Below are 43,764 nucleotides of genomic sequence, written 5' to 3'. Positions count from 1 at the left end.
TTACCAGCTTAAAGGCTCAGAAACGCTCGATCTTTGACTTCCTGACCGATGCGTTAAAAGCCTCTCGACATGGTTCTCCTGCACCTTCATTGATCCCTGAAGGAGACTGACCCCCCTGAATCTTTACGTTTTTAGGACCATCAAATGATGCAGTAAAATCCCATGGGAGCCTAGGATATTAGACACCCGAAAACAATCATCGTACGGATTGCAATGCCAGGGATTGGACTACTCAATGAAAAACCACTCCATGCATCCCTCAAGGCATGGTATAGCCAGCCGGGGGATCAATTGGAAGTCGCCCTGGATGGGTTTGTCATTGATATTGTCCGCAATGATCAGTTGCTAGAAATCCAGACGGGTAATTTCTCATCCATTAAACCAAAACTGACAAAACTCCTAGGTTCACATCAGGTGCGGTTGATCTATCCCATTGCCCAGGAGAAATGGATCATTAAGCTAGCTAAGGAAGAGGGGCAGATCAGCCATCGCCGCAAATCACCCAAAAGGGGACGGATGGAGGATGTGTTTCGGGAAATGGTGAGTCTTCCCCTGTTGGCATCCCATCTAAATTTTTCTCTGGAGGTGTTGTTAATTAAGGAAGAGGAGGTGCGGCGACACCATGACAAACGTAGGTGGCGCCGGCGTGGGTGGTGCACTGAAGAGCGACGATTGCTGGAGGTTGTGGACCAGCGATTGTTCGCCACCTCGGCAGATTGGTTAGGGTTTCTGCCCCAGGGGCTGGAGTTATTTACAACCCAAGATTTAGCAGAAGCAGCGACCATGAGGAGAGATTTGGCCCAGAAGATGGTGTACTTTCTCCGGAAAGCAAGTTTAATCGAGCTGATGGGCAAGCGGGGACGAGCCAATCTCTATCGCGTTTCCGGTGCCTAACCAAATTTTAAAATTCATCAGTCACCCTAGGGACGGTTACAAAAATTGTAAAAAATGGGCTTTCAACCTGCTTAGCCCTGGCATTACACCCGTACATATACGTATTGCTGACCAAGGGACGGTTACAAAAATTGTAAAAAATGGGCTTTCAACCTGCTTAGCCCTGTCATTACACCCGTACATACACGTATTGCTGACCAATCGTCCCTTATCCTCTTTGCCAAGAACTATCCATACCATGGCACGAATTAACCTAAAGCGAGCAACTGTGCCGTTAGTCACGGGCCAAGTCGGACTCCTAGAGCTGATCGGAAAAATCTGGCAGATGCGATCGCACAACCCCACCCTGGAGTTTCCGGAGCCCATGCGTCTCCGGGCTAGGCTGATCAAACTCAGACGACGCCCCAAGGCCCCGAACTATCCAATCAGTAATTTTGCAGAAAATTGCTGTAGAAAGCAGATAGCTTAATGTGCGGTGTTGATTTAGAAATTTAGGACGCAAACGATCGTCTGGTGAGCTATGCCCACAGTGCTTCCCCCCTCACCCGTCATCGCCTTGGCCCATCTTTCTATATTGAGAACCGGCACAACCGTTGCCCCCACTGGCATGTAACTGATCTACTCATCCATGGAGATTGTCAGCTGTGTTGAAGCTGAACTATACAGATTGCGGCTTATTTGTCGAAACGATTGCTGCATCCTCAGATGTGGTTGCCATCCAACGAGTCATGTTAGCCATGAGTATTGGTGAACCCTTTCATTTAGAGCCCAGTCGGGCCAGCTTTTTGCTACCTGTGGAGACGCTGGGTATGACTTGTCTCGAGTCCATGCTAAAAACCGACACCACAGACACCATTGACCTAACCCCCGCCGATGAGGAATGCGTTGAAGTCAGCCTCAAGGGTACCTGGATGGCAAATAGCTCCAATGCTGAATCTGGTACCTTTATTTCAGTCCTCGCCCCCGAGCTCGAACGGCTGATTTATCAGCTGTGGCAAGGGAATCAATTCCAAACTGCCTATTAGTAGGGGCTGAAGAGAGGTCTAGCCAACTGCTGAATACATTCAGCAGTTGGCTAGACCCCATAGCTTTGCTCAGCCATCATCTATGGTTGGACTGGCATTTACAATATCCGATAGGCCCCGGTCCCCGCATCAAATGCCAAGCCACGTTCTGCTTTCTCGCCGCTAAAGGCCAGTTTAAAGACTTCCTTAATTCTCTCATTCTGCAATGCGCTATCATCCGAGAAATAATTATGGTGCGCTTGAATATTCGCCGAGTCGGTAAAATCCAAATACGTCGCATTGCGGGCGCTCAAATTCCGTGACCAATGGCCCAACCGAGCCTTTTGTTCATCCCCAGCCAAAGCCTTAGATGCTGCCAAGGCCGCATCATCTTCATTGATGGTAATAAACAACCGATTGCGAAAACGTACCCGATCCACCCAGTCGGCATGGCCTTCATTATTCACATCAGCAGCCAGCATGACAATATTGTCAAACAGCAGTGTCTCTCCCTGATAAATCGAAGATTCCAACAACCGCTTAAAGAGATAATTTCCCATGCTGTGCAGCGCCAGGTTAAACCTTCGTTTACAGGCTTGGTCCGCATATTTTATAAAGTAAGCGGCCAGCTTTTCAAAGCATCGGTCCAACGCCCCAATGGACAAAACCGCATCTCGCTTATCATCTTGATAGCTAGACAGTCCATCAATCGTACCGCCACCATTGGAGGGCCAGGTGAAAAGAATCACCTCCAGGTTATAGAGCTGTTCTATGCGATAGGCACTTTCCAGGGCATTATTGAAGTCTGTATTAAACCCATGGACGAAAAACAGCGCATCGGTATGATTCTGACACATCCGCTTCTGTGCTTTTAGGAATGCAGCTTCGCTGGCCCACATCTGCTCACCGTTGTAGGTGACGCGGTCACTCAAAATATCAACCTGCCAACGATTTCCAATTTTTTTAGCTTCCGCCAGCCTCAGTTCATTGGGACCCATAGGATTAAACGTCGTCCCAAAGCGCTCCTCTGGCGGAGCTGATGGTTGCAGAATTCGATTGGTGACTACATACATTAGATCATCTCCTGAAGATTCATACCGACTCTATGCGGATCTCCACGAGCATCGTCCCATTCTCCGGACAGGTCATTATAGGGGATGTGGCCCAGCCCAGCTTAAACCCGCTGCAAATACTGGTACTCTTCATTTTTCAGGCAATCCAGTAGCTCAATGAGCTTTTTCAGCCGATAAATTAGCTCAGTCTGGGGACTATTTTGATCCAACTGTAAAAGTATTTCCTTGGTATGGATCACCACCGCTTCGGTAAAAAACTCGATAAACGTCTTTCGGGTTAAGGGGGCTAACGGCACTAGGGGCAAGGTGAAGGACTCACCATTAATCGATAGGTCCGTAGCAGTTTCTTCGCCAATCCGGGCAAAGTCAGTGCGCGCTAGCCAGAGTAAAAACGTGTCGGCTACTTCTACTCGGCACATGGGTTGCTTATCGCCGCTAAAAAATTCAATATCTAACATGTTGGATCACGCTACCTGATATGCATGAGTATGGTGCAACTGGGCTAGCGACGCATGGTGGCCCGAGCACACTGGCTCTGATCAATGTCCTATAGTTAGGACATCTTTGGCTATAGTTGACTATTGTTCGTTACTTCTTACAACATTCAGAACGCGGCTCAGGATAGAGCGGCTCAGGATTACGGCTCTGAGGATAATAGAGTCACTCGTTGGCCAAACAACGACATCTCAGATCTTGCCCCCACGTTGGTGATGCAGCTGAAACCCACGCTGGGTTGAAAACTCAGTGCGGCCCCACTATAGGAGCAAGGCTGCTCGTTCGCCGTTGACATTCCCCAAGCGTGGAGTAGGGCAAGTGGGCTATCAGCACTAGTGAGCATAAGGCCATAGGCTAGTAGTACGATAACTACTCAGCTGCTCCCTAGGCCTTATGCTCACTAATATCCTCATCGTTCTGGCGTTAATCATTGCCAATGGCATTTTTGCCATGTCTGAGCTGGCCATCGTCTCAGCTCGCAAGGTTCGTTTGGAACAGTCGGCCATCAGGGGCGATCGCAACGCCCAAGTGGCCCTGAAGTTATCCCAACGTCCCGATAACTTTTTCTCCACTGTGCAGGTGGGCATTACCTTAATCAGCATTTTTAGTGGTGCTTTTGGGGGGCCAGCCCTATCGGGACCGGTGGCCGAATTCTTAAGCCAGGTCCCGCCCATCGCCGCCTATGCCGAGCAGCTCGCCTTTATTCTGGTGGTGGCTACCATCACCTATCTATCCCTGATTTTGGGTGAACTGGTGCCCAAGCAGCTGGCCCTCACCATGCCCGAGGCGATTGCTAAGGTGATTGCTCGGCCCATGACCACGTTGTCAAAACTGGCCGCTCCCATCGTTGCTCTGCTTAGTTTTTCGACGAATTTAGTGGTTCGGCTGCTGAATATTGAGGCCGACCATAGTCCCAGCGTTACCGAAGCTGAAATCCGTGCCTTTATTAAGCAGGGTACGGAGGCAGGCACCCTGGAGGTGGCTGAGCGGGAAATTATGGAGCGGGTGATTCGGCTGGGGGATCGGCCGGTTTCGTCCATTATGACTCCACGACCAGAAATTCTCTGGCTCGATTTGGAGGACACAGCTGAGGAAAATCAGAGCAAAGTCATCGGTAGTCACTATCGCCGTCTCCCTGTCTGTCAGGGCACTTTAGACAATAATCTGGGATTTATCAGTGTGAATTCCCTGCTCGCCGGAGCCCTTCATGATCAGCCCCTGGACTTGACCGTGGGTTTGGAACAACCCTTGGTGATTCCAGAAATTTCGCGATCGCTACCTCTGCTTGAACAGTTCAAACGCTCACGGGTACATACCGCCCTCGTTGTGGATGAATATGGCATCATTCAGGGCCTGGTTACCCTCTGGGATATTCTTGAGGCCCTGGTGGGAGATGCCCCAGCCCTGGATGAACCGATGGATCACCCCCGGCAACGAGAGGATGGCTCTTGGTTGCTGGAGGGTTTGATGAGTATGGAGGATGTTCATCGTTGTCTGGGGCTGGGGGATTTTTCTGATAAAACCGCCAGTTACTACACCCTAGGGGGATTGGTGATTCATCAGTTGGGTCGCATTCCGAATGCGACGGATCGGTTTGTGTGGAATGGTTTTACGGTGGAAGTCATGGACATGGATGGGAATCGGGTGGATAAGGTCCTGGTGACTCCAGAGACAACGGGTTGTTTACCGGATGAAGGGTAGGAAGGCTATTGGTCATTCTCAACCCAGGAATGGGATCGACCCCCTAGACTCTCTAGTCAACTATAGGGTTTAGGCTAGGGGTAGTTTGGCAATAGTTCATTGAGAGTAAGCCTATGACAATCCAGCTAACGGTGCCTAATATGGCCTGTGATGTCTGTGCGAAGAACATCACAAATGCGGTGAAAGCTTTGGACGGGAATGCGACGGTGACGGCTGACCCGAAAACTAAGCAGGTGGATGTTGAAACGGAAGCCGCAGAAACAGCGATTCGAGCTGCCTTGGAGAAGGCGGGGTATCCACCAGCTGCCTAAATTCGGGTAGCTGCGAGAGGTAAGGGGTAACGACCATGACGACAACGACGCTGGCTTTAAAGGGGATGAGCTGCGCGGCCTGTGCCAATGCGGTAGAATCTGCCATTCGGCAGGTGCCGGGGGTGCATCAGGCCCAAGTGAATTTTGCGACTGAGCAGGCCAGGGTGGACTACGACGAGGGGAGCACTAGCCTCCATAGGATCCAAACCGCTGTGGCCGATGCGGGCTATGAAGCATCGGTGGTGGAGGCTTTGGCCCTAGGGGTGACTGATGATGTCCAGGCCGAAGGACAGCGACAGCGGGCTCTCTTGCGGCGGGTGGTGGTGAGCAGTGTTGTTGGCATTGTGCTTGTGGTGGGCATGTTGCCTGCTATGCTCGGCCTGTCCCTGCCCGGTTGGCCTATGGTGCTCCACCATGCCTGGGTCCAGCTGGTGTTGGCAACGCCGGTGCTGGTGTGGTGTGGTCAATCCTTTTTTGTTGGTGCTTGGAAAGCGTTGCGCCATCGGTCTGCCAATATGAATACTCTGGTGGTGCTGGGGACGGGCACCGCCTATGGCTATTCGCTGTTTGTGACGCTGTTTCCCCAGGTTTTGGTGACCCAGGGGTTGGCCCCAGATGTGTATTACGAAGCGGCGGTGGTGATTATTGCCCTGTTGTTGCTGGGGCGCTATTTGGAAAATCGGGCTCGGGGCCATACCTCTGATGCTATCCGTCAGCTGATGGGGCTGCAGCCTACCATGGCCAGGGTGATCCGCCAGGAGAATGGGGTGGAGATAGAGGTGGAGATGGCCCTTGAGGCGGTGGTGGTGGGTGACATTGTGGTGGTTCGCCCTGGGGAGAAGATTCCGGTGGATGGAGAGGTGGTGGCGGGCAGCTCTACGGTGGATGAATCCATGGTGACGGGGGAGCCGATGCCGGTGGAAAAAGGGGCCGGGGATGCGGTGATTGGGGCGACGATTAATAAAACGGGGAGTTTTCGTTTGCGGGCGGCGCGGGTGGGTAAGGATACGGTGCTGGCCCAGATTGTGCAGCTGGTGCAGGCGGCCCAGGGGTCTAAAGCTCCGATTCAAAAGCTGGCGGATCAGGTGACGGGGTTGTTTGTGCCGGTGGTGATTGCGATCGCAATTCTCACTTTTCTCCTGTGGTTTAACCTCACGGGCAATACCACCCTGGCCTTGCTCACCACCGTCGGTGTGTTGATTATTGCTTGTCCCTGCGCCCTAGGGTTGGCCACCCCCACCTCCATTATGGTGGGCACGGGCAAAGGGGCCGAAAATGGGATCTTGATCAAGGATGCCGAGAGTTTAGAACTGGCCCACCGGCTAAAGACCGTAGTGGTGGATAAAACCGGCACCCTCACCCAGGGCAATCCCACGGTGACAAACTACCTGACGGTGAGGAAAACGACCCAGGGGAATGAGATTAAACTGTTGCGGTTAGCAGCAGCTGTTGAGAACAATTCAGAACACCCCCTGGCCGCTGCCATTGTGGCCTATGCTAAGGCCCAAGGAGTGGGCGGCCTACCCCCAGTGGAGGATTTTGGAGCCGTGGTGGGCAGCGGTGTCCAGGGCACTATCCACGGTCAGCGGGTCCACATTGGCACCGCCGCCTGGATGGATGCCCTAGGGTTTGATACTGGACCTTTGCAGTCTTCAGGACAGGCCTGGGCCGCAGCGGCTAAGACCACCGCCTGGATTGCGGTGGATGGCAAGGTGGAGGGTCTCTTGGGAATTGCCGATGAGTTAAAGCCGACATCGGCTAGGGCTGTCTTAGCGTTGCAGCGCATGGGGCTAGAGGTGGTGATGCTGACGGGGGATAACCCCCAAACAGCGGCGGCCATTGCCCAGGCGGTGGGGATTCAGCGGTACTTTGCCCAGGTTCACCCTGGTGAAAAGGCGGCCCTGGTGCAACAGCTGCAGGCTGAGGGTAGATCTAGGGACAAACGGCTGGGGAACGGTGTGGCGATGGTGGGGGATGGGATTAATGATGCTCCGGCATTGGCCCAGGCGGATGTGGGGATTGCGATTGGGACGGGAACGGATGTTGCGATCGCAGCCAGTGATATCACCCTGATCTCAGGGGATCTCATGGGCATTGCTACTGCCATTCAGCTCAGTAAAGCCACTATGGCTAATATCCGTCAAAATCTGTTCTTTGCATTTATTTATAACGTGGTGGGTATTCCCATCGCTGCTGGGATTCTCTATCCTGTCTTTGGCTGGTTGTTGAATCCCATGATTGCGGGGGCTGCCATGGCCTTTAGTTCTGTTTCTGTAGTGACCAATGCCCTCCGGCTGAGAAAGTTTAGACCCCAGGGGATACACCTATGAATATTCGATCTTGGTTATTAATGCTTTTATTTGGCCTAGGTCTGTTGGTGGCCTTTACTCCCATGGTAATGGCGACAGGGGGAGATTTTCAGTCCATCGATCAGTCGTTGGGATTGAGGCTGGGGGTAACCCTGGTGGGTCTGGGGTTAATTGGCTTAGAACTTTGGTGGTTTCTGTTTAATAAAAAATAAGGTACCCTTAAAGAACACCTTCATGCTTTGGGCTAAATATGCCATTCAGGAGAACCCATTACGCTGGGTTTTAGGGAATAGCAAACTGATGAGATGTCTCAGTGCAGCGGCAGCAGTAGGAAACAAAAAGAATATAAAGCTATTAGGCTATTTAGGGGATTGAGGGTTAAGATTTGACCAATAATATGCTGTCTAAAGTTTTGCTTAAGCACTTTTGTAGCATGCTTAAATTTTAGATAGTTACTTGGCGTTTATTTCCCCCTTGGTTACTATGGATCGTGCTGAACTGCTGGAACTGATTGATCGGGCGGCGGAAGAGGGTTGGAAAAAGCTGGATTTGTCGGGCCAGGGGTTGACGGAACTGCCGCCAGAGATTGGGAAGCTGACTCAGCTGAAGGTGCTGAAGTTAAGAAAATGGAATCGTAAGGATGAGACGGATGAGGGTAATTCTTTGTCGAAGCTGCCGGAGGAGATTGGGCAGTTAGAGAATCTGGAGGCTTTGTATTTGTCTGGGAATCGGCTGACGGAGTTGCCAGAGTCGATATCGAGCTTAACGAAATTAAAAGCGATTTTTATTGAAGATAACAATTTCAGGAAGATCCCTGAAGCAGTTTCTCATCTTAGGTATTTAAGGACATTTCGCTTTGACGATAATCGATGTGAAGAGATACCTGAATGGATCTCTCAGCTTGATCAACTGTGGTGGCTTGGCTGTAATAACAATAATTTAAATCACTTACCTGATTGCTTAGGTAATCTAACTAATTTAAGAGGATTATTCCTAAGGAAAAATCCATTAAATCAATTATCAGAATCATTGGCAAAGCTAGTTAATCTGAAAACTCTTGGAATTGGTGGTTTGCAGTTAAGTGAGTTGCCCCAGTGGATTAGTCAATTGCCTTGTTTAAGAGAACTCTACATTGGGGAAAATCCTCTATCAGATTTACCAGAGTGGTTAATAGTACTAGATGACTTGAGGGTTCTAGACATTCAGGGGCTGAAGTTAACGGCAATACCTAAGTGGATAGGACAACTAACTAAGTTGAGAAAGCTTGATGTTAGTAACAATCAACTTACTAATATTCCTGAATCCTTATCCCAGTTAACCCGGCTTCACAGACTTGATCTGGACACTAATCAATTGACTGAGGTACCCGAGTGGTTAGGACAGCTGGTAGAGCTGAAAGAACTCTATCTCAGCTCCAATCAACTCACCACAGTTCCTGACGCCCTAGCTCAGTTGACAAAGTTGGAAATACTCTCCTTATGGGGCAATCAATTGACTGAGGTGCCCGAGTGGTTAGGACAGCTGGTAGAGCTGAAAGAACTACTTCTCAGCTCCAATCAACTCACCACAGTACCTGACGCTCTAGCTCAGTTGACAAAGTTGGAAAAACTCTTCTTATCAGCCAATCAATTGACTGAGGTGCCCGAGTGGTTAGGACAGCTGGTAGAGCTGAAAGAACTTTCTCTTCACACTAATCAATTTATAGAATTGCCCAACTGTATTGGTAAATTAACTAACCTAAAAATTCTTGATCTTGATGGTTTAAGTTTATCTGAGATACCGCAATGCCTTGCAAATTTGTCAGAGCTAGAAGAACTTGATCTACGTAAGAATCGGCTAACAAATTTACCAGAGTGGTTGCCACAGCTTAAAAAGCTTAAAAAGCTTAATCTTTCTAGTAATTTATTGAATAAGCTGCCTGCAACTGCTCAAGCTCTTAAACAGTTAGATGCCCTAAACTTGCAGGGAAACCCACTGCCTATTCCACCGGAAATTCTGGATTCAAAAGCGACTAAGAAACCTGAGGAGATTTTAGATTTTTACTTTTCTGCGCAACAGGATCCGGTTTCTGCCAAGCTTTTTGAAGCTAAAATGTTAGTGGTTGGTGAAGGGGGAGCGGGTAAAACATCCCTAGCCAAAAAAATCCAGGATGAAAAATATGAACTTAAGGAAGCTGAAAAGTCTACGGAAGGGATAGATGTTATTCGTTGGAAATTTGATCAGCCAGATAACGACTCATTTCGTTTAAACATGTGGGACTTTGGCGGACAGGAAATCTACCATGCTACCCATCAGTTTTTCCTGACTAAACGGTCCCTATATGTGTTGGTGGCTGATACCCGCAAAGTAGATACTGACTTTTACTACTGGCTCAAGGTGATTGAGCTGCTCAGTGACAATAGCCCCGTGATTATTGTCAAAAATGAGAGGCAAGATCGCCAGTGCGAGATTAATGAACGTCAGATGAGGGGACAGTTTACCAACTTACAGAAAATCTTATCGACTAATCTATCTGATAATCGCGGACTGTCTGACATTAAAGAAGCGATTAAAAAACAGGTAATTGATTTACCCCATGTGGGCACAGTTCTGCCAGGTATTTGGGTCAAAGTACGGTCTGCCCTTGAAAATTACAGTAAAAATGCAAATCGCAATCACATTACGGTGGAAGAATACTGTGAGCTGTGTAAAATTCAAGGGTTTACCGACAGACAACAAATGCTTAACCTGAGTGGATACCTCCATGATCTGGGGGTATGCTTACATTTTCAAGATGATAAACTCCTCAAAAAGACGGTTATCTTAAATCCAGAATGGGGTACCACTGCAGCCTACAAAGTATTTGATAATAAACAAGTCCAAGCAAACCAGGGGCAATTTACCGATGCAGATCTAATGGAGATCTGGAGTGAGGAGAAATATATAGATATGCGGGATGAACTGCTACAGCTGATGATGAAGTTCAAGCTGTGCTATGAAATTCCCAACGCAAAAGGCACCTATATTGCCCCTTCCCTGCTATCAATTAGCCAGCCCAAATACGATTGGGACGAAAATGAAAATATCATCCTCCGGTTTAAGTATGAGTTTATGCCTAAAGGCATTCTCACCCGCTTTATTGTGGAAATGCATAAAAAAATCGAAGATTCTTTGGTATGGAAAAACGGGGTGATTATTACTGACGCTATGGCCAGAGCAGAGATTATTGAATATTATCATCAGGGTGAAATCCGATTGCGTGTTTCTGGCAAAAGTAAAAAGGCTTTATTTACCGTTGTTGTCCATGAACTTGAGAAAATCCATGATTCTTACGAACGACTGGGTTATAAAGCATTTATTCCATGTAACTGCACAAATTGCCATGGTAGTCAGCATCCCTATGATTATGCTTTTAAAACATTGATCCAGTTTTTGAATGATGGTCAAACGACGATTCAATGTCAAAAAAGTTACCAGATGGTAAACGTCCGTCGACTGATTGATGATGTGACCAATCCCCCACCTCAACAATCTGTTGGCTACGAGACCAGTCGAATCAGACCAGGACGACAGGAACGCCCGGAACGGAGAGACTATAATAATGATGAGGGACTATTCCAGGACCCATTCAACGACATGTTAGCGACACAGCCCATGATGGGTAAAGTGCCTATGCCTATGATTGATGCAGTCCATGCGCCAGCTCAAGCGATTAATTTATTTTTCCCATTTAATATTTCACAGGAGGCTTCCATGGGTAATACTTATAACCAGTACGGTACAGGCGATAACATCATTGGTGACAATGTCCACGGTGATAAAATTGGTACCCAGATCATCAACAATCAAGATCTTGCCCAGGCAGCCCAAGACATCAAAGCCTTACTCGACGAACTATCGGAAGAGTACAATCCTAACTCTTCTAAAGGGCAGAGTAAAATCAAAGATGAGGCTTTGGCCCAAATTCAGCAGGATACTACCCTAAAGTCACGAGCTGTAAAAGCCCTCAAAGCATCTAGTGTTGAAGCCTTTAACCAGGCCATAGACCATCCCGTTGCCAAAATTGTGATTGAAGGCATCAAAGCATTTACAGAAGATTGACATAACTCATACAGAGCCCTCTTCCCAAAACTTACCCAATTACCCAATAACTCTCCCCTCCTAGGAGGGGCTCCGGGGTGGGTCTCCAACCCAACCCTCCTAGAAGGATCTCCGGGGTGGGTCCCCTACACAGAGCTCTCCTTCCAAAACTTGCACGATTCATCAATAACTCTCCCCTCCTAGGAGGGGCTCCGGGGTGGGTCTCCAGCCCCCCCTCCTAAGAGGAACTCCAGGATGGGTCCCCTACGAAGATGTGGGATAAAGCTCTTTTATATGTTCCTTGCATAACCACAACACATCACCCTCAGGCGTTGTTGTCCTAGTCAAGCCACCCCAAACTTTCTCGGGGTCTTCTTTTTCTAGAAACTGATGGAGGGTTCGCAAAGCGGCCCCACTAATTTTATTGGGGCCTTCACCTCGTTCATCGACTATAGATCAACCAGCTGAGCTTCTAACAGATTTCCCAACCCTTGCTGCCGTACGCAGGATCTGCCCCGCCAACACCGCCGCCCCAAACCCATTGTCAATATTCATCACCCCAATTCCCGCCGCGCAAGAGTTCAACATGGTCAACAAGGCCGACACCCCGCCAAAACTAGCCCCATAGCCCACACTGGTCGGCACCGCAATCACCGGACAGTCCGCCAACCCCGCCACAACACTCGGTAACGCCCCCTCCATTCCCGCCACAACAATCAACACATCGGCACTGTCAATTACCGCCCGATTGTTCAACAACCGATGGATGCCCGCCACTCCTACGTCCCATAGCCGCTCCACCTGAAAGCCCGACAGCTCTAACGTCACCGCCGCTTCTGCTGCCACCGGCAGATCCGCCGTCCCCGCTGTAAGAATGGCAATGGTGCCCGGATAGTCTGTTGCCACAACATCTGGCTGCAACGCACAAATGCGAGCCATCTCGTAATATCGTAAATTTGGCAACAACTCTTGCAACTGCCCGTAAACCTCAGGGGCTATGCGCGTTGCCATCACCACCGGATGCTCCGGCTCCATCGCCTGAAAGATTTTTACCAGCTGCTCCACCGTCTTATCCTGTCCCCAGATCACCTCCGGAAATCCCGTCCGCAGCTGGCGATGATGATCAATCTTGGCAAAATCATCAACCGACTGATACTCCAAATGCTTGAGCTTATCAAAGGCAGTATCTGGGCTTAGTTGCCCTTGGGCAACGGCAGTTAACAAATCACGGAGGGCTGCGGGCTGGGTCACGGGGATCAATGAAAGGTGAAATAACCCATATAGGCTAGCGTTTTTCCATGACATGCAGCAGTCCAGTTGGCTGAGCGGAGTTTTCCGGGTGGGCACGGCCTACCTTTAGACATGTTAATGTGACCCTTGAAATGCCTTGGGAACCCATAAACCGATGGCGGTAGATGTCCTAATTTTGACCAATGGCCCCGGCGAAGTTTCCACCTGGGTTAAGCCTGTGGTGCAGCAGCTGCGCCAGCAGGAGCCGGACCATGAAAAAATGCGGCTGTCGGTGATGTTGTCCCCCTGCCCCCATGCCTCAGGCGGCGAAACCGATTCCCTCAGGTCCTATGGGGAAGTGGACCGGGTCCAGGGTCCAGGGGATTTTTTTCAGTTCATCCTGTCGGGGAAAACGGCTGAGGATTGGACCTGGCACCGCCAAGGAGTAGTGGTCTTCCTGGGTGGCGATCAGCTCTATGCGGTGTGGGCGGCCAAACGCCTGGGCTACCGAACGGTGGTTTATGCGGAATGGCAGCCCCGCTGGCTCAACTGGGTAGACCGCTTTGGCATGATGCAGGCAGGCACGAACGTTCCTGCCAAGTATCAACCCAAGCTGACGGTGGTGGGGGATCTGATGGCGGATGTGGAGTCTGTAGAAATTACAGAGCTGCCCTTTGCCCCAGGGACCCAGGTCATTGGTCTAATGCCAGGGTCCAAGCCGGATAAACTGCGGCCTGGGGTGCCGTTATCCTTGGCGATTGCTCAACAACTGCACCAAATCCATCCCACCCTCGAATTCATCATCCCCGTTGCTCCTACCGTCACCCCAAATATTTTGGCCCAGTATGCCGACCCTGCCCAAAACTCCACTGTTGAGGTGATGGAAGGCCCCCATGCCCAGCTGGTGACCCCAGATGACGGTCTCCCCTATTTCCAAATTAAAGACGGTCCCAATGTCAGGCTGTGGACCGACTTCCCCGCCCATACCTTGCTCAAACGTTGTACCCTCTGCGTCACTACCGTCGGAGCCAATACCGCCCAGCTGGGGTCCCTAGCGGTTCCCATGGTGGTGCTGCTCCCCACCCAGCAGCTGGATGTCATGCGCACCTGGGACGGTTTTTGGGGATTGCTCTGTCAATTGCCCGTCGTCGGTACCGGGCTGACAAAATTGATTAACACTGTGGCCTTTGCCTACATCCAACGGACCAACCGCCGGTTTGCCTGGCCGAATATATGGGCCAAGGAAGAGGTGGTGCCGGAACTGCTGGGGCGGATTACGGCTGGGGATGTGTGCGATCGCATCTCCACCTACCTCAATCACCCAGACCAACTGGAAGCCATGGCCCAAAACCTCCGTAATCTGCGCGGTCCCTCTGGAGCCGCCCGCCGGTTTACTCAATTAATTCTTGAAACGTTAAACTACCCGTAAACGATGGATTGGTCGGCGCCGCCCGCCTGCCCATTGCCGGATTGGCGGGCACCGCCCTCCCTTCTGCCCCCTCCCTCTGCCCTTGCCGCTTTCCGTTTACCCCATGGCTCTCCCATATCCCTCCACCCGCCGTTGCGACCAAACCGACACCTACCACGGCACCACCGTTCCCGACCCCTACCGCTGGCTCGAAGACCCCAATTCCGATGAAACGAAGGCTTGGGTCGCAGCGCAAAACGAAGTCACCTTTGGCTACCTGGGCGAACTCCCCACCGTTGAACCCCTGCGGCAACGGCTGACGGAACTCTGGAACTATGAACGCTATAGCGTGCCGTTTAAGCAGGGGGGCCGCTACTTTTACTTCAAGAACGACGGATTGCAAAACCAGGCGGTGCTCTACACCCAGGCCTTCCTAGAAGCAGAGTCGGTGGTCCTGCTGGACCCCAATACCCTGTCCGCCGATGGCACCGTTGCCCTGGGCAGTACCGCCATCAGCGAAGATGGACGCTACTTGGCCTACAGCCTTTCCAGCTCCGGCTCGGACTGGCTAGAATGGCGGGTGCGGGACATTGAAACGGGCCAGGATACCGCCGATCATCTGAAGTGGAGTAAGTTTTCGGGGGCAGCCTGGAGCCACGACAACCAGGGCTTTTTCTATAGCCGCTACGACGAACCTGCCGCCGACTCTCAGTTTGAAGAGGTTAACTACTACCAAAAACTCTTTTACCACCGCCTAGGGACGCCCCAGGCCGAGGATCGGCTGGTGTATGAACGCCCGGATGAGAAGGAATGGGGTTTCCAAGGACAGGTGACCAGCGATGGCCGTTACCTGATCATTTCTGTGTGGCGAGGCACCGAACGCAAGAACCTGATTTTTTATCAAGATCTGCAAGCCGACCAGGGTGAGGTGATCGAGCTAATTAGCAACTTTGAAGCCTCCTACAGCCTGATCGATAGCGCCGGCACCACCTTCTGGTTCCGAACAGATTTAGACGCGTCCCGAGGTCGGGTGATTGCCCTAGATTTAACCCAGGGCAACAAACCCCAGGAGATTATTCCCGAGGCAGCAGAAACCCTTGATTCCGTCAGCCTGCTGAACCATCAGTTTGTGGTCAATTATCTCAAGGATGCCTACACCACCATCCAAATATTTGATCTTCAAGGGCAGCCCCTGCGCACCCTGGAACTGCCAGGCATTGGCTCAGCCGGTGGGTTCGATGGCAAAAAAGAAGATACGGAGACATTCTATCAGTTCTCCAGTTTTACGGTCCCCAGTCGGATCTACCGCTATAACCTAGTCACCGGAGCACAAAGCCTGTTTCGGGAGGCCCAGGTTGCCTTTGATCCCAGTCAATACGAAACCCAGCAGGTGTTCTACCCCAGCAAGGATGGCACCTCCATTCCCCTGTTTATTACCCATAAAAAGGGCATTACCCTCAACGGAAAAACACCCACCCTGCTCTATGGCTATGGTGGGTTTAATATCTCCCTGAGTCCCAGTTTCTCGGTGGGTAACCTGGTATGGATGGAACTGGGGGGGATCTATGCGGTGGCCAACCTGCGGGGCGGCGGAGAATATGGCGAAACCTGGCACCAGGCCGGAACTAAGCTGAATAAGCAAAATGTTTTTGACGACTTTATTGCGGCGGCAGAATGGTTAGTGGACAACAACTATACCCAGCCTGAACACCTGGGGATTATGGGGGGGAGTAACGGTGGGCTACTGGTGGGGGCCTGCATGATTCAACGCCCCGACCTATTTGCGGCAGCCCTACCGGCAGTGGGGGTAATGGATATGCTCAGGTTTAACCAGTTCACCATTGGCTGGGCTTGGGAAAGTGACTATGGTTCTCCTCAAAACCCCGAAGAGTTTGAGGCCCTGTATGCCTATTCTCCCCTGCATAATTTGACCCCTGGCAGTTATCCTGCCACCCTGATTACAACGGCCGACCACGATGATCGGGTGGTGCCAGCCCATAGTTTTAAATTTGCAGCGGCGTTACAGGCAGCCCATCAAGGAGACAATCCGGTGTTGATTCGCATTGATACTAAGGCCGGCCATGGGGCGGGCAAACCGACGGCTAAGCTAATTGAGGAGGTGGCTGACAAGTGGGCCTTTTTAGCCAAAACCCTGGATAGAGAAGGAAAAGTTTTAAAGGTGTGAGACTCTTCTGTTTATATAGCAAACCGCTGAATGCATTGCTAAAACGTTGTATCCGTTAAAAGTGCGAACGGAACCGCCTTAAACCAAAAAGCTGCGACCAAGGTTGTTTGGTTGCAGCTTTTCTATTCAGTCAACAATTTTCAAAAACCAATCAACTCCCAGAACGCGCTTCTAAGCGGCTGTCGTTGTCTGAGCAGTTTCTAAATCATCATCCATCTGGTTTGTCAGCTTAGAGTTTGCCTCAGTAGCGGATGGCAACTCTTCAGGTATTTCCAATCGACAACTGCCACAGCGTAAATAAGCTCCAGATTTATTGGCATGGCGCAACAATTTGACACCGCAGCATGGGCACAATTCCATCAGCATAAAAAATCCTCTTAAACAACAATTGACGTTACTGATTCAGGGAATGGGGTATCAATTTAGGCCGAGAAATCCTGGATAGGTGGGGAATCAGGGGCCAGAAGCCAGAAGCCATTGAGGCCCTGATTCCTGACTCCTGACTCCTGAATACTATCCTTGCGAAAACGTCCCGCCTTGAGTTGGTACCCAGGGGATGAATTAACCTGTTGAAAGTGCTATGTGAAAGCGTTTTGCAGGTAAAACTATCCCGAGGATCAGCAACGACCAACAGGGAACTGCTGGTGTTAAAGTCCCCGATAGCTATCTTTCACCAGGGACTAAACTCCAGCAGCCTCGTTAAGCGTTGACCATCGCACTATGACGATGACCGTTGCTAGACGCTTTAACTGACCATACTTTTTCGTAGGCCTTTACATAATCGTCTACCATTCTCTTCACCCCAAACCGGCTGACGACATAGTCACGACAGACCTGACGATCCAGCTCTAGGGCTGCTGGTAACTTGACTAGCATTTCATCCACAGAATCACACACAAAACCAGCCACATCGTTTTTAATCACCTCTGGCACTGCACCCAGGTTCATGCCTAGAACAGGGGTGCCGGTGGCCATGGACTCTACCATCACCAGACCAAACGGTTCTTGCCAAGTAATGGGGAACAGCGTCACAGCTGCATTCCCCATGAGGTCCATTTTCTGGGTGTGGTTGACTTCTCCTAAGAAGACAATTTGCTCTCCATCAATATGGGGTTTAACTTCTTTTTCAAAAAAGTCAACGTCCACCTTATCCACCTTTCCGGCCATGATCAGTTTCCAACCACTGCGGCGGGCGATTTCGATGGCGAGATGGGGACCTTTCTGGGGAGACATGCGCCCTAAGAAGGCCAGGTAGGGCTCGTCTGTGTTCGATTCAGGGTAAAAACTGTAGTGATTGGTATTGATGCCGTTATAAACGGTAGCGACATAGTTCAAATCCGTCAGAGGATGACGCTGAGAGTCGCTAATACTGATCAAGTTTAAATCTTTGTGTTGCCTATAAAGTGCCTCATTTTGAGGGGTAAAGTTACCGTGCAATGTGTAGACAATGGGGGGCTTGATGTACTTTACCAAAGGAAATGGTGGTATCCACGTGTGACAATGGATCAGGTCAAACTGATCGGCAATTTCCAGCAAATGAGTTGTCTGCATCATTTCGCTTACAGTCACATCTGCGCCGTTTGGGTCAAGCCGCAGTGCGTTGGGAACAACAGTTTCTAATTTTGCTTTGGTGTGAGAATCACCGGATGCAAAGAGTGTTACATCATGTCCCTGTTCCACCAAACCATCGGTCAACAAAGCAACAACTAACTCGATGCCGCCATACCCTCGGGGTGGTACTGGCTCCCAGAGAGGGGCAACCTGAGCAATTCGCATACGCTTATGTCTCCTTTGTTGTTATGAAAAGTGTTTGAAAAACAAAAAATTAACGACAAATTACTTAAGTTGACTTGTTTTAACCTTACTTCAAGAGTAAACGCATTTCTTATCACTTTTAGAAAGATATTTATATTTAATTAATATTTGAGGATTGTCAATAAAGCTACTTAAGCCTCTCTGTATAAGGGATTAAGCCCTTTTTTAAGATTTTTTTGTATTAGTCTATACTGTCTGCTCTTGCGAACTTTTTGGCTTTACGTTTGTAGTTAGGGCGGCTCAGGTTAGAGATCATTAGCGCAGTAAATACCCCCAGGGATTGTGTATGTCTACAAATCCCTGGGGGTTAGGTTGGTTGACGGGGTTGACGGCAAAGCCGGTGCAGGTGCCATGGAACCAACACTATGGGGGTTGGGCTTTGCCTTCAATCTGGCCGATGCCGTCGGTGTCAGTTACCGATAGCCTGTTTGAGTTGGTCCACCATCGTGGGCCAATGGCTCTGGGGTAGCCAATGACTATTGGACAGATTAGGCAGAACCAACGCGGCTTTGCCTACCCGTTCGGCTGGTCCCAGGCCCACGGTCCACATGCCAGCTGCGATCGCAGCCTCCACCCCTGCCGCTGCATCTTCAATGACGATGCATTGATGGGGGGGCAGCTGCAATTGCTGGGCGGCATATAGAAATAGGTCCGGTGCCGGTTTGGAACGGGTGACACTATGGCCATCTGCGATCGCATCAAATCGAGACTCAATCCCCAAACGCTGGATGACGGCCCGGGCATTTTTGCTCGCTGACCCTACTGCCAACTTGATTCCCGCTTGCTGGAGCTGATCCAGCAACCTGATCACCCCCGGCAGCACATGGGCAGGATTGATCTGCTCAATCAGCTGGGTGTAATGATCATTTTTGCGCACCATCATGACCTCCAGCTCAGAGGCTGAATACTGGTGGTCGCCCAAAATTCTCAGCAGCGAATCTTGCCGGGATACCCCCCGCAAGGATTCATTGATCTCCCGATTAAAGGGCACCCCGATTTCATCGGCCAATTGCTGCCAAGCCTGATAGTGGAACTCAGCCGTATCCGTCAAAACACCGTCTAAATCAAAGATCACCCCCCGGATATCGACGGTGGCACAGCTCAGGGGCACAAAGGCAGCCGGTGCCACGGTGCCGTGGTCTGGCTGGAGATCAAAGTGGTACCAGTTACCCCGCCACTGCAGCTTAAACTTTAGCCGCGTCCAACCTGCGGGTAAATGGGGGTTGGCCACCGGTCCCTGGTCGGTGAACTTGACCCCACCAAAGCCTAGAATGGCCGCCTGCCAGACGCTGCCCGCAGATGCCCCATGGATACCCTCAGCGGCATTGCCCCGCACATCTTCCAGGTCAACCAACACAGCCTGCATAAACCGATCATAGGCCTCGTCGGCTAGGCCCAAATCAGCCGCCAAAACCGCATGGATGGTCGGTCCGAGGGAAGACCCATAGGTGATATCGGTGCGGGGAGCATAGTAGTTCCAGTTTTGCTCCAGATGCCCGTAGGGAAATTCCTGGGCAGCCCGCATCAGATACATCAGCATCAGCACATCGGGTTGCTTCAGCACCTGATAGTGGTTAGACTGCTCAACGCCCAAAATGCTATGCATCGAAAGGGTACGAGGCTCATAGCTAGCGAGGTCAATATCCTGCAGCTCAAAAAAGCCGTCGCACTGTTCGACCAGGTCTCCCTGCATGGGGATCCAGATATGGTCAACGATGTCCTGCCAACGAGCCCGCTGGCGATCGCTAATGCCCAACTGTTGATCCAGGTGAGCTGCCCGCTGAGGATCATGGTGCTGTAGCCAGTCATAAAGCTGGATGGCCTTATCTAGATGCCATTGCACCATGCGGTTGGTGTAGGCGTTGTTATCGACCTTTTCGTGATACTCGTCCGGGCCGACCACCTCGCAGATTTCATAGCGATCCGCCAGGGGATTGTGGGTGACGCGACTGGTCCAAAACTGGGCCCCATCCAAAATCATTTCCGCCCCGTAGCAAGCCATCCAATGGTCGTCACCGGTGGCCCGCCAATATTGCCAACTGGCATAGGCGATATCAGCGGTGATGTGGAGGGCGCGATCGCGGCACCAAATTCGCACATCCTGCCCATAGGGATCCCGGGGCACCGCCCACCGAGGTGTAACCTCATCACCCGATGCCGCACTTTCCCAGGCAAACATGGCACCCTTGTAGCCATAGTGATGGGCCTTGCGTCGGGCTCCCGCCAGGGTGTGGTAACGATAGGTCAACAGGTTACGGGCAGTTTGGGGCTGGGTATACACCAGGAAGGGCAAAATAAACAGCTCCGTATCCCAAAAAACATGGCCCCGATACCCCGTCCCCGATAACGTTTTGGCCGGAATGCTAACGTGCTCATCCTCAGCCGGGGCGCAAATTAAAATCTGAAATAGGCTATACCGCAGGGCAAACTGGGCACGCACATCTCCCTCAATCAGAACATCACACTGGTCCCAAAGGTTATTCCACGCGTGGATGTGGGCCAGCTTACTTTGCTCGTAGGATGGCGTCCCATGGTCCAGGGCCGCCGCCAGGGGAGCAGGCTGCTCATGGGAAGAAAAGACAACCACCTGTTTTTCAAAGGTAACGGTCTGGTGGGGCTGTCCTTGATACCGAGCCACCCAGGTGGGATATCCCGGCAATACCAAAGAGTCAATGGTCGCCGACTGCCCTAACCCTAAAACTCTTAATCCCATGGCCATGGCCACATCGATCTGCGTTTGCTGGGTTTTGGTGTGCAGCCATACATGTTCACCCCGTTGCCCCTGATCGACAATGGCCCAATGGTTGTATCCCTGATTGGCCGGATAGCCATTGAGACTGGCCCGCACCTCGATGGCCCCGGTGAAGTTGAGGGGGGTGACCTCACAGCGTAGGTTGAGCTGGTGACAATCGGCCAAACTGGCAAAGCGTTCAAAGCGAAAGGTGAGTTCTTTACCCTGGGGACTACGCCAAGTGATATGGCGAGTTAATAACCCACAGCGAACATCGAGGGTGCGTTCATAGGCAAGTATTTCCCCGGTATCGAGGGTGAATCTTTCCCCCTCGATCAAAAACGCCAGGGATAACCAATCTGGACAGTTTGCCAGTTCTGTATACATGACTGGCACATCGTCATATACACCGTGGATTAAAGTCATGGGCAGGCTGGAGCCATACCCTTCTTCAAAATTGCCCCGGGTTCCTAAATAACCATTGCCAATGGTAAAGACAGTTTCGCGTTGATTGAGGCGACTAACATCTAGATGGGTTTCAGTAATAGACCAGGGCTGATACTGATAGCTATCAGAAACGTTTGCGAATGTTGGCTGAGATGGTGTTTGATGAGTTTTGACCATTATTACGCCCGGACTCCAAGAGTGGTTAAACAGACAGGACAGCTGAGTTGCACAGTCTCGTTGTGAGAAATATTAGAGAAATATTAAATGAATTAAAAAATACGTTGTTACAGTTTGACCAAGGACTAATATTCCCCTGGGTTAACCTAGGAGCATTACTTCTGCCAAGGCATTAACACTGCAACCTAATGCTCAAAACAACTTCAGATTCCCATGTCCTACTGAGACGATCTAGGCCTATAAAAGTTCTCAAGATGAGTTGCTTAAATGGCGAGAATCTGAGTGAACAATATTAAGATGATCTTTAAAGTGTTTGAATGGCCCTTTGAATTAGGCAACAGCTTGGTGTGATAATTTTCCTGAGGCTATCAGATACAGTTTACATCTGACAAAAGCCCAGGATAGATCTATCCTGGGCTCATTTTGATGACTGTTTGATGGATATAACTTGGCGTTGTTGATCCTCAGAATAATTTGAGATCCAAAACCAGTTTATTGATTTAAATGAAACCAACTCCAAATACAGCAAATTGAAATATCTGTTTTTTTATTGTTACATGTACATGAATTTATTTGAAGTCGACAAGGTGTGGTTTGTGAGCTAAACCAATGCAAAGCGTCTCGCGAAGAGACGAAGAGCCAAAAAAAACGTCAAAGTCCCTCTCCCGAGGGGAGAGGGATTTAGGGTGAGGGCAACTCCAGGTTTCGAGTTAGACAAGGTTTATGTTGCTTTGAATAGTTCTAATAAATTGCCAATAAAGAGCAGAGAGGAGCGATCGTCTACCTTTCTCTGCTCAGTCAAGTATTTGCTTGAAAGTGACCCGTTCTATAGGACTAGATTATCGACTGGATATCCGTTTAGATGTGGGCAGTAGCTGTTTACTGGCCAGATACTTTTGCAGATCGTGGGCGTTTAAGCGGCAAAGGTCCTTTGCGAGTTCGCTGACAACCATGGTAGAGGGTAAGTGACTTTGGACAGCCTCTCGCAGGTTGCCTAGGATGTGGGGCTCTGCCACTAAGATTCAGATTTTGTCCAGCAAAGTTTTCATTGACGGCACTAATGTGCTGCAGGACTTGATGGGCAAAACGTCGGTTTGTTTCTTGAGACTGAGTTGTTTTTTCATGGCGATTGCCATGATGTTTTCGCCCAATGTTGTTGTTGGCAATGATTTTCTCAGCATTATTTAGACTACTGTGCTCACTTAAGTGAGGGCCTGGCTGTTCTTCGTCAGATAACTCAGCGGCTGCAAGGGTAAAAAAGCGAGCTTGGACACCATCTACAACCGTAACGAGATATGAGCGCATGCCTAGATCCTAGTTATTTGTATGGGAAATCACATCGATTCTAGCAGTGGAATTCTGTTGACTTAGCAGCTGTTGCTACAGGTTTAATAGGGTGAAGTATTTATTCATACTTTAGAAAAATATGTATCATTTGCTTAATTTTTGCGAATCTTATTTTTTGATTAAAAAAATACATGGTAAAAGTTTTTGTCGAAACCTTACTAAAGGCTTGGTTAGCTGATGGTTAGTGAGTCAAGGGTCGATCTCTTTCAAGCCCAACCCCATGGCGGCAAACTTTGGTGGATTGGCTGGCTAGCCCAGCAGTGTTCAGGGCTTTAGGACAGGATACTGAGCCATGGGGTATTGAGCTATGTGTCTGGCTCTGGGTAAGACCGTTCAGGTGTGGTTATTGTGTTTATAATGAATGCTCCGACATAAAACGATGATTAGGCGTTTATATCGACTTGGCCATGAACTTTGATACTTTTACCGAATTTATTCAAAAAAGCTTTCGGGTTTCCCTAGGCGCTGCAGCATCTGCGGTGGACGCGATTCAAGACCCCCAGGCTTCCGCTAGCAAATTTTCCAATATTGGTACAGATTTTGACCGTCTGGCCGATGAACTTGAGGTAAAAGGTGCGCAAACCGAGAAAGAAGCTCGGGATTTTGTGGATAACGTCAGCAGTAGTTTTGGTGGTCAGTGGCCTAACCCATTTGCGCCGTCCCCAGCCAGCAATACCACCGTTAATACGGTAGCTAAGCCTGTTGTAGACACGGGCATTCAGGCTGAGCTCAAGGCTCTGACGGAGCAGCTTTCGGCCATTCGCCAGGAAATTGATCAGCTGAAGGCCCAGGGTTCCTAGGGACATCGTTGGGGAAATTGTTCATAGAAATCTAGGCATCAGGGTGAGGGCCTAGGCCCCCTGTAGTTAGACCGTAAATAGAAATTAGCTAGAAATTAGCTCGCAATTAGGCCAAGGTAACCCCATACCTTGGCCTGATTTTTTGCCGTGCGAAATTGTGAGTTGTCGATATGTAGCTCTGGGCGGAGCGTTCTTGAAGTTATTCCAGTAGGCATCACATGAAACATTTTGCAGTTTTGATTCGGTTATTGCGCGATCGCAACCAGTTCCTCGAGGACATCCGCCAAGATGTCAAACTAGAGCGCAAAATCTTTTCGCTCCTGGTGGTCAGCTGTATTTTCTTTGGTATATACGGAGCCATTATTGGTTCCTCCAGCAGCTGGCTACAAATGGCGTCTTCGGCAATCAAGCTGCCAGCCCTATATTTAATTACCCTGGGCATTTGTCTGCCCACCCTCTTCTTTTTCGATATTCTCTTTGGCTCCAAGCTCAATTTTCGCCAATATACCGCCATGCTGATGACCGCCGTGGCGGTGATTAGTGTACTTTTATTCAGTTTTGCGCCAGTGGTGCTCTTCTTCCTGATCTCAATTCAGGGATACAACTTTTTCTTGCTGCTGAATGTGGCGGTGATGGGACTGACTGGAGTGATTGGAGTGCGCTTGTTCTACCATGGAATGCGCCAAATTGTCGGGGAAGAAGCAAAGTCGGACAAAATGCGCAACCGACTATTGCTGGGTTGGTTGGGGTTATATGCCTTGGTGGGCTCCCAGCTAGGGTGGACCCTGCGGCCCTTTTTTGGCGCTCCAAACGAACCCTTCCAGGTATTTCGGCCCGAGATTGATGGCAACTTCTATGCCCAGATTTTTTCCAGCCTGGGGTCTCTCTTGGGGCTGTAATAGGGCTGAGCTGTAATCTATTTACCGTAGGGTTGTAGTCGCCTTACGGTATGACTTTGGGCAGGATTTAGATGGCCGGATTTAGTTTGCATAGGTGGATGAGGTGAACCTGGATAACCTGCGGATTACAAACCGGGATTTGGATGAGGTGACCGGTCTAGACATTAGTGAGTTGTCCATGGGGCGCGGGACTCGGCTATCAGTGTGGCGGCATCCGAAGCTGCGATGGAGCTGGCTGCTGAACCAGGGGCTGGTGTTGGCGGTGGCCCTAGTGCTGTGGTTGCCGGTGGTCCTGGTGTTGGGCAGAAGTCTGGGGGGCCAGGCCCCACGGCTGGGGGTTTTTATGGGGGTAGGCTTGGGGGGTGCGATCGCAACCACCGTCGCCCATGGTCTCTATGGCATCCATAAAGGTCGGCAGCTCCAAGTGCTCAGTCACCTACTAGACGAAGTGGATCGGTTTAACGAAATGATCAAAGCAGTGGAGATTTTAGAAGAACTCCGCCAGGCCGATGGCCCATCTAAACGGCTGTCATTGGATAATCCAGAAGCCGTTAAGGAAGCCCTCCATCTCACCCGCGAGAGCCTGATGTGCGGCTTAATGAGCGACAAAATTATGCGCAAACATCAGCGCTTTATCGCCCGTCGCCATGAGCTGTTTGCCAGCATCGAAACCAACCTCTCCAGTCTACAGACACTGCAAGTCTCAGAACTGGCCGGAGACTATGGCCAACTGCTGAATGAAGCCCTACAGGTGGGTACCACCGTGCATCAAGAACTGAGAAAACTGACCTCTGACCCATAGGCCCATAGGGATGTCCTGCCTGAGGGATCTTGCCTCAAAGTCCTTCTCCCCCAGGGAGACGGGTTCTCAAAGTCCTTCTCCCTGGGGGAGAAGGATTTAGGATGAGGGCCACCTTTTAGGTCGTTATCGCCGCCCTACACCCCGATATCCCTTAACGGTCAAGATGACAACGGCTAAATGTCAGACTCTAAGCGCAAGGATCTAAATGTGAGGTAAACATTAAGCTCCTTTAGTCGTAGCCTGCTACGCAAACCCATCGAGTTTAATAGATAATAGTACATATATTTCCACTGCCATTTAGTCGTAAGGAAGTTCCTGCCCATTCCGGGTTTAAAGGATTTCAAGGGTTATTCCAATCTATGAAAAAGACGTTCGTCCTCGATACCAATGTGCTATTGCACGATCCAAAAGCCATTTATCGCTTCGAGGAAAATGACGTCATCCTACCCATCGCCATCATTGAAGAGCTAGACCGGTTCAAAAAATCCCTGGATGAAACCGGTCGTAATGCCCGTCAAGTATCGCGGATGTTGGACAAGCTCCGCACCCAAGGGAGTTTGACCGAGGGAATTGCCCTGGATGGAGGCGGCAACCTAAAAGTCTCCCTCTGTCATCAAGAAACCCTATCGACCCTACCTCTAGAACTGGAAGGGGATAAGGCGGACAATGAGATTTTAGCCGTGGCCCTAGAACATAAACATCTCTGCGACTGTCCGGTGGTGTTGATCAGCAAGGATACCAATCTGCGCATCAAGGCCGACACCCTAGGGCTGGCGGCGGAAGACTATGAAACCGATAAAATTGATATTGATGATCTGTATTCCGGTACCGGGGAGTTACTGGTGGATGCAGACCAGCTGAGTCAACTGTTCCGGGGTGGCACCTTGGAGTTGGAAGGTAAGTTTTATCCCAACCAGTCCCTGACGCTCATTGACGTCAACAACCCAGCCCATACCGCCTTGGCCATGGTGGATGGCGAGTCAGGTCATATTGTTCCCCTGCCCAAGGTGCCCTACGCCGGTATTTCCCAGGTACATCCCCGCAACCGAGAACAGAAATTTGCGTTAAATCTGTTGCTCAATGACCGTATTCCCCTAGTCACCTTGGTGGGCAAGGCCGGGACGGGAAAGACCCTGTTGGCTATTGCGGCCGGGGTGCAAAAAGTCTCTGAGGATAGGGTTTACAGTCGTTTGCTAATCTCTCGTCCCGTGGTGCCCATGGGGCGAGACCTGGGCTATTTGCCGGGGGATATTAATGACAAACTTACTCCCTGGATGCAGCCCCTATACGACAACTTTGATCTGATTTTTGGGACCCAAGATCCGACCGGCAAACCGGCCCACTGGCGGCGGGGCCACGAGGAACTGATGGAGATGGGGCTATTGCAAATCGAGGCCCTCACCTACATTCGGGGACGCACGTTACCCAAACAGTTCCTGGTGGTTGACGAAGCTCAAAATCTAACGCCCCATGAAGTCAAAACCATCTTGACCCGCGCCGGGGAGGGGACCAAAATTGTCCTTACTGGCGATCCAGCCCAGATTGATAATCCCTATGTGGATGCTGCCAGCAACGGTTTATCCTATGCTGTAGAACGATTTAAGCATGAGCCCCTGGCCGGGCATATTCTGCTGACTCGGGGTGAGCGCTCGGCCCTAGCGGAGAGAGCTACGGAACTACTGTAGGAATTTGCTGTGGAAATTTGCTGTCCAAAAACCATAGAATTTTCCAGACAGTTTGAGGCCAGGTAGCTCGGCCTCAAACTGTCTGGTGGGTAGTAAACGGGGAAAGCTAGAATAGGTCAGGACACAGACTTTCGAGTAAATCTTCGAGTGCATATGGCGACTCCCCAAAGCGACTACGAACATCTGCTGGCGTGGTGCAGTGACTATCGGGGAGCCTTGGCGTTGCTCAAGCAGCACCGCCCCTATCTGGAAATGTTGCCCAGTATGCGACGTCCCCAGGAAAGCATTATCACCATACCCTTGCCCAACATTAGTATCCGCCGGCCGCTGGATGGCCCTTTGGGACCGGTGAGTACCCGTCGAGAGGTGACATCCCTCCCCTGTGACCTGGTGATGCTGATGTGTGACCCGGAGTGGAAAATTAAAACTGGCGTGGATGTGGTGCTGTTTATTCACCGGCCCGATGAGGATTTTTCGGAGCTGTTGTCTCGCTGGCGACGGACCCAGATACTGCTGTCGGAAAACTACGAGTGGCTGATGCCGATGCAGCATGAACATCTGCTCAATGAAGGGTCGGAACGCCCTTACCCCCTGTTTATTGCCTTTCCTCAAACGCCGGAGCGAATTATTCGGGGCTTAACTGGGGCTGGGTTACCGGCGATTGTCTACACTCCTACCCTATGGAGTGATCCGGAAGAGCGGGCCAATCTAGTGACTCCGCCCCAGTTTGAGTCTGAGGAACTGACGGATGATGGGGATGCGGCTCTGCGGGAATGGGGAATTGATATTGAATCGACGGATGATGGGGGGGAGTAGGGGATTTTGGCTGGGGCTAATCCTCCTATTGTTGGCTCATATTGCTTACTGGCTGACGGCGTTTCCCAATCCTGATGAGGCCTATTACTGGCTGTGGGGTCAGCATTTAGACTGGTCCTACTATGACCATCCGCCTTTCCATGCCTGGGTGCAGGGGGTGTTTTCCCACCTGGGCCATGGGGCTTTTGTGCTGCGGTTGCCGACCCTGGTGAGCAACAGTCTGTTTTTCTGGACGTATTATCAAATTTGTCACTATCTCTATGGCAAATTTGGTCGTGATGCCTGGCTGATTACCCTGGTGTGCGGTTGGAGTAGTCCGCTTTATTTTTTGTTTTTGACCCTGGCCTGGCATGACCATTGGCTGATCACGTTTTCGTTAATCTCGGCCTATTGGTTTGTGCGGTTTTTGGATGGGGTGTGGCTGAATGGGCGCGGGCAGACTAGATTTCTCTATGGGGGAGCGGCGGCCCTGGGGCTGGCGGGACTGTGTAAGTATACGGCGGTTTTTGTGGGGCTGACGGGGCTGGGGGTGATGGTTAGTCAGCCCAAACTGCGACGGCTATGGCGGGATGGTCGCCTGTATGGGGCGGTTGCGATCGCAACCCTTTTCACCCTCCCCATCCTGATCTGGAATCAACAAAACCATTGGCTCTCGTTCCAGTACTACCTCACCCGCAGCGTTGACAGCGGCGGCCCCAACCTGCGACCGGATGCCGTTTTGTTCTTTTGGCTGACCGCCGCCCTGATTTTGTCTCCCCCCCTGGTGTGGGTCCTGGTGCGCTCAGCCACCATGGCATGTTCGGCAGCCCGTCCCCTCAACTCCCCCACCTATCGCCCCATGGCCCTGGGCCTGTGCTTCATCTCCACCGGGTTATTGTCTCTGGTGGGGCTGTTTTCCACCGCCCTCTACTACTGGAATATTTTGGCCTACCTGCTGTTGTTGCCCCTGGTGCCCCTGTTTTTTCTTTCCCCCGGATCAGACACCACAGACACCTGCCGTTGGCAGCATCGGGGATGGCTCCAGGGCAGCCAAATTTTAGGCACCGTTGTTGCCTGGTTGCTGGTGGTTAACTACTGTCTATTCCCCGTGAGTGCCCTATTGGGTCCCGACGGTGACCCCGATGGGCGCATGTCCTTTGGCTGGCACCAGGTAGCAACGGTAGTCCAAGCCTATGCCCCCCGTCACGATTTACTGTTAACCACCGACTACCGCTCTGCCTCCGCCCTGGCCTATGCCCTTCAGGACAGTACGGTTCTGGCCATTTCCCATCGCATTGACCAGTTCGATGTTTGGGCCGGTTCTCGCCAGCTGTTGGGCCAGTCCGCCCTGGTGCTGGCGGATGACTGGCATCCTTTTGTGGCAACTGCTCCACAGGACGGTCTACAGGTCGATGCACAGGCAGGTCCCCTCAAGTTACAACCCGGTTGGCAGCAGGTGGCCACCATTCCAGTGCAGCGGTTTGGGGTGAAAATTAAGGACTACTACTTGTATTCAGGTGTGGTAGAAACTGTGGATTAACTGCCCTCAATCCCCGCCTGGTGCTCACACTTAAACCCCTGTTGTCGCCACTGGGCTAAATCCACCGCGGCCAAGGAGACCACCCGCTGGCAGGTAGGCTTATGGACCTGGGCCACCACAGCCCACAGCAGGCTGCGGCCAATGTCCAACGTGGTTTTGAGGACGCTTTCTTGATTGCCAGGGATGCCCGCTTCCTCCACAATTAACGGCTCTACCCAAATGCCTCGAGCACCGAACAAAATCCGAGCCAGGGTGAGGGCACGGCGGGTATGACTGCCGGAGGTCACCAGGGAAACATGGTGAGCCCCCCAGCGTTCTAGCAGAGGGACAGAATAGACAAAGTTGCCAAAGGTGGATTTAGCACAGTGCTCTAGCCAAACCCGGTCTAGGGAAGCTCCCACTTGCTCAAATAGCAGACGAATACAGGGATCGCTGGAACCGGCGGAGATTAAAATCGGGGGGGGTGGGGAGAGGGTGCTGGCCACCTGGGCCATGTACATTTCTCGGCGAATGCTGCCCCCTAAAACCAGGTAGGCATCGGTGGGGGATTTGCTGGCGCTCCATAGATGACTGATTGTAACGAAAGTAACAATCACCCCTGTGATGAGCAATCCCAGACAAATGGATTTAAAGTAGCGTTGTAATAATTTAATTCCAGACATTTGACTCAGCAATCTGTCCGTGCTTCCGTAAATATACCCCTGTAATTAAGCGTTTCAAAGAATATTCTACAGATGAACTGTGAAGCATTTGAGGGCGTAATGTTTACACATTGAGCGGATTTACTTAAATTTTCTTTTAAAACCAATGAATCGGGACCGAGTGGCCTATTGTACCGACAAGGATAATAAGGTTTGGATAAAGATCCCAAGGAGCTAAGTAATTGCTTGGTTCCTTACGCTAGATTTAAGTCAAGTATTTATGCTGAATGGTCTAGTTATATTGGGCTCTAAATTCTAAATAATCTGTAAACTTTTTAGGAATATGCGAAATTTGTCCTAGGGCGAGTTTGACATTCTTACGTAAAGTTCCACCGATGTAATGGTTCATCATATGGTTTTGGGTAAATCTACTCCCTCACTTGCTCGATTCCTACATTGTTTGCATATATCCTGCTAACCTCTGTCGCAACCGTTTCAATGAAAACTACTTTAGAGTTAATTCGATCGACTGGTGCGATCGCAACGGTTCTTCTCACCCCCGCTCTTCTCACTTCATTTCCAGCTGAGGCAGCATTTACAGACGGCCCCAAGGCAATCCTTGACGAGGCCTGGCAGATTGTTTATCGCGAGTATGTGGACGACTCCTTCAATCGCACTGACTGGGTGGAAGTCCGCCAGGAGCTGCTGGGGCGCAACTACACCTCCCGTGAGGCGGCCTACACCGAGCTGCGCCGTGCCCTCCATCGTTTAAATGATCCCTACACCCGCTTTCTGAGTCCCGATCAATATGCTGATCTGACAGAGCAGACCTCCGGGGAAGTCTCCGGCATTGGCCTCCGACTGCGGCGGGATCGGGCCGCAGGGACTGTGGTAGTCAGTGATGTGATAGCTGGCTCCCCCGCCGACATTGCCGGCATTCTGGTGGGGGATCGGATTGTGCTGGTGAATGGTAGTTCCACCGACTTTCTCAGTGCGGAGCACACCTCCCAGCTGTTGCGGGGTGAAACGGATACCCAGGTCACCCTTACCATCGAACGAAACGGTGAACCTGAGACCATTATTCTGTCTCGGGCTCGCCTGGAAGTGCGGACGGTCAATGCCAAACTGGCAGCCCAGAATGGGATCAATGTGGGCTATATCCGCCTGGATGAATTTGGTGCCCATGCAGCGGAACAAATGGAGGTGGCCATTGGTGATTTGAGCGCTCAGGGGGCCGAGGCCTTTGTGCTGGACCTGCGGGATAATCCTGGCGGACTGCTCCAGGCCAGCATTGATATCTGCCGCATGTGGCTACGGCGGGGTCCCATTGTGCGGACGGTGGATCGCACCGGCGACAGCGAAGAAATTTCCGCCAATCGCACCCATTTAACCGAACTACCCATGGCCATTTTGGTGAACGGGGATTCGGCCAGCTCCAGTGAGATTGTTACCGGCGCCCTAGGGGACAATGACCGTGCCATCGTCGTGGGCAGTCCCACCTTTGGGAAAGCCCTGGTGCAATCGCTCCACGGTCTATCCGATGGTTCGGGGATCGCCGTCACCGTGGCCCACTATTACACCCCCAATGGCACCGACATCAGTCGCAAGGGCATTACCCCCGATATTCACGTGGATCTGTCGACGGATCAGCGGAATGCTTTGGCGAACGATCCCGACCTGATGGGGACAGCCAACGATCCGCAATTTACTGAGGCGGTGTCTGCCTTGGTGCCAGCGGTGGCGGCCAGCCGCCGCCGTCAGCAGTTGCCGACGACGGTGAGTTCTCCGGTGGCCCCTGCCACCGAGTTAGGCCGGACGCCGGAACAGTAGCGGTGAGCAGCCACAAAAACTAATCGTTGGGAACTAATCGTTGGGACTGTGGCGGGAAAAGCTGTAGATCCGCTGGGTGCTCAGCTGTTCGCCAATTGCAGCTGGGGACTGCCAGCTAAAGATCTGTCGGTCTAGACCCACCTGGAGAGTGGTAAAGGGATCGCTGCCGTTGGCGATGAGAAGATCTAACTCCTCTAAGTCAGACCATTGGATCAGCTGCTCCAGGATGGTTGCGATCGCACGGCGATAGATGTTATCAGGCTCCTGATACCAGGTACTGGCCACCGGTTCCGCTAGGCCCAAATTAACAATCAGGGCCTGGGGACTAAACAGTGAGACGGCAATGGAGCGAGCTTCTTCCTGGATCAATAGGCCTGATGCATGGGCAATCTGACGCAGACAGTTAACCTTTTCATAGCGTTGGGCCGACGGCAGCGCCTCGGTCCAGTGGAGCGCTAGGGTACCCAGGTAGGACTGCAGCATTAGATGTCCGAGCTTTTGGGCTTTAGTGGATAGGTAGTCCGAATTGTAGGTATTGGTCTCGATCAACAGGGGCATGCGATCCACCATCTCTAGGCCATACCCCTTCAGCCCCGCAATCTTCCGGGGGTTGTTGGTAATTAGCTTAAACTGATGCACCCCCAGATCATTCAGGATTTGGGCCCCGATGCCATAGTTGCGTTGATCCGCAGGCAGACCCAGCTTTTCATTCGCTTCTACCGTGTCAAAGCCCATATCCTGCAGGGAGTAAGCCTTCAGCTTATTCACCAGACCAATGCCCCGCCCCTCCTGGCGCAGATAGACCACCACCCCGGCCCCAGCATGTTCAATCATCTTCAATGCTGTTTGCAGCTGTAGGCGACAGTCACAGCGGAGAGAGCCGAGGGCATCCCCGGTCAAGCATTCTGAATGGACCCGCACCATCACAGGCATGTGCTCAAAGCTGGCCGGGTCTCCCTTAACAATGGCCACATGCTCAGAACTATCCAGCAGGTTCCGATAGGCATAGATTTGAAATTTGCCAAACTGGGTGGGTAACTCAGCCACGGCTTCCCGCTTGACCAGGCGCTCGTGGCGCAGGCGATAGCTGATCAAATCGGCAATGCTAATCAGCTTGAGACCATGGGTTTGGGCATAGTCAATCAGTTCTGGCAGCCGGGCCATGGAACCATCTGGATTTTGAATTTCGCAAATAACGCTAGCGGGATAAAGTCTCGCCAATTTAGACAGATCTACCCCGGCTTCCGTATGTCCGGCCCGTTTGAGCACGCCCCCCTCTTTGGCCCGCAGGGGAAAAATATGCCCGGGTCGTCGTAGATCCTGAGCCTTAGCCTCAGGATTGATCGCCACCTGGATGGTGCGGGCGCGGTCTTCGGCTGAAATACCCGTGGTCACGCCCCAGCTCAGGCTGGCGTCAATGCTGACCGTAAAAGCGGTTTGTTCGTTTTCATCCTCAAATCCGTTACCACTGACCATTAAGGGCAGGTCCAGCTGATCTAGGCGTTCTCCGGTCATGGCGAGACAAATTAATCCCCGCGCTTCCACCGCCATAAAATTGATCATATTGGGGGTGGCAAACTGCGCTGCGCACACCACATCCCCCTCATTTTCTCGGTTCTCATCGTCCACAACAACAATTGACTTGCCAGCAGCCAAATCGATCAGGGCCGCATCGACGCTATCAAATTGAAATGTTGCTAGTTTGTGCTCGATCGCTTCACCTCGTTGTTGGGAGGATTGAGGTGATGAATTAACGTTGGCAACCACAGATCCCTGCCCACCGACTGTCATTAACTGCCCATAAATTGTAATGTGTTATTCCCTATATTGACGGGAGCTGTTTGGCTGGTGGGACGGCGGGAAGACGGTAGGACGTTAGGGGAACGGCCCTGGAGAGACCGTGGAAAACCTTTAACGAAGCTATGGTTGAGAATTTTGCAGGGGATCAATCAGGACAATGGGATGGCGGCCCGGATCTTCTTGGCCACTCTGTTCCCGCATGATGCGACCAGACTGCTCCGGGTCAAAATTGTGGCTAAAGGCTTCCCATAACCCATCCCTTTCCTTCTCTAAGGCGAGGATCGATTGGTTGAGCTGGTCTAATTCTGCTTGTTGCTGACGATAGTAGGGTACCAGCTTTGCCAGGGTAGATGCGGCCACCACGGCTAGCAGGATATTGACGGTGAGTTTTACCGTAGACTCCAACACCAACGATTGGCGAGCTTTGCCCCTGACCCTCAGGGGTGTTTTTGGTTGAACCATGAATCTAGTCCCTAGCATGTCCTACAGCTGCTGTGAAGCTTGCCCACATTATGGGGGGTATTGCTACTTTTGCACCACAAATTCATGGTTAAATGCCAAAAAAAATTGGACCATCGGCCAGGGTGATGACCTGAGGCAGCGGGAGCTAAGGGAGGGGATCCGGTTCGGGCTGGGTGGCATCCTGGGCAGGGGACTGTTTAGACCAAAAAAATAGCCCCAAGCACCGCTGCTTAGGGCTGATATGAACATTGCTCCAAAAAATAGCTGAGGAAAAAGCTTTGGTTAACAAGATGACAACGCTAGGAGCAGGGCTAATGGCTCAGAAAGCTGGATAACTTAAACGTACATACGTTCAGCAACCCGCCCTTAGCAGTTTGCGTTTATCAGCCTGCGCTCATAGCCTGGGTCCAGGGTTCTACTTGCCTAAGGTCAATTTAAGACCTACTGAATCTAAGGTCTGACTTTCTGAGGGTTTACTTATAGAGCTCGGTGCCAAGACGGAGGGCCAAAACACCTGGAATTAAAGCCACTAGCAGGGCGATGATGATCTGAGTGTCGGATAAAGCCATGGTATGCCAATGTCCTTACTAAATATTAACTACTATGGTCTTAGAGAATTGTTTACTAAAACCGGCGCGATCCGACGCTTCGTTGCCAATCTGTTACAGACGTTAACAACTCAGTTAGCTACAACTCAGTTAGCTCAAAATCCGGCCCTGCAGACTCGATCATGCCCTGGCGGGGCTGGGATTAGCGCTACCCATGATGGAAAATGTTACAGCTGCTCAGAGTTTGTAAAAATAACTGTAGATTTGTAGGGAGACGTTATTTTCCGCAGACCTAGTGGAATGTAGCTCTAGAAACATTCCATTTAATGTAGCTCTAGAAACATTCCATTTAATTATGAATGCGCTATGAATACAAAGCGCAACACTTAGAATAGAATTCTTTATTTCAAGCTGTGCGTTGGCAGTTGATTGTTTTAGCTAGATGAATGTAGCTTCTTCCAGTGTGGGTCAGGATGACTCCACTTTAAATCCCCAATCAAATGCCAACAAGCAGCCCATGGGGGTGGCTTCCCTGGTGCGTTCGACCTTAGATCTTAAGCTCACAAGAATTCAGCGGGATGTTTTGCGGATGGGAGCTTTGGTGGAAAGTTCCTGTTTGCTAGCTAGGGAGGCGCTGTGCGATCGCAACCTGGATGCGGCCAAAAAGCTCAAGCTGCACGATAAGCAGGTGGATCAGCTCTATCGGCAGATCGAGGTGGACTGTATCAATTTGATCACCCTAGAAGCGCCGGTGACCCAAGACCTGCGGCTAGTCAGTGGGTTGATGCAAATGGTGCGTGACCTGGAGCGCATCGGGGACTATTCCAAGGACCTTGGGGAAGTATCCGTCAAACTATTTCCCTATCCTCCCCATGCCGCCATGGTTCAGGTCGAGGTGATGCTGGACCGATGTCGATCCATGGTGGCCCTAAGTTTGCTGTCCCTTTCCGAACTGGATGCTAATGCCGGCCGGGAACTTAAGGTTAAAGATGATGTGGTGGATGACGACTATGATCGCCTCTACGACGTCATCGTCAACACCCCCGTGCCGGGACCGGTGGAACCGACGGTGCTCATGATCTTGGCCATTCGTTATCTGGAACGGATTGCCGACCATGCCACCAATATTGGCCGACGGGTAGCGTTTGTGGTGACCGGAGAGCAGTATTAAGCCCGTGACCCTGGGAAATCGGGAGCTACCCCAGGAGAAATGACGGGTTTTAACCTTTGGCGATCGCAAAAATAAATTTAAATTATTTGAAAGCTATTTGACATAAGGGCTACTTTAAGGAACACTTATACCGTTCACATGCTATTTTCTTGAACGTACTCAGCTAAGGGCGTGTAAATGGCAGGTCATACTGTGCAGCGGTAGTTTTAGAGTAATTTTTAGGGATACGCCTTAGAGGATTGCCCTCGTACCCTGAAAAATTGCTGGTTGCTAAATAGTATGGCTGTTGTGGCTTGCGGTCCGTGGAGTAGCGTTTGTCATTGGCTTTTGGGTGTTGCAAGACTGCAGCTTTTTTCGGTTTCTTTAGGAAGCAGCGCAATCTATGCCCAGTCTCTGGCCAAGAAACCAGTGGCATTGTTTTACTAAACCGTAGGATTCATCGCTACATGAATTTTTCAATTGCTTCCCTCTTAGCTAATTTTTCAAACGACAAGCTCGTTACGCTGAAGACGCTGGAAAAAAAACTCAATTGTTCCGACGAGGACCAGGTCAATGATTTGACCATTGTCTTGGACATTTTGGAACGTCTGGGCGTGTTGGTAAAAGAGCGCGGCAAATACCGGCGCATTGAAGAGGAAGGGGTGGTTGAAGGTAAACTGCGCTGTTCTAGTAAAGGGTTTTGCTTTGCCATCCAAGATGATGAAGAAGCCGACGACGTCTACGTTAGGGAGTCCCATCTCAATCACGCTTGGAATGGTGACCGGGTATTGGTCAGGGTGACCAAGGAAGGCAATCGTCGCCGGAGTCCGGAGGGTGAAGTGCAGCTGATTCTGGAGCGAGCCAATTCTTCAGTGCTGGCCCGAATTAAGGAATCGGAAGATGGCAATGGCCTGCAGGCAGTTCCCCTGGATGATCGGCTGTTATTTCACCTCGACTTACAAAACCAGGAAGACGACGAACTCAGCCCAGAGGATCTGAAGGCGGCCATTGATTACCTGGTGCATGTGGAGATTTTGCGCTATCCCATTGGGCAATATTTGCCCCAGGGTCGGGTGGCCCAGATCTTGGGCAGTGATGCGGAAGCGGCGGCGGATATTGACATTGTTTATTGCAAACACGATCTGCCCCGAGCTTTTCCTGAAGAGGTGATGATGGCCGCCAAGGCGCTGCCCAATCGTGTTCGTAAAACCGATATAAAAAAGCGGCTTGATCTTCGGGATCAGCCCACCGTCAGTATCGATGCCGATGGGGCCCAGGTGATTGACGATGCCCTCACCCTAGAAAAACTGGATGATGGCAACTGGGAATTGGGCATTCATGTGGCGGACGTTTCCTATTATGTCCCCGCCGATAGCCCGATCGATCAAGAAGCCTATCGTCGGGGTACATCGGTATACCTGGCGGATTCCCCCGTGCCCCTCTTGCCACCGCCCCTGTCCACCTCCCTCTGTGCCCTGTTGGAAAACAAAGAGCGGTTGACTATTTCGGTGATGGTGATTCTCTCCCCAGAGGGTGAGGTGCTCAGATATGAGGTGCAGCCATCGGTGGTCTGTAATGATGCTCAACTGAATTACAACCAAACCCAGGCCGTGTTGCTGCGGGATGATAAAGAGGCGTTAGAGGAATTGTCTTTTAAAAAGCGAGACCTGATTCAATTTAAAGATTGTTTCGAGCTGATTGATCAACTGTTGGAAGTCAGTGAGTTGCTACAGCAGCAGCGCAATCAGCGGGGCTCGTTTGATTTAAATCTACCGGATCATGTTTTTCCAAAAGAAGCGGGGGAAGAGCTGGCCCAGTATCTCTCCCCTAAGTTTCAACATGACGATGAGGGCGGTCTAGGGGTGATGGTGGTGTCGGATTTACTACCGGCGCGGCGCATTGTGACTGAATGTATGTTGTTGGCTAACCAGCTCGTGGCGAAGCATTTGAAAGAGTTGGGAGTGCCTGCCATCTATCGGCTCCATGGCACTCCAGACCCCGGCGATGTGCAGGAGCTGATCAAGCTGGCCAATAATATGGGGCTGAGTTTACAGCTGGAAAGTGAAGATGCTGTTTTGCCCAAGGACTACTTGGAGTTTGTGCGGCAGTTTAGGGAGTCTAAGGCGGAGAAGGTGTTGACCTATCTGTTGCTGTCCACCCTAAAGCCAGCGTCCTACAGCAGTCACCCCGATGGTCATTTTGGTTTGGCCCTAGAGGATGGCTATACCCACTTTGCTTCCCCGGTGCGGCGCTATCCTGATTTATTGGTGCATCGAGTGCTGCATGCCATCTTTGAGGAGGGTCGCGATCGCAAAACCACCCGCTCCAAAGAACGGGCTGACCTCCGCAGCAGCAGCAGCCACGGTACTGTGAACTGGAGTGTTCTACCACCAGACATTCACGGTGAGTTTGAGGAAAGCTTCGCCCACCTCACCACCCACCTAACCGAGCGAGAGCGCCTTGCCCAAGAAGCTGAAGCTGACTTGGAGGGACTGAAAAAAGCGGCCTTTATGCAGGCCCACACAGGGGAAGTGTTCCACGGATTAATCACTGGTGTGCAGTCCTACGGATTCTTTGTAGAGCTAGAGGAGTTGCTGGTGGAAGGCTTGGTCCACGTGAGTTCCCTGAAGGATGACTGGTACGAATATCGTTCTCGCCAGCAAAAGTTAATGGGACGTAAAAATCGTCAACAGTACCGGCTGGGGGATCGGGTTGAGGTGCAGGTAAAAAGCGTCGACTACTATCGCCAACAGATTGACCTAGTGGCTGTGGGTGGCGGGAGTGAGGCCCTCGACGATGACGATGACGATGATGTGGATAACGGCAACAACCCGATGAATAGAGATGCCATCTTTGACGATGGGGAAGAGTAGTTTAGCCGAGCCCCCGGATGCTCAAGGGGCATCTGGGGAATGGGTGGAGACAGCTGCATCCATGGGAGTAAATTCTGGGGTTAATGCCCGGCCCGTGGTCTTGGGCATCACCGGAGCGTCTGGGTTAATTTATGCCGTGCGCGCCATCAAGCACCTACTGACCGCAGGCTACCAGGTGGACCTGGTGGCCTCCAAGGCCGTGTATACGGTGTGGCAGGCCGAGGAGCAGGTGCGTCTCCCGGGTGATTTAGAGCAGCAGGCCCTATTTTGGCGGCAGCGGGCTGGGGTGGAACAGGGGGGTATCCTGCGCTGCCATGCTTGGGGGAATATTGGGGCTACCATTGCCAGTGGCTCGTTTAAAACCCAGGGCATGGTGATTATGCCCTGCAGCATGAGTACAGTGGGGAAGCTGGCCGCTGGTTTGAGTTCTGATCTATTGGAACGGGCGGCCGATGTCCAGCTGAAAGAGGGTAAACCCCTGGTGCTGGTGCCTCGGGAAACACCGTTGAGCTTAATTCATCTACGTAATCTCACCACCCTGGCGGAAGCGGGCGCTAGAATTGTGCCAGCGATTCCCGCTTGGTACCATCGGCCCCAAACTATCGAGGATCTGGTCGATTTTGTGGTGGCCCGTGCCCTGGACCAGTTGGATGTGGACTGTGTGCCCCTAAATCGTTGGCAGGGGCATGGTGCAGCAGGGGAAGCTTAATCGCTACTGGAGGGTGGGTCCTGCCCACCGGTTCTAAGGTCAACGGACAATAGGAGAAGACGGTGATGGTTCAGCTCATTGTGTTTCTGTTGGCGGTGGCAGTCCTGGTGATCCTGGTGCTGCAGAATCTTAGTCCGCTGCTGCCCTTAGTGGTGCTGGGCCGCTCCGTGGGGACTTTGCCGCTGTCGTTGTGGTTGCTGGGTGCGATCGCAATCGGTGTGCTGTGCGCCCTATTGGTCTATCAGCTGGTGCCCAGTAAACGCTCCTATCGACCCATGGGGAAACGGTTGAGCGACCCCATGCCCGGTAACGATGCACCCAATCGGTTTGTGGATGCACCGGTGGGTGAATCGGTGGACCCATATGTTGATTCATCTACGGATGAGTCCAGTCGGTCCCAATCATCGTCCCGAGGCAACAGTCGCAGCAACAGTCGCAGCAACAGTCAACGGCAAAACCCCTACGATACTGACTGGGAAAGTTTTAAGGCTCCTGAACAATGGGATGACTGGGGGCAGCGGCAGGTGCCTAGCTACGGTTCTGAACCGTCCAGCAATTCTGCCGACGATGCGGTGCGGGACATCGAGTCTGGCTGGGGTGATGATGGCTATCGGGAATCGGCGCGGGCATCGTTCCGGTCAGATCGAGGGCCAGACCGGGGGCCATCGGCTGGTCGGATGGATTTGGGTCCAGATATGGGCTGGGATGTGGGCGGTGCAGAGCAGCCTTCCTCCCGGACCTATGAAGAAGGCTGGCTCTATGGCAATGACTCAGGGGATGAACCCGTCGCTGAGGCCGATAAGCCGGAGGATTCGGAAGATGTTTACGATGCCAACTATCGGGTGATTATTCCGCCCTACGATGCGAAGGATAGCTAAATATCTTTACGGTTCTCCTAAAACTTGATCTCAGAACCATGGTTCAAACACCGTCGCAATTTCAGACGCTTTCTATCGAATTGCCGAATACCCTGTCACTGCAGGTGACTCAGGAGCAGTTTGAACTGCTGGTAGTGGCGAATCGCGATCTGAGATTAGAACGTACAGCAACGGGGACATTGATTGTGAATCCACCGACGAGTTGGGAGACTGGAGAGCGGAATAGCAGTCTGACAGGTCAGCTTTATCGGTGGTACGAAGACAAGGGGGAGTTAGGAAAAACATTTGACTCCTCCACGGGTTTCACGTTACCCAATGGCGCTATCCGTTCACCGGATGCATCCTGGGTAAGTCAGGGGAGCTGGGATGCATTGAGCCCGGAACAAAAAAATAGCTTTCCCCATATCTGTCCTGATTTTGTGGTGGAACTTCGCTCTGGGTCAGATCGGCTTGCAGAGCTGCAGGAAAAGATGCGAGAGTACATGGAAAATGGTGCTCGGCTCGGCTGGTTGATTGATCCGCAGACCCAACAGGTGGAGATTTATCGTCAGGGAAAAGAGGTGGAGGTGCTGGCCCATCCTGCCGAACTATCGGGGGAAGATGTGTTGCCAGGATTTGTTTTGGCGTTGAATCGGATTTGGCCGTGATGGCGGAATCAAACCTAGGAAAAGGGTGGCGGGAGCGGTGACGGATTCTTCGGCTTCGATGTAGATGGTGGTGCCGTCTTCGAGTTGGATGGGGGCGAGTTGGGCCATGGTGAGCGAATTAAAAAAACGGCAAACGTTGAAAATTACGTTTACGGGTACTACACCCTAGGTAGACTCATCCTATATGCTGTCACTAGATCTAACCATAACTGCCATTTATGAGCCGCGATGCCCTGAGCGTTGGAATTAACAGCTATCAGTTTCTGCCCCAGCTGAAGGCCCCGGTGTCAGATGCAGAGGCGATGGCACAACGTTTAGAACAGGATGGGGAATTTAGGGTACGGCGGCTGCCGGAAGGCATCGACAAGGCTAATGGGAATAGGCCGGTGGTGTCAGCGACCCAGGCGGTGTCCCAGTTGCAACTAGAAAATTCGTTAAAGCAGCTGTTTCGTCCGGGCAGTTCCCAGGCACCGGAAACGGCGTTGTTTTATTTTTCGGGCCATGGCATTCCCGATCAGGATGGCTATGACCAGGGGTATCTGGCGACCAGTGATACGGATCCGAAGCAGCCGCGTTCGGGGTTGTCGTTGCGGTGGCTGCAGTGGTTGTTGTCGGAAAGTCCGGTTAAGCAACAGATTATTTGGTTGGATTGTTGCCACAGTGGCTCACTGATTGTCAATGTGGGGGCAGCAAATCCGGGGAATGGGGAGAGTCGGGACCGCTGTTTTATTGCATCGTCGCGGGAGTTTGAAAGCTCCTGGGAAGATTTGAACAGTCAGTACAGCGTGCTGACGAAAGCGTTGTTAGAAGGATTGGAACCGTCGCGGTTGCCGGGGCGCTGGATTGATACCTTTGCGTTGGTGGACTATGTGAACCAGGGGCTAAAGGGGGAATTACAAACGCCGGTGTGTACCAACTTTGGTGAGGCGATTCAGTTGACCCGCACCTGGCAGGCGGTGGACCAGACGGTCAACCATGACTCGGTGGACAGTGGCATTTGTCCCTATAAGGGGTTGGAGTTTTTTGATTGCAATGGGGAGGACCCGAAGTACTTTTTTGGCCGGGAGAAGCTGGTTGGGCAGCTGTTGGATCAGGTGCGGACGTCTAACTTTATGGCATTGGTGGGGGCATCGGGCAACGGAAAGTCGTCAGTGTTGCGGGCGGGGTTGATCCATCAGTTGCAGCTGGGTCGGCGGATTGCGGGCAGTGACCAGTGGCAGATTTTGATTACCCGGCCGGATGTGAAGCCGATGGAGAATTTGGCGGCGGCCTTTGTGCCGGCGGGTGGGTCGCAGTTGGACCGGGCGGAGGCGCTGGGACGGGCGGCTGGACTGTTGCAGGAAGGGGCAGCAGGGTTACAGCGGTTGGTGCAGGCGGCAGAGGCGGAGCGAATTATTTTAGTGATTGACCAGTTTGAGGAGGTGTTTACCCGCTGTGGCAGTGCTGAAGAGCGGGAACAGTTTTTTGGCTGTTTGATGGGGGCGTTGGACACAACAGATCATAAGCTGTGCCTGATTATAGCCATGCGGGCGGACTTTGTGGGGAAGTGTTTGGAACAGAACTATAGCGGGTTGGCCCAACGGGTGCAGCAGCATATGGTGAGTGTGTTGCCCCTGACGGTGGATGAGTTGAGGGAGGCGATCTGTAAACCGGCTGAGCAGGCGAGTTTGGCGGTGGAATCGTCTTTGGTGACTCAGATTTTGAATGATATTCAGGGGGCACCGGGGAGTTTGCCGTTGTTGCAATATACCCTAAAAGAACTGTGGCAGCGGCGTCAGGAGGGTAGGTTGATGTTGTCTGCCTATCAGGAGCTGGGCGGCATTAATGGCACCCTGGATAAACGGGCAACGGAGATTTATAACAGTTTTGATGGTGACCAGCAGCGGACGGTGCAGCATATTTTTCAGCAGCTGACCCAGCTGGGGGAGGGGACTGAGGATACTCGGCGGCGGGTGTTTTTAGAGAATTTGGTGTCTGAGCCGTTGCATCCGGCAGGAAGAGTTAGATCCGTAATTGATACGTTGTCGGATAAAGAGAATCGACTGTTGGTGACCAGTGAAGTTGTGGGTAAGGGTGAGGCAAAAGAACGGCGGGCGATTGTGGATGTGGCCCATGAGGCGTTGATTCGCCATTGGCGATTGTTGCGGCAGTGGATTGAGAAGAATCGAGATTTGTTGCGGCAGCAGCGGCGGATTGAAGCGAGTGCTGTTACATGGCAAACCAATGAGCAGTCCAAAAGACAATTGCTGCAGGGATTTCAACTGCATGAAGCCCAGAGATTCCAGAAACAACAGGCAGATACTTTTCCGCTGTCAGAACCAGCCAAACACTTGATCCAAAAAAGTGTTTGGCAAAAACGCTGGAATCTTTTTAGAGCATCTGGCTTATTGATTAGACCTCTTGCATAATAGATTTCATGGTACATTAGAGGATTTTAGTTCACTGTTTCCATGTCAGGCAGATGAACTACGAAGCAACCCAAACCCTAAGCGTCCAAAAGTTTAAGCGCCGATTTGGTG

The 43,764-nt window shown here is 51.5% G+C and carries 36 protein-coding genes; 24 read left to right on the top strand and 12 right to left on the bottom strand.

Annotation, left to right across the window (positions count from 1 at the left end; all coding sequences use genetic code 11):
* Window positions 1-213: 213 nt before the first annotated feature.
* The 3 genes from VB741_RS21395 to VB741_RS21385 all read left to right on the top strand — a co-directional run bounded on the left by VB741_RS21395 (window position 214) and on the right by VB741_RS21385 (window position 1,919).
* Window positions 214-894, top strand: coding sequence for a hypothetical protein (locus VB741_RS21395; protein WP_323367241.1), 681 nt, complete (start codon window positions 214-216; stop codon window positions 892-894).
* A gap of 238 nt (window positions 895-1,132) precedes the next feature.
* The gene (locus VB741_RS21390) at window positions 1,133-1,363 is read left to right on the top strand and encodes a hypothetical protein (protein ID WP_323367240.1); all 231 of its coding nucleotides are present in this window, start codon (window positions 1,133-1,135) and stop codon (window positions 1,361-1,363) included.
* Window positions 1,364-1,538: 175 nt separating this feature from the next.
* A complete protein-coding gene (locus tag VB741_RS21385; protein WP_323367239.1) occupies window positions 1,539-1,919 on the top strand; it encodes an alr0857 family protein in 381 nt (126 codons plus the stop codon).
* A gap of 98 nt (window positions 1,920-2,017) precedes the next feature.
* On the opposite strand, the gene VB741_RS21380 is transcribed toward VB741_RS21385, so the two are convergent.
* Window positions 2,018-2,971, bottom strand: coding sequence for an alpha/beta hydrolase (locus VB741_RS21380; RefSeq protein WP_323367238.1), 954 nt, complete (start codon window positions 2,969-2,971; stop codon window positions 2,018-2,020).
* Between the two features lie 101 nt (window positions 2,972-3,072).
* Window positions 3,073-3,429, bottom strand: a complete 357-nt coding sequence (locus VB741_RS21375; protein WP_323367237.1) for a hypothetical protein — start codon at window positions 3,427-3,429, stop codon at window positions 3,073-3,075.
* 430 nt (window positions 3,430-3,859) lie between these two features.
* On the opposite strand from VB741_RS21375, the gene VB741_RS21370 reads away from it, so the two are divergent.
* The 5 genes from VB741_RS21370 to VB741_RS21350 all read left to right on the top strand — a co-directional run bounded on the left by VB741_RS21370 (window position 3,860) and on the right by VB741_RS21350 (window position 11,867).
* Entirely contained in the window at window positions 3,860-5,167 is a 1,308-nt protein-coding gene (locus VB741_RS21370; RefSeq protein WP_323367236.1) for a hemolysin family protein, read from the top strand.
* A 113-nt stretch (window positions 5,168-5,280) separates the two neighbouring features.
* Entirely contained in the window at window positions 5,281-5,478 is a 198-nt protein-coding gene (locus VB741_RS21365; protein ID WP_323367235.1) for a heavy-metal-associated domain-containing protein, read from the top strand.
* A gap of 35 nt (window positions 5,479-5,513) precedes the next feature.
* Window positions 5,514-7,808 carry a heavy metal translocating P-type ATPase gene (locus VB741_RS21360; RefSeq protein WP_323367234.1) on the top strand — a complete coding sequence of 765 codons (2,295 nt, stop codon included), beginning with the start codon at window positions 5,514-5,516 and terminating at the stop codon, window positions 7,806-7,808.
* Entirely contained in the window at window positions 7,805-7,999 is a 195-nt protein-coding gene (locus VB741_RS21355) for a hypothetical protein (RefSeq protein WP_323367233.1), read from the top strand. The genes VB741_RS21360 and VB741_RS21355 overlap by 4 nt, the downstream gene beginning before the upstream one ends.
* A 271-nt stretch (window positions 8,000-8,270) precedes the next feature.
* A complete protein-coding gene (locus tag VB741_RS21350; protein WP_323367232.1) occupies window positions 8,271-11,867 on the top strand; it encodes a leucine-rich repeat protein in 3,597 nt (1,198 codons plus the stop codon).
* 435 nt (window positions 11,868-12,302) lie between these two features.
* Here the strand turns inward: VB741_RS21350 and larB are convergent, their stop codons facing one another.
* Window positions 12,303-13,097, bottom strand: a complete 795-nt coding sequence (larB, locus tag VB741_RS21345) for a nickel pincer cofactor biosynthesis protein LarB (RefSeq protein WP_323367231.1) — start codon at window positions 13,095-13,097, stop codon at window positions 12,303-12,305.
* A gap of 154 nt (window positions 13,098-13,251) precedes the next feature.
* On the opposite strand from larB, the gene VB741_RS21340 reads away from it, so the two are divergent.
* Both VB741_RS21340 and VB741_RS21335 read left to right on the top strand, forming a co-directional pair.
* Window positions 13,252-14,505, top strand: a complete 1,254-nt coding sequence (locus tag VB741_RS21340; RefSeq protein ID WP_323367230.1) for a lipid-A-disaccharide synthase — start codon at window positions 13,252-13,254, stop codon at window positions 14,503-14,505.
* A 103-nt stretch (window positions 14,506-14,608) separates the two neighbouring features.
* Window positions 14,609-16,669: a prolyl oligopeptidase family serine peptidase gene (locus VB741_RS21335; protein WP_323367229.1), complete on the top strand. Its 2,061-nt coding sequence runs from the start codon at window positions 14,609-14,611 to the stop codon at window positions 16,667-16,669.
* Between the two features lie 171 nt (window positions 16,670-16,840).
* Here VB741_RS21335 and VB741_RS21330 read toward each other — a convergent pair whose 3' ends face one another.
* The 4 genes from VB741_RS21330 to VB741_RS21315 all read right to left on the bottom strand — a co-directional run bounded on the left by VB741_RS21330 (window position 16,841) and on the right by VB741_RS21315 (window position 22,855).
* Window positions 16,841-17,035, bottom strand: coding sequence for a hypothetical protein (locus tag VB741_RS21330; RefSeq protein WP_323367228.1), 195 nt, complete (start codon window positions 17,033-17,035; stop codon window positions 16,841-16,843).
* Window positions 17,036-17,368: 333 nt separating this feature from the next.
* Window positions 17,369-18,445 carry a glycosyltransferase family 4 protein gene (locus VB741_RS21325; protein ID WP_323367227.1) on the bottom strand — a complete coding sequence of 359 codons (1,077 nt, stop codon included), beginning with the start codon at window positions 18,443-18,445 and terminating at the stop codon, window positions 17,369-17,371.
* Between the two features lie 448 nt (window positions 18,446-18,893).
* Window positions 18,894-21,839, bottom strand: a complete 2,946-nt coding sequence (pgmB, locus tag VB741_RS21320) for a beta-phosphoglucomutase (RefSeq protein WP_323367226.1) — start codon at window positions 21,837-21,839, stop codon at window positions 18,894-18,896.
* Window positions 21,840-22,678: 839 nt separating this feature from the next.
* Complete coding sequence (locus VB741_RS21315; protein WP_323367225.1) at window positions 22,679-22,855, bottom strand: host attachment protein; 177 nt, start codon at window positions 22,853-22,855, stop codon at window positions 22,679-22,681.
* Window positions 22,856-22,868: 13 nt separating this feature from the next.
* Here VB741_RS21315 and VB741_RS21310 point away from each other — a divergent pair, with 13 nt between their 5' ends.
* The 7 genes from VB741_RS21310 (at window position 22,869) to VB741_RS21280 (ending at window position 29,707) form a co-directional block, all read left to right on the top strand.
* The gene (locus tag VB741_RS21310; protein ID WP_323367224.1) at window positions 22,869-23,027 is read left to right on the top strand and encodes a hypothetical protein; all 159 of its coding nucleotides are present in this window, start codon (window positions 22,869-22,871) and stop codon (window positions 23,025-23,027) included.
* 566 nt (window positions 23,028-23,593) lie between these two features.
* Window positions 23,594-23,986, top strand: coding sequence for a hypothetical protein (locus VB741_RS21305; RefSeq protein WP_323367223.1), 393 nt, complete (start codon window positions 23,594-23,596; stop codon window positions 23,984-23,986).
* Between the two features lie 218 nt (window positions 23,987-24,204).
* The gene (locus VB741_RS21300; RefSeq protein WP_323367222.1) at window positions 24,205-24,885 is read left to right on the top strand and encodes a hypothetical protein; all 681 of its coding nucleotides are present in this window, start codon (window positions 24,205-24,207) and stop codon (window positions 24,883-24,885) included.
* A 94-nt stretch (window positions 24,886-24,979) separates the two neighbouring features.
* Window positions 24,980-25,687 (top strand): hypothetical protein, encoded by a 708-nt coding sequence (locus VB741_RS21295; protein ID WP_323367221.1) that lies wholly within the window; start codon window positions 24,980-24,982, stop codon window positions 25,685-25,687.
* Window positions 25,688-26,046: 359 nt separating this feature from the next.
* Window positions 26,047-27,372, top strand: coding sequence for a PhoH family protein (locus VB741_RS21290; protein ID WP_323367220.1), 1,326 nt, complete (start codon window positions 26,047-26,049; stop codon window positions 27,370-27,372).
* Between the two features lie 153 nt (window positions 27,373-27,525).
* Window positions 27,526-28,188: a hypothetical protein gene (locus tag VB741_RS21285; protein ID WP_323367219.1), complete on the top strand. Its 663-nt coding sequence runs from the start codon at window positions 27,526-27,528 to the stop codon at window positions 28,186-28,188.
* Between the two features lie 31 nt (window positions 28,189-28,219).
* Window positions 28,220-29,707 carry an ArnT family glycosyltransferase gene (locus VB741_RS21280; protein ID WP_323367218.1) on the top strand — a complete coding sequence of 496 codons (1,488 nt, stop codon included), beginning with the start codon at window positions 28,220-28,222 and terminating at the stop codon, window positions 29,705-29,707.
* Here the strand turns inward: VB741_RS21280 and VB741_RS21275 are convergent.
* Entirely contained in the window at window positions 29,704-30,369 is a 666-nt protein-coding gene (locus tag VB741_RS21275) for a YdcF family protein (protein ID WP_323367217.1), read from the bottom strand. The genes VB741_RS21280 and VB741_RS21275 overlap by 4 nt on opposite strands.
* Window positions 30,370-30,846: 477 nt before the next feature.
* Here VB741_RS21275 and VB741_RS21270 point away from each other — a divergent pair, with 477 nt between their 5' ends.
* Window positions 30,847-32,178, top strand: coding sequence for a S41 family peptidase (locus VB741_RS21270; protein WP_323367216.1), 1,332 nt, complete (start codon window positions 30,847-30,849; stop codon window positions 32,176-32,178).
* A 33-nt stretch (window positions 32,179-32,211) separates the two neighbouring features.
* On the opposite strand, the gene ribBA is transcribed toward VB741_RS21270, so the two are convergent.
* From ribBA to psaM, 3 genes are all read right to left on the bottom strand, one after another.
* Window positions 32,212-33,945: a bifunctional 3,4-dihydroxy-2-butanone-4-phosphate synthase/GTP cyclohydrolase II gene (gene ribBA, locus VB741_RS21265; RefSeq protein ID WP_323367215.1), complete on the bottom strand. Its 1,734-nt coding sequence runs from the start codon at window positions 33,943-33,945 to the stop codon at window positions 32,212-32,214.
* 153 nt (window positions 33,946-34,098) lie between these two features.
* Window positions 34,099-34,440: a hypothetical protein gene (locus VB741_RS21260; RefSeq protein WP_323367214.1), complete on the bottom strand. Its 342-nt coding sequence runs from the start codon at window positions 34,438-34,440 to the stop codon at window positions 34,099-34,101.
* Window positions 34,441-34,913: 473 nt separating this feature from the next.
* Window positions 34,914-35,009 (bottom strand): photosystem I reaction center subunit XII, encoded by a 96-nt coding sequence (psaM, locus tag VB741_RS21255; RefSeq protein ID WP_323367213.1) that lies wholly within the window; start codon window positions 35,007-35,009, stop codon window positions 34,914-34,916.
* A gap of 421 nt (window positions 35,010-35,430) precedes the next feature.
* Between psaM and phoU the strand changes: the two genes are divergently transcribed.
* The 5 genes from phoU to VB741_RS21230 all read left to right on the top strand — a co-directional run bounded on the left by phoU (window position 35,431) and on the right by VB741_RS21230 (window position 41,245).
* Window positions 35,431-36,159, top strand: coding sequence for a phosphate signaling complex protein PhoU (phoU, locus tag VB741_RS21250; protein ID WP_323367212.1), 729 nt, complete (start codon window positions 35,431-35,433; stop codon window positions 36,157-36,159).
* Between the two features lie 446 nt (window positions 36,160-36,605).
* Window positions 36,606-39,011 (top strand): ribonuclease R family protein, encoded by a 2,406-nt coding sequence (locus tag VB741_RS21245; RefSeq protein WP_323367211.1) that lies wholly within the window; start codon window positions 36,606-36,608, stop codon window positions 39,009-39,011.
* A 61-nt stretch (window positions 39,012-39,072) separates the two neighbouring features.
* Window positions 39,073-39,720, top strand: a complete 648-nt coding sequence (locus VB741_RS21240; protein WP_442786422.1) for a flavin prenyltransferase UbiX — start codon at window positions 39,073-39,075, stop codon at window positions 39,718-39,720.
* A 65-nt stretch (window positions 39,721-39,785) separates the two neighbouring features.
* A complete protein-coding gene (locus VB741_RS21235) occupies window positions 39,786-40,598 on the top strand; it encodes a hypothetical protein (RefSeq protein ID WP_323367209.1) in 813 nt (270 codons plus the stop codon).
* A gap of 38 nt (window positions 40,599-40,636) precedes the next feature.
* The gene (locus VB741_RS21230) at window positions 40,637-41,245 is read left to right on the top strand and encodes a Uma2 family endonuclease (protein WP_323367208.1); all 609 of its coding nucleotides are present in this window, start codon (window positions 40,637-40,639) and stop codon (window positions 41,243-41,245) included.
* On the opposite strand, the gene VB741_RS21225 is transcribed toward VB741_RS21230, so the two are convergent.
* Window positions 41,186-41,353, bottom strand: a complete 168-nt coding sequence (locus VB741_RS21225) for a hypothetical protein (protein ID WP_323367207.1) — start codon at window positions 41,351-41,353, stop codon at window positions 41,186-41,188. The two genes, VB741_RS21230 and VB741_RS21225, sit on opposite strands and share 60 nt — an antisense overlap.
* A 110-nt stretch (window positions 41,354-41,463) precedes the next feature.
* On the opposite strand from VB741_RS21225, the gene VB741_RS21220 reads away from it, so the two are divergent.
* On the top strand, window positions 41,464-43,653 hold the full coding sequence (locus VB741_RS21220; RefSeq protein WP_323367206.1) for an nSTAND1 domain-containing NTPase: 2,190 nt from the start codon (window positions 41,464-41,466) through the stop codon (window positions 43,651-43,653).
* The last annotated feature ends 111 nt before the right edge of the window (window positions 43,654-43,764 follow it).

The sequence above is a fragment of the Leptothoe sp. PORK10 BA2 genome (genome assembly GCF_034932105.1).
GTDB lineage: Bacteria > Cyanobacteriota > Cyanobacteriia > Phormidesmidales > Phormidesmidaceae > Leptothoe.
The sequence above is the reverse complement of the archived record's forward strand: the minus strand, read 5'-3'. Positions and strand labels throughout refer to the sequence as shown.

What these genes read in the sequence shown, in the direction of transcription:
- VB741_RS21395 (WP_323367241.1), top strand. Translation starts at nt 214, where the DNA reads ATGCCAGGGATTGGACTACTCAATGAAAAACCACTCCATGCATCCCTC.
- VB741_RS21390 (WP_323367240.1), top strand. Translation starts at nt 1,133, where the DNA reads ATGGCACGAATTAACCTAAAGCGAGCAACTGTGCCGTTAGTCACGGGC.
- VB741_RS21380 (WP_323367238.1), bottom strand. Translation starts at nt 2,971, where the DNA reads ATGTATGTAGTCACCAATCGAATTCTGCAACCATCAGCTCCGCCAGAG.
- VB741_RS21375 (WP_323367237.1), bottom strand. Translation starts at nt 3,429, where the DNA reads ATGTTAGATATTGAATTTTTTAGCGGCGATAAGCAACCCATGTGCCGA.
- VB741_RS21370 (WP_323367236.1), top strand. Translation starts at nt 3,860, where the DNA reads ATGCTCACTAATATCCTCATCGTTCTGGCGTTAATCATTGCCAATGGC.
- VB741_RS21365 (WP_323367235.1), top strand. Translation starts at nt 5,281, where the DNA reads ATGACAATCCAGCTAACGGTGCCTAATATGGCCTGTGATGTCTGTGCG.
- VB741_RS21360 (WP_323367234.1), top strand. Translation starts at nt 5,514, where the DNA reads ATGACGACAACGACGCTGGCTTTAAAGGGGATGAGCTGCGCGGCCTGT.
- VB741_RS21355 (WP_323367233.1), top strand. Translation starts at nt 7,805, where the DNA reads ATGAATATTCGATCTTGGTTATTAATGCTTTTATTTGGCCTAGGTCTG.
- VB741_RS21350 (WP_323367232.1), top strand. Translation starts at nt 8,271, where the DNA reads ATGGATCGTGCTGAACTGCTGGAACTGATTGATCGGGCGGCGGAAGAG.
- VB741_RS21340 (WP_323367230.1), top strand. Translation starts at nt 13,252, where the DNA reads ATGGCGGTAGATGTCCTAATTTTGACCAATGGCCCCGGCGAAGTTTCC.
- VB741_RS21335 (WP_323367229.1), top strand. Translation starts at nt 14,609, where the DNA reads ATGGCTCTCCCATATCCCTCCACCCGCCGTTGCGACCAAACCGACACC.
- VB741_RS21330 (WP_323367228.1), bottom strand. Translation starts at nt 17,035, where the DNA reads ATGCTGATGGAATTGTGCCCATGCTGCGGTGTCAAATTGTTGCGCCAT.
- VB741_RS21325 (WP_323367227.1), bottom strand. Translation starts at nt 18,445, where the DNA reads ATGCGAATTGCTCAGGTTGCCCCTCTCTGGGAGCCAGTACCACCCCGA.
- pgmB (WP_323367226.1), bottom strand. Translation starts at nt 21,839, where the DNA reads ATGGTCAAAACTCATCAAACACCATCTCAGCCAACATTCGCAAACGTT.
- VB741_RS21305 (WP_323367223.1), top strand. Translation starts at nt 23,594, where the DNA reads ATGAACTTTGATACTTTTACCGAATTTATTCAAAAAAGCTTTCGGGTT.
- VB741_RS21300 (WP_323367222.1), top strand. Translation starts at nt 24,205, where the DNA reads ATGAAACATTTTGCAGTTTTGATTCGGTTATTGCGCGATCGCAACCAG.
- VB741_RS21290 (WP_323367220.1), top strand. Translation starts at nt 26,047, where the DNA reads ATGAAAAAGACGTTCGTCCTCGATACCAATGTGCTATTGCACGATCCA.
- VB741_RS21285 (WP_323367219.1), top strand. Translation starts at nt 27,526, where the DNA reads ATGGCGACTCCCCAAAGCGACTACGAACATCTGCTGGCGTGGTGCAGT.
- VB741_RS21275 (WP_323367217.1), bottom strand. Translation starts at nt 30,369, where the DNA reads ATGTCTGGAATTAAATTATTACAACGCTACTTTAAATCCATTTGTCTG.
- VB741_RS21270 (WP_323367216.1), top strand. Translation starts at nt 30,847, where the DNA reads ATGAAAACTACTTTAGAGTTAATTCGATCGACTGGTGCGATCGCAACG.
- VB741_RS21260 (WP_323367214.1), bottom strand. Translation starts at nt 34,440, where the DNA reads ATGGTTCAACCAAAAACACCCCTGAGGGTCAGGGGCAAAGCTCGCCAA.
- psaM (WP_323367213.1), bottom strand. Translation starts at nt 35,009, where the DNA reads ATGGCTTTATCCGACACTCAGATCATCATCGCCCTGCTAGTGGCTTTA.
- phoU (WP_323367212.1), top strand. Translation starts at nt 35,431, where the DNA reads ATGAATGTAGCTTCTTCCAGTGTGGGTCAGGATGACTCCACTTTAAAT.
- VB741_RS21245 (WP_323367211.1), top strand. Translation starts at nt 36,606, where the DNA reads ATGAATTTTTCAATTGCTTCCCTCTTAGCTAATTTTTCAAACGACAAG.
- VB741_RS21240 (WP_442786422.1), top strand. Translation starts at nt 39,073, where the DNA reads ATGGGAGTAAATTCTGGGGTTAATGCCCGGCCCGTGGTCTTGGGCATC.
- VB741_RS21235 (WP_323367209.1), top strand. Translation starts at nt 39,786, where the DNA reads ATGGTTCAGCTCATTGTGTTTCTGTTGGCGGTGGCAGTCCTGGTGATC.
- VB741_RS21230 (WP_323367208.1), top strand. Translation starts at nt 40,637, where the DNA reads ATGGTTCAAACACCGTCGCAATTTCAGACGCTTTCTATCGAATTGCCG.
- VB741_RS21225 (WP_323367207.1), bottom strand. Translation starts at nt 41,353, where the DNA reads ATGGCCCAACTCGCCCCCATCCAACTCGAAGACGGCACCACCATCTAC.
- VB741_RS21220 (WP_323367206.1), top strand. Translation starts at nt 41,464, where the DNA reads ATGAGCCGCGATGCCCTGAGCGTTGGAATTAACAGCTATCAGTTTCTG.